Source organism: Lactonifactor longoviformis DSM 17459, from assembly GCF_900129135.1.
Classification (GTDB): Bacteria; Bacillota; Clostridia; order Lachnospirales; family Lachnospiraceae; genus Lactonifactor; species Lactonifactor longoviformis.
The window spans coordinates 1-57671 of the sequence record NZ_FQVI01000026.1; the positions used below are offsets into that span (position 1 = coordinate 1).

At 46.8% G+C, this 57671-nt stretch carries 46 protein-coding genes and 1 tRNA gene (1 of these 47 running past the window's edge); 41 read left to right on the top strand and 6 right to left on the bottom strand.

The features are described from left to right. The first annotated feature begins 66 nt into the window (after positions 1–66). From BUA56_RS17945 to BUA56_RS17975, 7 genes are all read left to right on the top strand, one after another. The gene (locus tag BUA56_RS17945; protein WP_341443427.1) at positions 67–240 is read left to right on the top strand and encodes a hypothetical protein; all 174 of its coding nucleotides are present in this window, start codon (positions 67–69) and stop codon (positions 238–240) included. Positions 241–405: 165 nt separating this feature from the next. Further along, entirely contained in the window at positions 406–2049 is a 1644-nt protein-coding gene (locus tag BUA56_RS17950) for an extracellular solute-binding protein (RefSeq protein WP_072854157.1), read from the top strand. Positions 2050–2074: 25 nt separating this feature from the next. Next, positions 2075–3796, top strand: a complete 1722-nt coding sequence (locus BUA56_RS17955) for a cache domain-containing sensor histidine kinase (RefSeq protein ID WP_072854158.1) — start codon at positions 2075–2077, stop codon at positions 3794–3796. After that, the gene (locus BUA56_RS17960; protein WP_072854159.1) at positions 3789–4523 is read left to right on the top strand and encodes a response regulator transcription factor; all 735 of its coding nucleotides are present in this window, start codon (positions 3789–3791) and stop codon (positions 4521–4523) included. Before BUA56_RS17955 ends, BUA56_RS17960 begins: the two co-directional genes overlap by 8 nt. Positions 4524–4946: 423 nt before the next feature. Further along, positions 4947–9491 carry a beta-L-arabinofuranosidase domain-containing protein gene (locus BUA56_RS17965; RefSeq protein ID WP_072854160.1) on the top strand — a complete coding sequence of 1515 codons (4545 nt, stop codon included), beginning with the start codon at positions 4947–4949 and terminating at the stop codon, positions 9489–9491. Positions 9492–9511: 20 nt separating this feature from the next. Continuing rightward, positions 9512–14533 carry a LamG-like jellyroll fold domain-containing protein gene (locus BUA56_RS17970; protein ID WP_072854161.1) on the top strand — a complete coding sequence of 1674 codons (5022 nt, stop codon included), beginning with the start codon at positions 9512–9514 and terminating at the stop codon, positions 14531–14533. 238 nt (positions 14534–14771) lie between these two features. Continuing rightward, positions 14772–15443 (top strand): Crp/Fnr family transcriptional regulator, encoded by a 672-nt coding sequence (locus BUA56_RS17975; RefSeq protein WP_072854162.1) that lies wholly within the window; start codon positions 14772–14774, stop codon positions 15441–15443. Between the two features lie 4 nt (positions 15444–15447). Here BUA56_RS17975 and BUA56_RS17980 read toward each other — a convergent pair whose 3' ends face one another. After that, complete coding sequence (locus BUA56_RS17980) at positions 15448–16617, bottom strand: phosphopentomutase (protein WP_187143907.1); 1170 nt, start codon at positions 16615–16617, stop codon at positions 15448–15450. A 198-nt stretch (positions 16618–16815) separates the two neighbouring features. On the opposite strand from BUA56_RS17980, the gene BUA56_RS17985 reads away from it, so the two are divergent. From BUA56_RS17985 to BUA56_RS18000, 4 genes are read left to right on the top strand one after another with little or no spacing between them, the layout of a single operon-like run. Then, positions 16816–18201, top strand: a complete 1386-nt coding sequence (locus tag BUA56_RS17985) for a sodium:solute symporter family protein (protein ID WP_072854163.1) — start codon at positions 16816–16818, stop codon at positions 18199–18201. Between the two features lie 18 nt (positions 18202–18219). Next, complete coding sequence (locus BUA56_RS17990) at positions 18220–18663, top strand: cytidine deaminase (protein WP_072854164.1); 444 nt, start codon at positions 18220–18222, stop codon at positions 18661–18663. A gap of 17 nt (positions 18664–18680) precedes the next feature. Further along, complete coding sequence (locus tag BUA56_RS17995; RefSeq protein ID WP_072854165.1) at positions 18681–19490, top strand: nucleoside phosphorylase; 810 nt, start codon at positions 18681–18683, stop codon at positions 19488–19490. Between the two features lie 16 nt (positions 19491–19506). Next, positions 19507–20133 (top strand): KpsF/GutQ family sugar-phosphate isomerase, encoded by a 627-nt coding sequence (locus tag BUA56_RS18000; protein WP_072854166.1) that lies wholly within the window; start codon positions 19507–19509, stop codon positions 20131–20133. 73 nt (positions 20134–20206) lie between these two features. On the opposite strand, the gene BUA56_RS23045 is transcribed toward BUA56_RS18000, so the two are convergent. Then, on the bottom strand, positions 20207–21112 hold the full coding sequence (locus BUA56_RS23045) for a Na+/H+ antiporter NhaC family protein (protein ID WP_158641019.1): 906 nt from the start codon (positions 21110–21112) through the stop codon (positions 20207–20209). A 527-nt stretch (positions 21113–21639) separates the two neighbouring features. Further along, positions 21640–22635 carry an ornithine cyclodeaminase family protein gene (locus tag BUA56_RS18010; RefSeq protein ID WP_072854168.1) on the bottom strand — a complete coding sequence of 332 codons (996 nt, stop codon included), beginning with the start codon at positions 22633–22635 and terminating at the stop codon, positions 21640–21642. A gap of 366 nt (positions 22636–23001) precedes the next feature. Between BUA56_RS18010 and BUA56_RS18015 the strand changes: the two genes are divergently transcribed. Continuing rightward, entirely contained in the window at positions 23002–23784 is a 783-nt protein-coding gene (locus BUA56_RS18015; RefSeq protein WP_072854169.1) for a helix-turn-helix transcriptional regulator, read from the top strand. Between the two features lie 143 nt (positions 23785–23927). On the opposite strand, the gene spoVT is transcribed toward BUA56_RS18015, so the two are convergent. Further along, positions 23928–24470: a stage V sporulation protein T gene (gene spoVT / locus BUA56_RS18020; protein ID WP_072854170.1), complete on the bottom strand. Its 543-nt coding sequence runs from the start codon at positions 24468–24470 to the stop codon at positions 23928–23930. Between the two features lie 347 nt (positions 24471–24817). Between spoVT and BUA56_RS18025 the strand changes: the two genes are divergently transcribed. Then, on the top strand, positions 24818–25744 hold the full coding sequence (locus BUA56_RS18025; RefSeq protein WP_072854171.1) for a dipeptidase: 927 nt from the start codon (positions 24818–24820) through the stop codon (positions 25742–25744). 48 nt (positions 25745–25792) lie between these two features. Here BUA56_RS18025 and BUA56_RS18030 read toward each other — a convergent pair whose 3' ends face one another. Further along, on the bottom strand, positions 25793–27256 hold the full coding sequence (locus BUA56_RS18030; RefSeq protein ID WP_072854172.1) for a nicotinate phosphoribosyltransferase: 1464 nt from the start codon (positions 27254–27256) through the stop codon (positions 25793–25795). A gap of 121 nt (positions 27257–27377) precedes the next feature. Beyond that, positions 27378–27962, bottom strand: coding sequence for a M15 family metallopeptidase (locus BUA56_RS18035; protein WP_072854173.1), 585 nt, complete (start codon positions 27960–27962; stop codon positions 27378–27380). Between the two features lie 126 nt (positions 27963–28088). Here BUA56_RS18035 and BUA56_RS18040 point away from each other — a divergent pair, with 126 nt between their 5' ends. From BUA56_RS18040 to BUA56_RS18180, 28 genes are all read left to right on the top strand, one after another. Continuing rightward, complete coding sequence (locus BUA56_RS18040) at positions 28089–29264, top strand: cation diffusion facilitator family transporter (protein WP_072854174.1); 1176 nt, start codon at positions 28089–28091, stop codon at positions 29262–29264. A gap of 77 nt (positions 29265–29341) precedes the next feature. Beyond that, positions 29342–29413: transfer RNA gene (locus BUA56_RS18045), tRNA-Gln, on the top strand. Between the two features lie 122 nt (positions 29414–29535). Continuing rightward, positions 29536–30264: an acyl-[acyl-carrier-protein] thioesterase gene (locus BUA56_RS18050; RefSeq protein WP_072854175.1), complete on the top strand. Its 729-nt coding sequence runs from the start codon at positions 29536–29538 to the stop codon at positions 30262–30264. 72 nt (positions 30265–30336) lie between these two features. Continuing rightward, on the top strand, positions 30337–31176 hold the full coding sequence (locus BUA56_RS18055) for a CvfB family protein (RefSeq protein ID WP_072854176.1): 840 nt from the start codon (positions 30337–30339) through the stop codon (positions 31174–31176). Positions 31177–31350: 174 nt separating this feature from the next. Continuing rightward, the gene (locus tag BUA56_RS18060; protein ID WP_072854177.1) at positions 31351–31938 is read left to right on the top strand and encodes a class I SAM-dependent methyltransferase; all 588 of its coding nucleotides are present in this window, start codon (positions 31351–31353) and stop codon (positions 31936–31938) included. 3 nt (positions 31939–31941) lie between these two features. Continuing rightward, a complete protein-coding gene (locus BUA56_RS18065; protein WP_072854178.1) occupies positions 31942–35430 on the top strand; it encodes a DNA polymerase III subunit alpha in 3489 nt (1162 codons plus the stop codon). 60 nt (positions 35431–35490) lie between these two features. Then, a complete protein-coding gene (pfkA, locus tag BUA56_RS18070) occupies positions 35491–36492 on the top strand; it encodes a 6-phosphofructokinase (RefSeq protein WP_072854179.1) in 1002 nt (333 codons plus the stop codon). 19 nt (positions 36493–36511) lie between these two features. Continuing rightward, positions 36512–37894, top strand: coding sequence for a TrkH family potassium uptake protein (locus tag BUA56_RS18075; protein ID WP_072854180.1), 1383 nt, complete (start codon positions 36512–36514; stop codon positions 37892–37894). 11 nt (positions 37895–37905) lie between these two features. Next, the gene (locus tag BUA56_RS18080) at positions 37906–38556 is read left to right on the top strand and encodes a potassium channel family protein (protein WP_072854181.1); all 651 of its coding nucleotides are present in this window, start codon (positions 37906–37908) and stop codon (positions 38554–38556) included. 9 nt (positions 38557–38565) lie between these two features. Beyond that, positions 38566–39375, top strand: coding sequence for a TrmH family RNA methyltransferase (locus BUA56_RS18085; RefSeq protein WP_072854182.1), 810 nt, complete (start codon positions 38566–38568; stop codon positions 39373–39375). Positions 39376–39390: 15 nt separating this feature from the next. Then, positions 39391–40845 (top strand): 4-alpha-glucanotransferase, encoded by a 1455-nt coding sequence (gene malQ, locus BUA56_RS18090; protein ID WP_072854183.1) that lies wholly within the window; start codon positions 39391–39393, stop codon positions 40843–40845. 385 nt (positions 40846–41230) lie between these two features. Continuing rightward, complete coding sequence (locus BUA56_RS18095) at positions 41231–42046, top strand: cell wall hydrolase (protein WP_072854184.1); 816 nt, start codon at positions 41231–41233, stop codon at positions 42044–42046. A gap of 164 nt (positions 42047–42210) precedes the next feature. Continuing rightward, the gene (locus BUA56_RS18100; RefSeq protein WP_072854185.1) at positions 42211–42642 is read left to right on the top strand and encodes an NfeD family protein; all 432 of its coding nucleotides are present in this window, start codon (positions 42211–42213) and stop codon (positions 42640–42642) included. Positions 42643–42644: 2 nt separating this feature from the next. Further along, on the top strand, positions 42645–43574 hold the full coding sequence (locus tag BUA56_RS18105; protein ID WP_072854186.1) for an SPFH domain-containing protein: 930 nt from the start codon (positions 42645–42647) through the stop codon (positions 43572–43574). A 107-nt stretch (positions 43575–43681) separates the two neighbouring features. Continuing rightward, a complete protein-coding gene (locus BUA56_RS18110; protein WP_072854187.1) occupies positions 43682–44854 on the top strand; it encodes a patatin-like phospholipase family protein in 1173 nt (390 codons plus the stop codon). 20 nt (positions 44855–44874) lie between these two features. Further along, complete coding sequence (gene argF, locus BUA56_RS18115) at positions 44875–45810, top strand: ornithine carbamoyltransferase (protein WP_072854188.1); 936 nt, start codon at positions 44875–44877, stop codon at positions 45808–45810. Positions 45811–45820: 10 nt separating this feature from the next. Next, positions 45821–46804, top strand: a complete 984-nt coding sequence (locus BUA56_RS18120; RefSeq protein WP_072854189.1) for a biotin--[acetyl-CoA-carboxylase] ligase — start codon at positions 45821–45823, stop codon at positions 46802–46804. Positions 46805–46830: 26 nt separating this feature from the next. Continuing rightward, entirely contained in the window at positions 46831–47184 is a 354-nt protein-coding gene (locus tag BUA56_RS18125; protein WP_072854190.1) for a DUF6145 family protein, read from the top strand. 14 nt (positions 47185–47198) lie between these two features. After that, positions 47199–47975: a type III pantothenate kinase gene (locus tag BUA56_RS18130; protein WP_072854191.1), complete on the top strand. Its 777-nt coding sequence runs from the start codon at positions 47199–47201 to the stop codon at positions 47973–47975. Between the two features lie 11 nt (positions 47976–47986). Continuing rightward, positions 47987–48955 carry a tRNA dihydrouridine synthase DusB gene (dusB, locus tag BUA56_RS18135; protein WP_072854192.1) on the top strand — a complete coding sequence of 323 codons (969 nt, stop codon included), beginning with the start codon at positions 47987–47989 and terminating at the stop codon, positions 48953–48955. A gap of 186 nt (positions 48956–49141) precedes the next feature. Next, the gene (gene greA, locus BUA56_RS18140; protein ID WP_072854193.1) at positions 49142–49624 is read left to right on the top strand and encodes a transcription elongation factor GreA; all 483 of its coding nucleotides are present in this window, start codon (positions 49142–49144) and stop codon (positions 49622–49624) included. A 13-nt stretch (positions 49625–49637) separates the two neighbouring features. After that, positions 49638–51560: a lysine--tRNA ligase gene (gene lysS, locus BUA56_RS18145; RefSeq protein ID WP_072854194.1), complete on the top strand. Its 1923-nt coding sequence runs from the start codon at positions 49638–49640 to the stop codon at positions 51558–51560. Between the two features lie 729 nt (positions 51561–52289). Further along, positions 52290–53621, top strand: a complete 1332-nt coding sequence (locus BUA56_RS18155; protein WP_072854196.1) for an ABC transporter substrate-binding protein — start codon at positions 52290–52292, stop codon at positions 53619–53621. A 132-nt stretch (positions 53622–53753) separates the two neighbouring features. Continuing rightward, positions 53754–54635, top strand: a complete 882-nt coding sequence (locus BUA56_RS18160; protein WP_072854197.1) for a carbohydrate ABC transporter permease — start codon at positions 53754–53756, stop codon at positions 54633–54635. Between the two features lie 234 nt (positions 54636–54869). After that, positions 54870–55475: a carbohydrate ABC transporter permease gene (locus BUA56_RS18165; protein WP_341443517.1), complete on the top strand. Its 606-nt coding sequence runs from the start codon at positions 54870–54872 to the stop codon at positions 55473–55475. Between the two features lie 45 nt (positions 55476–55520). Further along, positions 55521–56381, top strand: a complete 861-nt coding sequence (locus tag BUA56_RS18170) for a ketose-bisphosphate aldolase (RefSeq protein WP_072854199.1) — start codon at positions 55521–55523, stop codon at positions 56379–56381. 36 nt (positions 56382–56417) lie between these two features. Further along, positions 56418–57629, top strand: a complete 1212-nt coding sequence (locus BUA56_RS18175; RefSeq protein WP_072854200.1) for an ADP-dependent glucokinase/phosphofructokinase — start codon at positions 56418–56420, stop codon at positions 57627–57629. A 24-nt stretch (positions 57630–57653) separates the two neighbouring features. Then, positions 57654–57671, top strand: partial view of a class II fructose-bisphosphate aldolase gene (locus BUA56_RS18180; RefSeq protein WP_072854201.1) — the 5' end (the start) only. 837 nt of this gene lie beyond the right edge of the window; the window shows 18 of its 855 coding nt (coding positions 1–18); the start codon lies at positions 57654–57656; its stop codon lies beyond the right edge, outside the window.

Below are 57671 nucleotides of genomic sequence, written 5' to 3' on the forward strand. Positions count from 1 at the left end.
TATCACCGTATTCGTATGTGCATATGGAAACAGTGGAAGTTACCCAAAACAAGGAAAAGAAACCTTATGAAACACGGAATACCCGAATATTTTGCACATCAGGCGGCAAACAGCCGCAGGAAATACTGGTATGTATCGGGAATGGGAGCGGTCAACAGAGCATTAACAAAAGAAAGATTGATAAACAGTGGCTTCTATGATTTAGCCACTGCCTATCAGTCTGTGCACGTCAACTATTGAAACCGCCGTGTACCGAACGGTACGCACGGTGGTGTGAGAGGACGGGAGTTAATCACTCCCTCCTACTCGATTTTATTTCCCCATAGTTTGTTTTAAATATATGTGATAAAATTTTACATAATAAAAGGTAGGAAATGGATTTTAAGGAGTAAGGGAGATGCTTAGATGAAAAAGGTTGTGGTAGGGGTTGTGCTGCTTTTATATTTATCTCTTCTCACCGGCTGTATGGAGGATAAGCATTCAGATGATAGCGATGTAACCGGAGACCCGGGGTATACGCAGTTAACACTATTTTCTGATGTAGAATTTTGGAGGCCTCCTGCCTGGGATGTTACAGAGGGAACGATCACAGGGGATATCTCCCGGAATACGGGGGTTACCGTGGATGTTACTGTTCCTGCCCGGGATGCAGACAGACAGCTGAGTCTTATGTTAATTAATAATGATCTTCCGGACATAATTTCTATAACTGATCCGACAGTTTTGGGACAGCTGGTAACGTCCGGAAAGGTATGGGACTTAGGTGAGTTCTTCCAAAAGTATAAGCCGGATTCCCAGTTTTATAAGAACTTCCCTGAGGACGTGAAAAAAGAATTGGTTAAGCGGGATGGGGGCTGGTATGCCATTCCTTCCCATATGGAGTCCCGGGATTCCTATAAAATCTGGAAACCCAGTTCACAGTATTATTGGGATCTGATAAATTATGAGGATCCGTACACGATTATATGGAATAAGGAACTGCTGGGGCAAATAGGAATGCATCCGGATGAATTGAAGACGGAGGAGCAGATTCTTTCAGCTTTTGAGAAAATAAAAAATACAGGGACTGGGGCAGACGGAAGTCCGGTTATCCCTCTTTTAATTGATGGAGATGCGTACCAGGAGAGTACTCTATCTTTTCTGGAAACTACATATGGAGGAGAATATGTGGATGAGGATGGGAACTATAAGGATATTATGCTTCAGCCGGAGACAAGGGATGCCCTGTACTTTATTAATAAGGCAGTAAGGGCGGGATATATGGATCCGGGGCAGCTGACTATGGATAATGATCAGATTCATAATTTAATGGTAAGCGGAAGGGTTCTCTGTTTTATTGGAAATACTGCGAACACAGGGGCTGATTCCAGACTGTGGGTGTCTTCGGGTCCTATCCGGAAAACTGAGGAAAAACGTCCGGTTCACGGAAAAAATATGAGGGCTTCCACCGGGTGGATTGGAACTTTTATTTCAAAAGACTGCGAACATCCGGAGGAGACAGCTGACTGGATTGATTATATGACCAGTGATGGGGGAATGATGCTGTGGGGCTTTGGATATGAAGGGATTCATTATACCCGCGATGACGAGGGACTTGTAAGCTGGACAGAGGAGGGGGATGCCGCTACAAGGGAATATTCTAAGACTGGTGTGTGGGCTTGGTGGATGTTTGCTAATACTGCCTGGCAGAGAAGCGTAATGGCCCCGCTGGAAGAGGGAACAATAGCAAGAGCCCAGGCAGAGCTTACTACTGCCTATGCCAAAGATAAAGATACGGTTACTTTTGACAGTTCCCTGCTGAGCGGTCTGACAGAATCTCTTCCCCCCAATAGTGATTATCTTAAGATGGAGGGGGATATCAGGGGCTGGAAAAAAAACCAGATTCCCATGATACTCTTAGCTGCGGATGACGAAGCGTTTGACAAAGAGTATGAGACCTTTATAAGAAGGATGGAGGAACTGGGTATATATGAACTTGATGCTCAGAAAAATATGAAGTATAAAGAAAACTGTGCGGAGTACGGCCGAACCATTACAAAAGTGAATTGATACCGGACAAGAAAGGAAGCAGAGAGTGTTAGAAAGATTAAAAAAGAGCTTATTTCTTCAGCTGATTGTGCTGACGGTATTTATGATGGCGATGCTTTTAACAGCTTTTATCGTTACGAATCAGTATATAGAGAGAACCATAAGAGAGAATACTCTTGAGGCAAGTAATAAATTCTTAGACCAAGTTGCCGGACAGGCGGAGGAGTACTATGATTCTGTAAATCATGTGGCCACCACCATGGCATATTCGCCCACGGTATATAGTTATTTTACGATGGATGCCGTTGACAGAGTGCTCGCTATGGAAAATGTATCTTCTGTCTTTTTAAATACCGTTCTTCTGGAAAAAGACATTTCAGAAATATATCTGTACGACATGAGTATGAATCGGATTGCCAGTATGGGAAAAGAGCGGAGTGAAACGGATGAGATGCAATTTATTCATGTTTTAAAGAAAAAAATAGAGTTCAGCAATATTTTTTATCTGCAGCAGTCTAAGGCACCTTACTATGTGATCTATTTTCCTGTGTTCGATCTTGACAGCGTAACGTACGGAGAGCAGATAGGAATGTGCGTGCTTGTTATGAAGACGAATAATTTTACAAGATATCTGGAGCATGCTCCGGTTACCGGAAAGAGCCAGGTTTATCTGGTAGACGGAAGCGATAAAATTATGGCATCGGTCGGCGGCATGGAAAGCGGGAGGCTTGAACGAAGCAAAATGGAGTCCTCCTCAGAATATAGTGTACAGGTAAAACCGCTGAAAATGGACGGATGGAGAGTTGTCAGCCGAATATCCCTTTCAGACCTTTCCGGTAAGATGAACAGTCAGTATTCCTTTATAGTACTAGCATACGGGATGGCGTTTGCAGTGCTGGCGGGACTACTGTATTTTTCCTATAAGAATCTGGTGCTGCCTCTCCGGCAGGTGGACAACTTTATTCAGAATATAGTAGCAGAGCCCAAAAATCGTCTGATTCCCCGGAAGGAGAATGAGATAGGAACAGTGGTGCGTAATTTGAATACAATGTTAGACGAAAAAGAACAGGCAGCCGGAGAGATTCAGGAAGCGCAAAGAAAGAGATACGAAGCGGAACTGGCAAAAAAGCAGCTGCAGGTGCTTGCCTATAGAAACCAGATTAATCCTCACTTTTTATACAATACCTTTGAATGTATCCGTTCCATGGCCCTATACTATGATGCAGACGATATCGCAGAGATTACCATGGCGCTGGCTAATGTTTTCAGATTTGCCGTTAAGGGGGATAATATTGTTTCCGTGGAGGAGGAGGCTGCCTACATACGGGAATACGCTAAGATAATTCACTATAGATTCATGGACAGGATCAAAGTCATTACGGATATGGAGGAAGGAGTTAAGGAGAAAAAGGTAATTAAATTGATTCTTCAGCCTTTGGTGGAAAATGCGGTGTTTCACGGCCTGGAACAGACGATACAGGGAGGTGAAGTTTATGTCAGAATACGCCAGCTGGAGAATGACAAACTGCTCTTTATCGTGGAGGATAATGGATGCGGCATAGATCCCCAAAAATTGCAGGGGATCAGAGAGGGACTGGAAAGGCAGGAGAATCAAAAAGGGATTGGAATGCCTAATATTTACCAGAGACTGTTTCTGTTCTACGAGGGGGAAGTATCATTTACCATAGAAAGCGAACTGGACAGAGGTACAAAGATAACGATTATAGTGCCGAACAAGGTGAAAACACAAGGAGGAGAAAATGTATAAAGTATTTTTGGCGGATGATGAAGTGTGGATCACAGTGGGACTGAAGAAACTAATCCAACGCTCAGGGTTGCCCTTTTATGTAATGGGGGAGGCTGCTAATGGCGTTACCTCATTAGAGGAAGTCCGTACAAAAAGGCCGGATATACTGATTACGGACATACGTATGCCAGGATTAAGCGGCTTAGAGCTTTTAGAGAAAATAAACGAGGAAGGACTGGGAACGAAGGTGGTCCTTATCAGCGGTTATGCGGAATTTGAATATGCCAGAGAGGGGCTGAGACAGGGGGCTTTTGACTACTTATTAAAACCCATTGAACAGGGAAAGCTGAATGAAGTATTACAGGGGCTTCTGCAGAAAATACAGGCAGAGAGAGGAGAACAAACTGAGGCTGAACCTGACGAGGAGTTTAACCCTACTATTATCAGGCGGGTTGTAAAGGAAATACAGGAAACGTATCTGTCGGATGTGTCCTTAGGTGATTTGGCGGAAAAGTACGGGATCAGTATCAGCCATTTAAGCCGTTTGTTAAAGGAAGAACTGGGACTTTCCTTTTCAGAATATCTGGCGTCCAGAAGAATGCAGAAGGCTAAAGAACTTTTAAAGGATGAGACTTTGTCTGTGGAATCCATAGCAGAATCGGTAGGATATCATGATTATTTTTACTTTACCAGGGTATTTAAAAAAATCACCGGTATAACCCCAAGTAAATACCGCAAAACGCTGTGAAGCATTTATAGATGACTGGTCGTCTGAACAAAGAAATAATTACAAAAAATCGGAAATAATTGCATATGTATTTGGGTTAAAGCTTTTTATAATTAAAACATGAGGTACATTGGTCTCATAATTATAAAAAGCTTTTTTTATATCGTAAATAAAATTACAATAATCGTATAAAAACAAACATTACAGATTTTAAAATTAAAAATCTATAAATATTGAACATAATAAATAAATATACAGATATTTTATTTGCTATTCTTTTGGTATAGTATACAATAGGAGATTTTGCACAAAATTTTCTAAAATAAAATAGCTGTTTTTTTATTGCACGAAATGAAAATAGAAAGGGGGGAAATCTAACATATACAGCTTTTTTAAACAGGAAAATTAGGAACAATCAACTGGCTATGTAAAAGGAGAATAAGAATGAAGAGATTAATAGCGTCGATGCTGGCTGGGTGTATGCTGACCACCACAGTTCTTACCGCGTATCCGGCCGCAGAGGTAAGGGCGGCAGAGCTGCAGACCCAGGAAAACGAAATTGTCCCGGAAGAACAAGAACCTGCCGGGGAGGTTACAGAGGATACGGCAGATTTGCTGACAACAGATGCCGGGGATTCCCTCGAGGCCGGTAAAATATTGGATATGGAGTTTGAAGGAGATACTGCAAATAACGCAGGGGATAAGGAGATAAGCCCTGCAGTAGAGTCCGGAACTCCGGAGTACGTAACTGGTCATGACGAAACCGGTCAGGCTATAGAGTTAAATGGAGCAAAGATAAGTCTGGGGAATTCAGAAAAACTCCAGCCCAAGGATTTGACATTATCCTTTTGGGTTAAAGCCCCGGAAGGGGGATATCAGGGAGAGCAGATTCTCCTGTGGTGTAAGGAACAGTCTTCCTGGGACAAAGATGGATGGTATCTCACCCTGAACTTACATGGGGCCGTAAACCTGATGATAGGTAAGTCACATTTGGGATTTACGGGCACCACAAAGCAGTTTTTTCCTGAAGGAGAATGGGTTCATGTGGTAGCGGTCTACAGCAGTGAAACAAAAGAGATTGATTTTTACCGAAATGGGATAAAACAAACTACCAATATGAAGACAACCGGAGACGGTGTTATCAATCCTACAGAAGGTAATAAATACGTTGGAAAAAGCGGATATTCCCCCAGCAATATGACAGGGGCAATCGACGATCTGCAAATTTATAACGCTGCGGCTACCCAGGAGCAGGTGGAAGAGCTTTGTGGTATTCATGCGGAGGAGAAGCTGGCAGAAGCTGCTGACGCATTAGAATTGGGAGACAACAATCAATTATTCTACGATACTACCCTTCAGAGCAAGGGGCTTTGGGGCAGCAATATTACCTGGAGCCTGAAAGAGGCGTCAGAGGCTGTATTTGTAGAAAACGGAAACAAAGCCATAGTCACCAGGGGGAGCGAGGATATAGGTGCTGTCCTGGTAGCAACCATTTCCCTGGGGGAAGGCGGAACGTCGGTGGATAAAGAATTTGACATAACAATCCCCAGCCAGAAAAGGGAGTCTGTATCCAAAGCGGTAACATTTAACAATGTAGTACTTAAGGATAAGTTCTGGTCTGCACAGCAAAAGCAGTTTTTGTGTAAGGTAATCAATACAGGGATAACAAATATTGAGGCATACAGGGGAGGCATAGATAATTTGAGAAATGCCGCTATAAAAAATGGCGCCATTGAGCAGGATGCTTCTTACGATCCCTGTTTCCGATCCGGGGAAAAGCAGGATGGCTATGCGGACAACCTGTATTTCCTGGATACCGATCCCTACAAAATGATCGAAGCCATGAGTTACGCCCTCCAGATAGACCCTGCGGGGGATGAGGAAATTATTGCCCAGCAGGATAACTTCAGAGATAAACTGAATACCTGGATTCCATATATTGAAGGCGCTCAGGAGAAATATGAAGACGAAAGCGGCGCTCCCGCGGACAATGAGGCAATGGGCCAATACGACGGGTATCTGGACACGTATTTTACGCTGGATATGGCGTCTAACCCTAATCGTCCCGCAAAACTTACGAACTTTCATGATCACGAAATGTATTGCTTCGGCCATTTCTATGAAGCGGCAGTGGCATATACCCGTGGGACGCAGTATGAAGACTTAAGACTATTGGATGTTGCTGTAAGGAATGCGGATATGATGAACCGCCTCTTTGGCCGGGGAAAGTGGGAATCCTATCCGGGACATCAGGAGATAGAGCTGGCATTGGTTAAACTTGCACAGGTATGCCAGGAAGTCGGAGAGAGGAACGATGTAGACTATGCTTCCAAAGCAACAGATTATGTCAACCTGGCAAAGTTCTTTTTGGATAAGCGGGGATACGAGATGACTCACGGCGGTTTCGTGGATGGATTCGCAAACGATCCTTATTACAGACAAAACCATGCCCCTGTCGCCGAACAGACCACAGCCGTTGGACATGCGGTAAGAGCTATGTATCAGTATACCGCCATGACAGATGTGGAGACATTAATTGACAGTGATACTTACGACAATGCACTGCATTCCATCTGGGATGATCTGCAGACAAAGACCTATGTAACCGGAGGTATTGGATCAAAGGGCGGAAGCTCTTCCTCGGAAGGCTTCGGTGACTCCTACTACCTGCCCAATAACAATGCGTATGCGGAAACCTGTGCTAATATTGGCAGTATGATGTGGTCACAGCGGATGAACCTGCTGTACAGTGACAGCAAATATATTGATACCCTTGAAACTGCATTGTATAACAGTGTGATTTCTGGCGTTAACTTTGACGGAGATAAGTTCTTTTATCAGAATCCTATGAGCAGTACTGGCAATTTAGGACGTTCCCCATGGTTTGGATGCGCTTGCTGCCCGCCTAACCTGATGAGGACAATAACGGCACTTGGCGGATACATCTATGCGCAGGATGGTTCCAGTGTTGCAGTCAATCTGTATATCGGAAACGAGGCAGACATCACAGTGGGAGGACAGGATATAAAGCTGTCTATGGAAACCGATATGCCATGGTACGGAAACGCCAAACTTACCATACAAAATGCAGAGAATGCTGCTTTTGCACTTAAACTGCGTATCCCCGAGTGGGCTGCTGGTGCAAACAGCATTTCTGTAAACGGTGAAACTATTTCCTGCGGCGGGGATTCTCTGGATAAAGGTTATGCGGTAATCAGCAGAACATGGAATACCGGGGATATCATCGAAGTTACACTGCCCATGGAGACAGAAAAATATCATTCAGATGAACGCGTTGCCTCCAATAAGGGATTAGCGGCAGTAAAGCGGGGCCCCATTGTATATGCTGCAGAAGGCAAAGATAATGCCTTTAAAGTAAGCAATGCATATCTGGGTAATTCTTTCAAAGAGGAATTGGTAGATAATGTACTTACCAATGATGACTCCAGCCAGCCCAACAGCTATGGTACGAAAAGAGGGCTTGTCATTCATGCAGACGGGAGTATCTATACGTCTGGGGCAAAAGAGGATGCAGAGTGGACTTTTATTCCCTATTACGCATGGAATAACCGTGGTTCAGATACCATGCAGGTATTTGTAAGAGACCAGGATGCGTTGTCACTGGAGCAGCAGGCAGCTGTGGATACCATATATTACAATCCAAAGTTCAACCAGATTGACAAGATAAACGATGGTGATGTAAAGACCTTCTGGTGCTGCTGGAAGGAAGGTGAGGTATTAAAAGACCCATGGGTGAGTTATACTTTTGACAAATACATTAAAGTGAAGGGCTGCATTGTTAATTGGTATGATGACGGAGACGGCGCACAGGTGCCAAAAGGTCTGAGAATAGAGTATTTGGATCGAAATGGTGACTGGAAAGAGGTTTCCCGGACAGAGGACTATACAGAATTCGTAAAGGATCAGGATAATCGGTATGAGTTTGATGAGGTAGTAACGAAAGGCCTCAGGATGACCATGCTGAATGAAGGCAAGTCTTCTGCGGCCATCAGGGAGTGGAAACTGGATGCGGATACAGAGTTTACAGGGCTTGAGGAGGCAATGGAAGTTCTGGAAAAGATAGAGGCCCTTCCGTCTGTAGAGGAGGTTACATTAGACGATAGGGACAGTGTCACTGAAGCTATGGATAAATTCGAGTCACTTAGCGATGAGCAGAAAGCTCTCATCGGGACAGAAATGCAGGAGAAGCTCACTGCTCTGGCAGACAAAATTGAGGAGCTTGAGAAACCGGATATTAAGGAGCCTCATTGGGAAAAAGATCAGAATGGCTGGTGGTATGACAATGGGGACGGAACACGGCCGGCTTCCGAGTGGAAAATAATCGAGGGAAAATGGTATTACTTTAATCCGGATGGATACCGGATGTCAGGCTGGATCGATGACCATGGTACTTGGTTTTACTGTAACCAGGACGGAATAATGCAGACAGGCTGGCTGCTGGAGGGAAAGACCTGGTATTACTTAAAAGGCAATGGAGCCATGGCAACAGGCTGGCTGCAGTTAGGGAATACCTGGTATTATCTGAAGAGCAGCGGAGGCATGGTAACAGGCTGGCTGCAGTTAGGGAATACCTGGTACTATCTTAAGAGCAGCGGATCCATGGTAACAGGCTGGCTGCTGGAGGGAAAGACCTGGTACTATCTGAAGAACAGCGGAGCGATGGCAACGGGGTGGCTGCTGGACGGAAAGACGTGGTATTACCTGAAGAGCAGCGGAGCGATGGCAACGGGGTGGCTGCTGGAGGGAAAGACGTGGTATTACCTGAAGAGCAGCGGAGCGATGGCAACGGGGTGGCTGCTGGACGGAAAGACGTGGTATTACCTGAAGAGCAATGGTGCGATGGCAACCGGTTGGGTGAAGGTATCCGGAAAGTGGTATTATCTCCGCGACAATGGGGCAATGGCCAGTAAGACCTGGATTGGAAATTATTATGTGAATGCTTCCGGTGTCTGGACAAAGACGCGATGATCGTTAGAAAGGAGTATATAATGAAAAGAAAAAAGTATGTGCGGTTTTTATCTCTGGTACTGACTTCTGCATTGGTTGGACAGACAATGCTTATACCTGTCTGGGCAGAAGGTGAAAACGGGGAACAGGTGTCTGCCCACAATGAACAAATGCCTGATCCGATTTTTGAAATGGATTTTGAGAGTCTTACTGAAGAGACAGGCACAGAAGTAACAGATTCATTTGCCGCAGGAGAACAGATGGTCACAGTCCACGATAAAGTGACAGTCAAGGAAGGTTATAACGGCGGCAAAGCAGTTCTCCTGGACAATACCAGCGGAAATACCGGATATTTAACCGTACCAAACACAGATGAATTGAATCCTCAGGATATTACCGTATCTGTATGGCTTAAACGTACTTCGGGCACAAATAAAGAGGGCAGGGTACTCTGGAACAAGGAAATGAAAGAGACTGACAGAGATGCGTGGAAGAGCGACGGCTGGTTTCTGGGATGGACAAGCGGAGAAGCCATGGCATTGGTTACAGATGGGGCTAACATGGCGGTTCAGAAGGGAAATTCTGAGGAGCTGCTGCCCAAGGATAAATGGACTAATATTACAGCAACATTTGACAGTGCCACAGGGGAACATATCATCTATAAGGATGGTGCAGCGTTTGTGAGCAATACTGTGAGCGGCGCTTCCATTACAAAAAATATGGATGCTGCAGAACTGCTGATTGGAAAATCAGGTTATGGAGACGCTGGTATCGGCTGTGTGTTAGATGACATACGCATATTTGATCAGGCATTGTCTGAACAGCAGGTAGGAGAGATTGCCGGACTCGGAGACACGGATTATGCAAAACAGGATGCAGAGAGTATCAATATTCCTCAGAGGGTTACAGAAGACTTTTTGCTGCCTCTGGAAGGAAAGAGCGGTTCGTCAATTTCCTGGGAATCTTTTGACGAGGCTATTAAAATTGACGAAGGCGGAACCGCCGCAGTAACAAGAGGGGAAGAGGACAACCTGGTAAAGCTGACTGCAACTGTCACATACGGAACGGCAACAGAGACGAAAGACTTTGAGGTCACCGTAGTAAAGGCAAACCAGCCGGTAGAAGGGCTTAAGAAGTTAAGCTCAGATGAGATCCTGAATGTAGGCGGGACTATTGGGGCAAGGCTCGAGGATGCTGCAAATGTTTATGGAATGGACTTCCTATACAAACAGCGAATGCAGATAAGTCTGGACGAATACAAGAATCACAGTCATTCTCACTGGAGATGGCTGGAAGGTGAGCAGCCTGGAAAATGGCTGGAGGCCATGGCAAATTATAAGTGGCTGGATAAGGATGGCGAGATAAAGGCGGCCATCACAGATGTGGTAGAACAGCTTGCGGCAACTCAGACTGTGGAGGACAAAAGCGCAACCGGATACAATCAGTTTGCAGGATATCTTGGCAATTCTACTGCAAGTCTCCGAAACAGTTCTCCGGTAAAGGGAATGGATCCGTATGAGATGTATTCCACATTAAATGGACTGATCAATGTATACGAGAAATACCGGGGAGATGATACTGCTTTAGCGGATAAGGCTCTGGATTGTGCAGTAAAATTGGCCGATTATCTGGTGGCAACCATCGGTGACGAACATACAAAGGTATGCTATCAGGATGGAACGGAATCCAATATGAATAAAAAGGAGTTCTGGCCGATAGTACCTAACTATGGCACGGATAATGGAGCAACTGTCGCTGGTCATGCCGTTCATCAGGGTTGGGAAGGTACTTTGCTCATAGATCCAATCATGAAACTGGCGGGCATTGTGGAAGACGGGTCTAAGTCAGGGGCGTATTCTCAATGGACAGACTGGACCATCAGCAATATTGACAAATGGGCATCCAGCTATAATGGATATGGAGATACCCCATATGCGGATCTTGACAAGGTAGCATCCGGAGAGATGGGAATCGATGAGATACAGCATTATGTACATGCCCATACGTTCCAGATGAATTTCTTGGGATTCCTGAAGAAATACCAGGAAACCGGGGATTCAACATACCTGGATAAGGTAGTGGGAGCGTGGAAGGATATTACAGGCAGGCAAATGTATATTACTGGGACCGTGTCAGTCGGCGAGCACTATGAGGCGGGCCACAATCTTCCCAATACAGGTAGTGTGGGGGAGACTTGTGCTACAAACTCATGGACACTGCTGAATAATAACTTATTTGAACTAACGCAGGATGCACAATATCAGCAGATAGTAGAAAACGTTCTTTTTAATCATATGTTCGCTACGTCCACTATCGATGGAGATGGATATAGTTATCACAGGGCCCTGAACGGTAAGACAGAATTGTTTTATACAGGATTCAACTCTGCCGGTGTTGATGGCGTTAACTTTCCGGACTGCTGTTCGTCATCTGGCATGAGGATGCAGTCATATATACCATATTATATATACTCGAAATCAGATTCAGAGGTTTATGTCAATCAATTTATTGAGAGTGAAGCTAATATAGAACTGGGCAATGGCGAGATTATGCATTTGAAACAAAGTACCAACTATCCCGAGGATGACAGCATTCAATTGGAAATTATGGAAGGTTCTACAGCAAACACTGTGAAAGTGAGAATCCCTGACTGGGTGGAGAATCCGACCATTCAGGTAAACGGCGAGACTGTTACAGCAGCAACAGCTGGAGAATATGCCGTACTCAATGTCGCAGCCGGAGATATCGTTGATATTACTTATCCCTCCAAACTAACCTGGGTGCAGGGGGACAACTCTAACGACGGGCTGTGGGCTATGAAGAAAGGTCCAATGGTATACTGTATGGATTCCGCGTTTATGAGCAAGGAGGAGTCACAAGCAGCCTTTGGTTCAGATGTGGCAAAGGTTACTAACAGCGGTGTAATAAATCCGGAAAAGGGAAGGGCTGTTGAGGCAGCGGAGGAGATTAATTATGACGATCCCCGTATCTTCGGGAACGGCTATAAGGTGAAGATGTATACACCGCTTGGAGAACAAAATGTTACGGTAGTTCCATTTGCCAATGCCGGGCAGTGGTACCGATATGGGGAAGAGGCGCCGGGCGCCTTTGGAAAGAACTACAAAGCTTCAACAGAATACCCATATGCTATCTGGATGTCTGCAGATATGACCGAATACCCGGATATGCCTGAGGAAGAGACCCGGCCGGTAGTTCATTATGACTTTGACAGCGTGGAAGGCACAACTGTAAAGGATATTTCAGGAAATGGCCATGATGCAGTACTTAAAGGCGGGGCGGCAGTATCAGAAAAAGGAAAGCTTGGATCAGCCGTAACATTAAATGGCACTAATTCGTATATACAGATGCCGGAGGATATTATTTACGGCCTGTACAATATGACAATTACCTCTTGGGTAAGTCCGGATGAATTGGGCAGCTGGGTAAGACTGTTTGACTTTGGCAACCCTGGAACGGATCCTCCATATCCGAATCTTTTCCTGACACTGAATGGAAACAATAATACGAGACTGGCCTATGAAGAGGGGACCGGTGAGAGTGACAAATCACATGTGAATACATCAGTATTAAAGACTGGAGTATGGCAGCATATCGCAGTCACCATTGACGGGTCTAAAGCAGCTCTATATATTAATGGTGTAAAGGCGGCTGAAAATTCAGGATTCCTTTTCACTCCTGTAATGACCAGTAAGATGCAAAGCAATATGATAGGAAAATCGAATTACTCTGCCGATAAACTGTACAAAGGAAGTATTGACGATTTCCGTATCTATAACCGTGCTCTGGGTACAGATGAGCTTACTGCCCTAGCGGCAGGGGAAGAACCGGTTAGAAAAATCGCCAGTATAGTACAGCCAGATCCAGTGGAAACAACTGTGGGAACGGCACCGGAACTCCCCGGAAAGGTTAATGTAACATATCAAAATGGTACGATAGGAAGAGAAGCGGTTAATTGGGAAAACGTTCCTGAGGCCAGCTACGGAAAGCCAGGAACCTTTGAAGTTAAGGGAACTGTAGGGGAATATGAAGTAACCATTACTGTAGTTGTAAAAGGGAACGGAGGGGAAATCTCCGTAGAATCTATTACTGTCATTCCTCCTGCTAAAACGGAATATGGCCAGGGTGAACCGCTTGATTTGAAGGGGCTTATAGTAAACGCACATCTCAGTGACGGCTCACAAATAGAAATCCAGGAAGGTCCGGAAGGGTATTCTGTAAATGGATATGAACCCAATAAAACGGGGAGTCAAACAATAACGGTAAGCTATCAGGATAAAAAAGCATCCTTCCAGGTTACTGTAATAGCAAACGTGCAAGCCGGATGGGAGCAGAGCGGAAACAGATGGAAATACAGAAATGCAGACGGCAGCTACGTTTCCAATGCGTGGAAACTAGTTGACGGAAAGTGGTACTATTTTAATAAAGATGAATACATGGTGACGGGCTGGCTGCTGGATGGAAAGACCTGGTATTACTTAAAAGACAATGGAGCGATGGCAACGGGCTGGGTGCAGTTAGGGAATACCTGGTATTATCTGAAGAGCAGCGGAGCGATGGCAACGGGCTGGGTGCAGTTAGGGAATACCTGGTACTATCTGAAGAGCAGCGGGGCGATGGCAACGGGCTGGCTGCTGGACGGAAGGACATGGTATTACCTGAAGAGCAGCGGAGCGATGGCAACGGGCTGGCTGCTGGACGGAAAGACGTGGTACTATCTGAAGAACAGCGGCGCCATGGCAACGGGTTGGCTGCTGGACGGAAAGACGTGGTACTATCTGAAGAGCAGCGGGGCGATGGCAACGGGCTGGCTGCTGGACGGAAGGACATGGTATTACCTGAAGAGCAGCGGAGCGATGGCAACGGGCTGGCTGCTGGACGGAAAGACCTGGTATTACCTGAAGAGCAATGGAGCAATGGCAACCGGTTGGGTGAAGGTATCCGGAAAGTGGTATTATCTCCGCACCAATGGGGCAATGGCCAGCAAGACCTGGATTGGGAAGTATTATGTAAATGCTTCCGGTGTCTGGACAAAGACAAGGTAATTATTATATTAATAAAGAGGGATTATTGGTTGATGCTATAATTTAACCTTTCCTATCCCGGAATAAAACATCCCCGCAGGAAGCAGTGCCTTTGCAGCATTGAGTTTCCGGCGGGGATGTTTTAAAGTGACAAATACTACGAAGGATGTAGAATAAAATTTGTATTGAATATAGTTAGGCAGATACAGTATAATTTCTATATCGACGAGTTATCGTTTCGGGGAGGTATTGTCTGCGGATGGATATTCTTACAGAGTTTGAGAAAAAATTAAATGAAAAAGGCTTACATTTGCCTCAGTTTATCAAAACAGAAGTGTCGGTTTCCGAACATCCGGCAAAATCTTTGATATGTACAGCGGGAGATGCGGTTCATAAGATTCAGATATTAGTAAAAGGAGAGCTTATCATCCTGAATTCGTTTTCTGATGGGAAAGAATTTGTTTTTACAAGTGAGAACGACTTTACCTTGCTGGGGGACTTAGAGTTTTTCTCGGGACATATGACGAATGCTTCTTCTGTGCTCACGAATACAGATGTGGTGTTGGTAGGTATTGAATTGCGGATGTTTACCCGGTGGATTAACATGGACAGAAAGTTTTACGATTTTGTAGTGCGTCAGTTGGCAAATAAATGTTATAAGGGCGCCAGTGTTCAGGGAAATATCAAATACAAAAATGCAGCCAGCAGAGTTGTTAAAACTCTGCTGGATATCAGTGTGCCGTTCAAGCGGAATTCGGAGATGCTGGTGGCGGAGTGCTCTCACTATGAGATTGCAAGAATGGCAGGAATGAGTGAAAGAACGGTAAACCGGGTATTCCAGGAATTACAAAAAAGAGAGCTTATCTCTATCGAGTACAGGAAAGTATGCATTGCCAAAAAGGACATAGGTACTCTGATGCAGATGATGTGACAGCCTATTTTGCGATGAGAGGCCAGAAGCTGTGCCCATCAAGGCAATGTTCCAGATGAAATATATCAGCGATCGTGGCAGCGATATCACAAAATCCTTTCCGGGTGCCTAGGTTATATGGGATAATTTTCTCCCCGTAAATGCAAAGAGGGACTTGCTCTCTGGAGTGATCGGTGCTCTTCAGAAAACCAGGATCGCAGCCATGGTCAGCGGTGATCATCAGAAGGTCATCAGGTCTCATTTTTTGACAGAACCGGGCAAGCCAATTGTCAAATTCAGAAAGGGCTTTTGCATAGCCGTCTGTGTTGTTGCGATGTCCATATAGCATATCGAAATCGACCAGATTGACAAAGCACAATCCATGAAAGTTTTGTTCCAGATAATACGATGTGCGTGACATACCCTCCTCATTACCGGAAGTGTAGCTGTATGCAGTCAGGCCTCTTCCGGCAAAAATATCGTTTATTTTTCCGATTCCAATCACGTCTAAGCTGTTTTCTTTTAATAAATCAAGCACCGTGTGGCGCGGCGGATCTAAAGAAAAGTCGTGGCGGTGGGGTGTTCGATAAAAGTGGCCCGGATTTCCCGCGAAGGGACGGGCGACAACTCGTCCCACACTGTTAGTTCCCACTAAAATCCTTCTTGCCATGCGGCAATATTCATAAAGCTTATCCAAACTGACGCAGGATTCATGGGCTGCAATCTGAAAAACACTGTCTGCGCTTGTATAAACGATCAGTTTGTGTGTTTCCAAATGCTGCCGTCCAAAGTCGCGTATTACTTCGGTTCCGGAATATGGGCGGTTGCATAGGATGCCGTGTCCTGTCATCTCACAAAAAGGCTGGATGATATCATTCGGAAACCCCCGGGGATAGGTTGGAAGAGCAGTATGACTGACAATTCCGCAGATTTCCCAATGGCCAATGGTCGTATCCTTTCCTTTGGAAAGCTCTCCCAGACGGCCCACAGCACCAAGGCTTGCATGAGATGATCTCTGCAAATGTACACCATCAATAGTTGGGAATCCTAATTTTGTGAGAAATGGAATGTGAAAAAACGGGGAACCGGATATTGAGCGTAGGGTGTTTGCCCCCGTGTCTCCAAAGTCAGCAGCGTCCTCTGCATTTCCAATTCCAAGACTGTCCAGCACGATTAAAAAAATTCTTCTTATCATATAAATTCTCCTCCTATCCTTTCTCCGGCTTGCCTGAAAGCAAGCCTTTTTATTTTCCTTTTTCAGAAAGTTTCAGCTTGTTTTTCCTAAAAAATAGCACAAAAAAATCCTCGAAAATAGGACATATGGCATAGTTTTGTTCCGAAGGGATGAATATAATAAGGTCAAGCACAAAGAATAATAGAAGGAGGAAGAAATATGAGTGCATTTGATTTATTGGTTTTGTTTGCGTATTTAGGGATTATGCTGTTTATGGGCATAAGGGCAATGAAAACGGTAAAGACGGAAGAAGACTTTATATTGGGAGGAAGAAGTGTGAGCAGCTTTTTCGTACTGCTGTCGATTTTTGCTTCCTGGACAGGATTGTCCGGATTATTCGGAACACCACAGTATGTAAATGTCTATGGAACAGCCGGTGGATGGTGGTGGTTTACATTCCCTCTGGGAGTATTCATCATGGGAGTCACAATGGCAAAGTTACTGAGACGCAGAATGTATATGACGCTGCCGGACATTGTTGACCATAATCATACTTCTAAAGGGGTCCGTATTGCATCCTCTGTAGTGACGGTCTGGAATTACCTGGCTTGGACGGCAGGACAAGTTGCCGGGATTATGCTGGTCATCAGTACATTTACAAATTTGGAGCCGGTTGTGGCAGTAATCATCACATACCTGGTGATCATTACTTTTACAATGCTGGGCGGTTTCCGTGCTGTGGTACATACGGATGCATTTCAGGCAATCTTATTTTTAGTGATCATTGGCGTAGTGATCCCTGTTCTGATTATCAGCCGCTACGAACTGGGTGATATATGGAGAGAAACCTCAAAGATTGACGGATTTTACAGTGTTTTCGGGAATGTACCAAAAGGAACGATGATTACATGGTGGCTGCTCGCCCCGGCAGGGTTTATCGATACGATGGCATTTCAGCGTATTTTTGCGGCTAAGGATGAGAAAACAGCAAAGAAAAGTATCATTAAGGCATTTGGTATGATGATAGTTTTTGGTCTGATATTGATCTTCCTGGGGCTTGCGTCGAAGGTAATCTTACCGGCAGATATCGATCCTGCCAATGCAATGCTGCTTCTGGTGCAGAAGATTCTTCCCAAAGGCTTGTTGGGACTGTTGATTGCGGCTCTGGTGGGAGTTGCGATGTCCACTGCCAGCACCACGCTTTTAGTGTGCTCTGCAACCATTGAGCAGGATATTTTTTCCGTGCTCTGTCCCGGAAAAACAAAATCAAAACTGAAAATGCATAGAATATTGGTGCTGATAGTGGGACTGCTGGCGCTCACATTGGCTTTAAAAGTACCAAGTGTGACATCAATACTGATGTACGGATATTCCGTATATGTACCCGGCCTTCTGCTTCCTGTAATAGCTGGAACATTTGAATGGAAGATACCGGATAGATATATGCTGGGAACAATTATTTGCGGCGCTGTATCTGCAATGATACTGATTCTTCTTGGGGAACCATTCCCGGCGTCATTAGGCGGTCTGCTGCTCTCTGCGGTTCCCTTTGCTATAGGCTTGCTCCGGGGACGGGCAGAAGGAATGAAGAGAGAAAACGCGTAGAGAAAGGATGGAAAAACAATGGAAATTACCACACTCGACAAATTAAGCGGGGAGAACCAGGAACTGGTACAACAGGCAATGGAAGCACGTAAGAATGCGTATTCTCCATATAGCCAGCATTTGGTGGGAGCTGCAGTAAGAAGCAGATCAGGAAAGATTTACAGAGGATGCAATGTGGAAATTATAACCTTACAGATGAGTACACATGCAGAAAGGAATGCGGTCATGAATATGGCGATGCACGGGGATCGGGTGATCGAAGCAGTGGTTTGTTACGGGCCATATTCAGGAGTACCCTGTGCGGAATGCAGACAGGTCATATGGGAATTTTGTGATAATAATCCGGAGGTGTTGATCATAGGAGCCACTACAGAAGGAGAAATTGAACTGATGACAATCGGTGAAATTTATCCGTATGCATATGGGCCTGCGACAAAAGGAATTGACTGCAAAAAGTATTAGAAAAAAGAGGAGTTATAATGAGCAAAATGTTAAAAACAGAATTTCCAAGTATCTCAGATGCAGAATATCATATCCGTTTAAAAAAAGGTGATGTTCCACCGTACGTTTTGCTGCCGGGTGCCCCTGAGCGGGTAGATATTGTATCCAGCTGCTGGGAGAGCAAAGAAGAGCTGCAATTTAACCGTGAGTTTCGTTCAGCCAGAGGAAACTATCAGGGAACAGAGATGGCATGTGTATCAACAGGAATCGGTACGACTAGCGGGGAGATCTGTATTCATGAATTGAATCAGATCGGTGTGCACACAGCTATCAGAATAGGGACGACCGGAAGTATTTCCCCAAGATTCCGCCCGGGGGACTTAATTATTCCGGTTGCGGCCATCCGGGCAGATGGCACTAGTGACTGCTATGTACAACCGGCCTTTCCGGCTGTTGCAGATCTGGATGTTGTAAATGCTTTGGGAGAAGCCTGTGAGCGTCTTGGATTTACTTATGGATATGGGATCATGTACAGCCCGTCATCTCTTTACATAGGACAGGGAAGAAAGATCAAAGAAAACGGTTACTGGCCTTTTCATGCAGAGCACTTACTGGAGGATTTGATACAGGCAAGAGTAACAAATATTGATACAGATTCAGCCGGGCAGTTCATCGTTGGTTATATGCATGAAATGAGAATGGGGTCTGTCTTAAGTGTTCTGACGGATCGCCTGCATGATACCTGGGCTGCCGATAACTCCGGTGAATACCGGGCCTGCAAAGCGGCTTGCGAGGCAGTTAAAATTTTAAAGGAGCGGGATGAAAAAGAAAGTTCGTATCGCCGTTGAAAAGGAGGAGCTATTTATGTTAAAAGAAGAGAGTGCCCGGGCAGTAAAATCCTTTTTTAGCTCTGCGAATAGAGAATTTCAGACTATGACAAAAAAATTGGAGGCAGAGACATATGAAAATGCAGCCGCCTTGATCCTAGATGCACAGAAAGCAGGAAACAGATTACATATAACCGGAATTGGAAAACCAGGACATGTAGCGGCATATATCGCTTCTCTGTTTTCCTCCACCGGAACTCCATGCTATTTTTTGGACGGTACAGAAGCGGTCCATGGCTCCTGCGGGCAGCTGATTGCAGGGGATGTTGTGATCTGTATCTCTAACAGCGGAGAGACCGAGGAACTGAAAGCCACTGCAAAAGCTATTAGGGACAACGGATGCAAATTGATTGCAGTAACTGGCCAAGTGAACAGCTGGCTGGCCAAGTCCAGCAATGTTATTTTATATGCAGGAGTAGAAGAAGAGGGAGGCCCGCTGAATCGGGCCCCGAGAAATTCTGTCCTGGCAGAAATAGTAACGCTGCAGGCCTTGACAGTGGCTCTGCAGGCAGAATGCGGATGGAGTCCTCAGGAATATGTGCGCTGTCATCCTGGCGGCGCACTGGGAAGGCTTCGGGAATCAGAACGCAAAAAAGATGGCTGAAAACATGCCATCTTTTTTGCGTTTAGATAAGGGCGTTTATTACCTTTATTATAGTTATAAACCATATGTTCTATCATTTCGATGATTCCCCCTGAACCTTAGGGGTAAATTTTCCGGCGAAGGCAAATATGATGGCTAGAATGATAGATATCCAGGTGGGAAAACTCAGGGGCGCGTATGCGAAGGCACTTACACCCATGGCTGCGGAGGCCACCATGGCGCTGGAGTTCCAAGGGCAGATGGCGCCGATGGTAGTAGTGGATTCCGCAACGGTTCTGGAGAGCACTATGCCATCCAGACCTATCTCCTTGTAGGTTTCCTTGTACAATCGGTTATTCAGGATGATGGAGGTGTAGTCGCTGGAGGTGAGGAACACGATGCCGATACAGGTGGCGACCGTGGCAGCTACCAGGCTGCCGGCAGTGTGAATGAGTTTGGTCAGCAGCTGGACGATAACATCTATAATGCCGATGGACTCCGCCGAACCGGCAAAGAACACCGCCGCAAAGAATAGCATAATTAAGTCTGCCGTACCCACGATGCCCCCTCGGGTGAACAGAGTATCCACGAACTCAAAGCCTGAGTCACACACATAACCACTCCAGCAAGTGGTGAGCATCTGGGACAGGGTCTGCCCCTGAAAGATCATGGCTTCCAGTACGCCAATGACTACGCCGCCAAAGAGGACCGGCAGGATAGGGAACTTTAAGATCACCATAATGATGACGAACGCCAGGGGCAGCAGAGCCAGGATGCTCATGTTGAATGAAGCGTCCAACTGGGAGATATACTCCGTGATCTGGCTGATGTCTGTGTTGCTGCTATACTTAAACCCAATAAGTAAGTATAGCACCAGGGAGATTACCAGTGCGCCGCCGGAGGTGGCGCACATACTCTTAGACACATCAATGGACTTCCGCCCTGAGGTAGCGGCCACCAGGTTGCAGGAGTCACTGAGGGGGGACCACTTGTCGCCCATGAAGCAGCCAGAGACTACGCAGCCTGCCGTCAGCGCCGGGGGAATGCCCAGGCCTTGACCAATGCCTGCCAGAGCAAGACCTACTGAGGCGACTATGGCCCAGCTGGAACCGGTGCAGAAGGAGGTCAGGGCGGTGATTAGCAGCGCCGCAAACAAGAAGATCTGGGGTTTGATGATGCTAAGGCCCACATAGATGATGTAGGGAATGGTACTGCTGGCGATCCAGGCGGCGGAAACGGCGCCAGTGAACATCAGGAAGTACAGTGCCGGCATGGCACCGCTGACAATCTCCATGGTGTGGCCAAAGATATAGTCAAACTTCTGGTGGAGTACGACGCTGCCGTATAAAGCGCAGATGGTGCCAGAGATCATCAGGCTTATAGCGGTGGGGGTGCCGGCAATTAGGACGCCCCACATAAGGATAGCAACCGAAATTACCAGCAGAATCAAAGCTTCTGCTACGCTGAGTTTTCTATTAGTTTTTTCTTCCATAATTTAGAACCTTTCTAATCAAGCGAATACGCCTATCAAATGTCAGTCTGCATCAGAGGCAGAATCGTGCCCACGCCCTTTTCTTTAGCGGCGTTGTATATATCCCATCCCAGGGAGATATCTTCACAGGCCAGCCCCCAGTTGAAGGCTAGGACAATTTCGTCATCCGATTCGCGTCCGGGCTTTTTGCCGCTGATAACATCTCCGGTCTGGGCGGTCCACTCGGGGAAGCCTCCAGGATAGCACTCCTCACCGAAGGAGATGGTGGAGACCAGGTCGTCGGTGATATATTTGTCAGCGCTGTGGCAGACGCGGGCGGGCCAGGAGCGGGCTGACTCAATGCTGCCTGCCAGGACGCCCTTTGGCAGATCCATGTCTGGCATGAAGGGATAGTCGGCCAGGCTGGCGCCAGCCAGAGTGAAAATCAGATCGCTGTCAGGGATGAGCATCTCGGTCTTCGGGTACTGCTTAATGAGCATCTCGGGGAATTCCCTGCTCATCTCATCCACGAAACCTTCGGCAACATTGCCGAATTTATCATAGACCCGGCACTCTTCCAGGCCAGGCAGCACATGCTTCAGGGCACGCAGATGCATCTTACCCTGCACGCCGCCGCCTACGATGCTCAAAACCTTGGAATCTTTGCGGCCGAAGCGCTTAGCAGTGGCAGCAGTAACAGCGGCAGTCCGCACGCCGGTGAGCCATCGGCAATCCATAATGCAGTAGGGAGCACCGGTTTCCGCAGAGTTCATGACCTGGACGCCCAAGATAAAGGGCAGACCTTTCTCCCGGTTGGAAGGATAGCCGCTGACCCACTTGATGCCGCATGCGTCCATGTTCTTTAGGTAAACGGGCATCTCATGGATGAAGCAATCGGGCCTGGTATGTACGCCGCGTTTGGGCGGATTCTCAACGGTGCCGTTGCTGTGCTCGATCAGTGCCCGTTCAACGGCATTAATGATGGTGTCCCAACCAATATTCAGGGATACGATGTCTTCCTGAGACAGATATAGTAGATTGACTTTTTGCATAACAATACCCTCCATATAATAGTTTAAATTGCGGACAGTATATCGCCGAGAGATTAAAAAGTGAAAACTTTACAGATATCCATCCGCTTTTCTATTATTAGTAAAACATATTAATAAGATTCTGTGAATGGTCTCCCGAAGTTATTTCTATACCAAAAAAGAAGCAGTTTCCGTTATTTCTACTTTAAAAATACTCCTTTTCTGGTATAAATGCTTCCTGATACGTGGGTACTTGTGTCTGACAGGGTATCCGAAATGTTCTAATAATATAATACAAAATTTTCTTTTTATGTGGTATAATGATAAAAACTTTTTATTTTCAGACGCTTTCCAAGGAGAACTTGATTTTTTGAAAGGGGGTATGCCATGGAAAACCAAAAACTCATGCAATTTGACAGCCTGCTGTATACGATTTATGGAAGTGCCCCTATTGACAAAATAAAGCTGGACATTTTAAGAATGTTATATCATCTTGTACCCTGTACCTTTTGCAGTATCCTCAGTTATACTGACCACGAGGACCTGACCGCTACTTATCACGACAACCCCGTCTGTTTTCCGGAAGCTTACACTATCGTGGAGGATACGTACATCAAATTAGAGATGCAGGATAAAAACCGCTGGGTCTCCTGGGAACCGGACTGCAAGGTCTACCGTACCAGCGACCTTTACCAAGAGGGAGATATCCGAGAGCATTCTCCAATCTATCGCAACTGCTTTGCTCCCTACAATCTCCATTATGCAGTCTACGCCACACTGCGCCACGACGGCAAGGGGCTGGGCTGCCTGTCCCTGTACCGTGACAAGACAACCGGAGATTACACAAATGAGGAAGTCATGATCCTGCAAATGATTGCACGCCATCTGAGCCAGCGTTTAGCTGCAGACAAGCAGACGGCGGACGGCTCTGTCCCTCTGGTAAACGCTGTCCCCACTGACGCAGAAGAGAAACTTCTTGATTTAGCCGTCCGCTGCCGCCTGACGGCCCGGGAGCTGGAGGTTCTGAAAAGTTTAACACTTTCTCAGAGTATGGAAACATGGGCGCAGCAATTGCATATCAGCGAGCATACTTTAAAAAAACATCTGCAGAGCCTTTACAGAAAAACAGGGGTCAATCGCCTGATTCAGCTATACTCTTTAAAGAATTAACATCTACGGTATTGTATGTTTATCGTATGTTTCAATTCTATGGTTTGCCTTATCATAGCTCATTTATATAAAAAAGCAAGACGGCCATAGTACTATAGCGGCTCTCTTGCTTTTTATCATAGATACGATCATGTAGTAATAGCTTACTGTTCCATCTGCCTTCCTAAAAATCCTGCGGCTACTGCAGCCACTTTTTTCTCAGTCTCATCCATTTTCACACTGCCGTCCCTGCATAATAAAAGGACTGCTCCAATGGCATCTCCCGCGCTTGTTATAGTGTATATGGTTTGTCCGGTATAAGACTGACTGTCATCCTCAACTATTTTAATAAAGTTCCCGCTTGAGGTACAGCTGGACCTTCTTTCTGCAATAAAGCCCTCCAGGTCTTTATTAATTCGTCTGCCCAGATATTCCTTGGCGCCGGGACCTGCGGCGGCCACAATCTGGTCATGGTCTGCAATACAAACCAGACTTCCCATAGTCGTTGACAATGCCTCCGCATATTCTTTAGCGAAGGCTCCTAACTCCCCGATGGGGGAATATTTTTTCAGAATAATTTCTCCTTCCCGATCCGTAAAAATCTCCAGAGGATCGCTCTCCCGTATCCGTAATGTTCTTCTTATTTCTTTCGGTATTACAACCCGGCCTAAATCATCGATTCTTCTGACTATCCCTGTAGCTCTCATACAATCTGCTTCCTCCATGCTATATTTTCTATTACATTTTTATCTGTAGATAAATGTATTATTTGTAAAATGAAGGAAATTATGCTTAATTCATTAATTTTTACTTTTCACAAAAATATTCAGCTTTAACACTTAAATTATAGTACTTTAAGATTCTCTGAACCTAATATAACTTTATACATTTTTTGTAAAAAACAGCTTATTTTTTGCTGCTCCAGAGATATGCTGCTTCTTAGATTAAGGAGTGTATTTATTACAGTGAGGGTTAAAGGAAGGAAGCTGGAAACAAAAGAATAGTTTATGATATAGTAGTAGGAGAACACTGCGAAGGGAAAGGAGAACCCAAGATGAGACTATTTGATTTACACTGCGACACAATTGTTCCTCTGTGCGACCGGAAAGAGGGCTTTTACTGCCGGGACACACAGTTTTCTCTGGCAGACCTGGATAAGTTTCAGTGCCTTTGCCAGACCATGGCTGTCTTTGTGCCGGATACCTGCCCGAAGGGAGGCGGAAGAGCCTACGCGGATCATTATCTTGACTATCTGGAGGAACTGGGGGTGCTTCAGGGAAACATTGCCGGGCTGGCAGAGTCGGCGGCTGATATAGAGGCCCTTACGCAAAAGGGTAAATGTGCTCTTATCCGCTCCATTGAAAACGGGAGGGCATTAGACGGCGATTTAGAGAATGTTTCGCATTTTGCGGGCCGGGGGGTAAAGATAATGACGCTTGTGTGGAATGGAGAGAATGAATTAGGTTCAGGAAATTGCACGGATAGGGGGCTTACCTCCTTCGGCAGACAGGTGATCAGAAAAATGGAGGAGGTGCATATGATAATGGATGCTTCCCATCTGAACGATCCCGGATTTGATGATCTGTGCTGTGCCGCGGATGGTCCCTTTATTGCAACCCACTCTAATCTGCGGAGTGTGTGCCCTCACAATAGGAACCTCAAGGACTGGCAGTTTCAGGAGATTGCCAGAAGAGGGGGACTGGTGGGTGTTAATCTGTACAGACATTTTTTGGGGGAGGATGGATCCGGCGGTTTGGATCAGGTCTACCGGCAGGTATCTCATATGCTGGAGCTTGGAGGCGAAGATGTAATTGCATGCGGCAGCGACTTTGACGGAGCTGAGATCGCTCCTGTTTTGAATTCGCCTTTTAAGTTTGGCTCAGCGGCCGACTATCTGTTATCCCACGGAATTCCCCGGGCTGCCATAGATAAAATGTACTTTGACAATGCCCTGGCCTTTTTGAGGCGAACAGAGGCATAAAAAGACCTGGGCCCTGGCAAAAATGCGCAGACCCCAGGTTTGCATGTACTATTTTATGGAGGCAGAACCCATCTCTTCCAATAATGCCTTTTTTAACTCATAAAGGCGATCTGACAAGTCTACATATACCTCCGAGGGGTTCATAAGCCGCCGGGTTTCGTCCCAGAGGGTATCCAGTTCCTTTCTGCAGTAATCCCTGATTTCCATAACCGTGGGAGACTGGTATACGCATTCCCCTTTCAGGAATACCGGAACCAGGAGTTCCCGAAGGGCGTAGGTTCCGCCAACGATTTTAGTCCGTTTCCAGGTGTCTATGGGATCAAAAATGATCATATCCTGAGCTTCATCAAAGGATTCCTCTGCCAGGCAGATGAGATCGGCGCGGATCTTTCCTGTGGCTTTGCTGTAGATTCTGTAAATGGTTTTATTGCCGGGATTGGTGACTTTTTCAGTATTCTCGGAGAGCTTTATCTTGGGTGTGAATTCTGCGGCGTCCCTGTCCCGGATGGCAGCCATTTTATACACGCCTCCGAAGGCGGGATGTCCGCTGGAGGTTATGAGGTTGGTCCCCACACCCCAGGAATCAATTTTGGCTCCCTGGGTTTTCAGGCTGTCGATCAGGTATTCGTCGAGATCGCTGGAGGCGGCGATGGTAGCATCGGTAAAGCCTGCCGCATCCAGCATTTTCCGGGCCTCCTTAGACAGATAGGCCAAATCTCCGCTGTCCAGACGAATTCCGTAGTGGGTCAGGGGATGCCCTGCATCCTTCATCTCCCGGAATACCCGGATGGCGTTGGGAACACCGGATTTCAGTGTGTCGTAGGTATCTACCAGCAGGGTACAGGCGTCAGGATACATATCCGCATAGGTTTTAAAGGCGGTATATTCATCCGAAAAGCTCATAATCCAGCTGTGGGCATGAGTGCCGAGGACCGGCACATCAAACATCTGGCCGGTGAGGACATTGGAGGTTCCCACACAGCCACCGATCATGGCCGCCCTTGCCCCGAAGATTCCCGCATCCGGCCCCTGGGCCCTGCGAAGTCCGAATTCCATGATGCCCGCGCCCTTGGCGGCGTAGACGATTCTGGAAGCCTTGGTAGCGATAAGACTCTGGTGATTGATAATATTTAATATTGCAGTCTCAATAAGCTGGGCTTCCATGACAGGGGCTACAACCTTCAGGAGCGGCTCCTGGGGGAAGACAACAGTTCCCTCCGGGATAGCATAGATATCACCGGAAAAAAAGAAGCCCTTCAGGTAATCCAGAAAATCCTGTTCAAAGATATGCAGGCTTTTCAGGTAAGCAATATCATCGCTTGTAAAATGAAGGTCTTTAATATATTCTACAACCTGCTCCAGACCTGCGGCAATGGCATATCCGCCCTTGCAGGGATTGGTTCTGTAGAACACATCGAATACAACAATCTGATGGGTAGGATTTTTAAAATATCCCTGCATCATAGTCAATTCATACAGGTCGGTCAGTAAGGTAAGATTCATGGCTCTCATAACAATAGCTCTCCTTCAAAAGATTTGTAGCTATTATAACACAATTCCAGAAAAAACGTGCAAATATTTGGTATTTTTGACAGTACAATCGGGGAAAATGGCAGAAAAAAACACCGGATGATTAGATCCGGTGATATTCCTCCAGGGTGAGACCTGTAAGAGAGAGATACAGGGCCAAAGACTTGGATACGTAACGGATATGCCAGGGTTCATAGGCGTACCCGGTGACGGCTTCTTTGCCTTTGGGATAGCGGATGACAAAGCCGTACAGGGGGGCATAGGCCTTCAGCCATTTGCCGGCCTGAGTTTCAGCAAACTCTTCTACCAGGTCAAAGGCAACATCGGGACAGGAGACATCCAGGGCAAGCCCTGTCTGGTGCTCGCTGGCGCCCGGGGGCGCCACAAGAAGTTTACATAATTCTTCCGGCGGAGAGTCAGCGGTCAGATTTTCTTTTTTTAAGGCGGCTTTATAGAGCTCTTCCTGGCGGCTGTAGGGCCGGTAGCCGGAGACCCCCCAGAGGGTAATCTGACAGCTTTTTGCCCTTTGAAACAGGGCGTGTACAGCCTTTGCCGCGTCTTTTCTCAGGAGCCGCTTGGGATCCCCTGCCGGTGCATCAAAGGGGATGGAAGGCTCCACCAGATTCTTTGGAATGTATGAGGCAGGCAGGCGGTACTCCCGGTTTACTAGTACAGAACAAGATGACATGGGTTCCATCCTCCTTATGAAATGGTTCTATTATAATCTTATGCGCCTGCCGGTAAGAATATGTCTTGACGCAGACAGAGAATCCCGATACTATATGGGGGAAAGAGTAAGGAGACGGATGAAAAGATGACAGAATATTTAGTGCGCAGATTTGTGAAAGATTATGAGGACATCGGACGTGAGGAGGTCAGGACCAGATATGGAATCCTTTCCAGTATGGTAGGTATTCTCTGCAATGTACTTTTATTTGGGATAAAGCTGCTGATTGGAATGCTGATGCACAGTATAGCGGTCATGGCGGATGCCTTTAACAACCTGTCGGATGCGGCATCTTCGGTGATTAGCTTTGTGGGGGTGAAGATGGCCGGGAAACCCGCGGATAAGGAGCATCCCTTTGGCCATGGAAGGATGGAATATATTGCAGCTTTTATTGTTGCGTTCCTTGTCATACAGGTAGGGTTTTCATTTTTCAAAAGCAGTGCGGGCAAGCTTATGCACCCGGAGGCGATTACGTTTCAGCTGGTTCCCTTTTTGATACTGGTCCTTTCCGTGGGAGTGAAACTGTGGATGGGATTGTTTAACAGAAAGCTGGGAAAGCGGATTAACTCTAAGGTGATGCTTGCCACATCGGCAGATTCTATGGGAGATGCGGTGACCACGTCAGCCACCCTTATCTCTATTCTTATCTGCAGGTTTGCGGGAGTGAACATTGACGCAGCGGCGGGCCTTCTGGTATCCCTGATGGTTATGTGGGCCGGAATCTCCATTGCGAAGGAGACTCTGGAGCCGCTGATAGGGGAGGCGGCAGATCCGGAATTATATAAGAAGATATCCGAAATGGTAGAGGCTTATGAGGGGATACTGGGAACGCATGATCTCATCGTACATAATTACGGACCCAATAAAAGTATGGCCTCCATCCACGCAGAGGTCCCCAGGGATGCGGATATTGAAGAATCCCATGAGATCATTGACCGGATCGAGCGGGAAGTGGCCAGAGAACTGGGGATATTCTTAGTGATTCATATGGATCCCATCGAAGTCAGGGATGAAGAAGTGTTAAAATCAAAACAGGAGCTGGAAGAGGTTCTGCAGGTTATTGACGAACGGCTGAACATGCATGATTTCAGGATGGTGAAGGGCAAGAGACAAATTAATCTTATCTTTGATCTTGTAGTTCCCTTTGACTACGACAAAAAGGGGCAGGAAGAATTATTAGACAAGGTTATTCGAATGATGCAGGAAAAAGACGGACGCTACCAGTTTGTGATCACGGTGGATCAGGGGTTTGTGGGTACGTAATAAAAAAAATAAAAAAAATTTTAAAAAGTACTTGCATTTAAATACGTTATATTGTATAATTCATTTTGTCGCGAAATTGGGCTATCGCCAAATGGTAAGGCAACGGACTCTGACTCCGTCATTTCAAGGTTCGAATCCTTGTAGCCCAGCTTATGAAAGTCCCAAGTCTTACTTGGGACTTTATTTTTTGGTACAGAGAAATTTACCGGAAGGTTTGGACGTATTATGTCTCGCGGAGGCTGGTGGGACAGAGAAGAAAGGAAGGAGCAGCATGTATTCATTTGACAGCAGGATTCGGTACAGCGAGGTTGGAGAGGACAGAAGGATCACGTTAAACGCTATATTAAATTATTTTCAGGACTGCAGCACCTTCCATTCAGAAGATGTGGGATTAGGAATCGACTATCTGGCTGAACATAAGAAGGTATGGCTTCTGTCATCCTGGCAGATTGTTATCGACAGATATCCCTCACTGTGTGAAAAAGTAACCGTAAGCACCTGGCCCTATGATTTCAGGAAATTCCTGGGGAGCAGGAACTTCACCCTCACAGACGGGGAAGGGCGGATGGCAGCCTATGCCAATTCCCTCTGGGCATACATGGACCTGGAGACGAATTCACCGGCTCTCGTAGCCTCTGAACAGATCGAAGGCTATCATCTGGAGGAAAAGCTGGATATGAACTATGCCCCCAGGAAAATAAAGCTTCCTTCGGACAGCCGGATACAGGAGGCATTTCCGGTACGGCCCCATCATCTGGACACGAATCATCATGTGAATAACGGCCAGTATGTACAGATGGCAATGGAGTGGGTGCCTGAGGACTTTATCATCCGTCAGATGCGGGCAGAATATAAAAAGCAGGCAGTGCTGGGAGATATGATAATTCCCAGGGTACATGCTGCAGATGAAGTGTATACCGTAGCCCTGTGCGATGAGCAGGGAGAAGTATATGTGATCGTTGAGTTTCAGGGGACCGAAAAGGGGACGTGTACTTTCTAGAAAGTACACGTCCCAAAATCAGACTGGCCTGTCCCTTTTTGACATTTGTTTGGAGAAAGCGAAGGAGTAAAAATGATTCAGTTAGGTAGAAAACAGGAATTGACAGTTGTTAAACTTGTTGACTTTGGCGTATATCTTGGAGAAAAGATTGGTGCCGGGGAGAAGGAGAGGGTATTGCTTCCCAAAAAGCAGGTGCCCGAGGGAACCGGTGAGGGGGATGTTCTTACGGTATTTATCTATAAGGACTCTTCGGACCGGCTGATTGCCACCACACGGGAGCCTGCGGCGGAGCTTGGCCACCTGGCGGTGCTGAAGGTGGCTGCGGTTGGAAAGATCGGGGCGTTTCTGGACTGGGGGTTGGAGAAGGATCTCTTTCTTCCTTTTAAGGAGCAGACGAAACGGGTGCACGAGGGCGAGGAGTGTCTGGTGGCCCTGTACGCGGATAAGAGCGACCGCCTCTGTGCTACTATGAAGGTTTATCATTACCTGAAAAAGAATTCTCCCTATATTATCGGGGATGAGGTGACGGGACGGGTCTATGAAATCAGTGACAATTTCGGAGTGTTTGTGGCTGTGGACAATCAATATTCCGGTCTGATTCCCAAGAGGGAAGCCCAGGGGGAATATAAGGTTGGAGATGTTCTCTCCTGCCGTGTGACCAATGTGAAGGAAGATGGAAAGCTGGATCTCAGCACAAAACAGAAGGCATATATCCAGATTGACGAGGACGCCAAAAATGTTCTTCAGGTGATTGAAGAATTTGCCGGGGTACTGCCCTTTGATGACAAGGCGGCACCGGAGGTGATCCAAAGAGAGTTCGGGCTGAGCAAAAATGCGTTTAAGCGGGCAGTTGGTCATCTGCTGAAGGAAAAAAGGGTAAAGATCGAGGGCGGCAGGATCTATAAACTGTAAGATCAATCTTCACGCGGGGGACAAGTTATGATATAATGAGCGTTAGCAAACCATGAGGAGCTTTGCTCACATTTGGCGGCTGCTGCGGGATCATGGAGTTTTGCTTCCTGATCGGACAGCCCATCATAGGTAAGTAACTGAAGTAACAGTTGAATTTTTAAAGGAGGAAATTACGTGGACTCGATTGACTATTATGACCGATACGCGATACCTTATTTTGAGAAAACAGTAGACTTAAGTATGGAAGAGATGCTGAAGCCCTTTATTGAACTGCTCCCAGAGAATGCGGAGGTATTGGACCTGGGCTGCGGTTCCGGTCGTGACACCCTTTATATGGAAGAAGAAGGAATCTCAGTAACTCCAATGGACGCTTCCGCAGAGATGTGCAAGCTGGCCAGTATCCATACAGGAAAGGAAGTACTGAACTTAAGGCTTGAGGACATGGACTTTGATGACGTCTTTGACGGTGTCTGGGCCTGTGCTATTATCGGACATTTTACGCCGCAGGAAGTGAAGAAGGCTATGAAAAAGGTGATACGTTCCCTGAAAGAGGGAGGAATCATGTATTTTTCAGTGCGGAAAGGGGACAGGGACGGACAGTATAACGGGAGATATTTCTGTGATTACTCTAAGAGAGCCCTGGAGGATCTGGTTGAGAGCCTGCGTAATGTGGAATTAATAGATATCTGGGTTACAGAGGATATCCGCAAAGAGAGCGAAGGCAATGAATGGTTCAATGTATTGCTTCGCAAAACGGAGTAAGCTATGACACAATTTACCCATTTACATGTGCATACAGAATACAGCCTGCTGGATGGTTCCAATAAAATAAAAGAATATGTATCCAGAGTAAAAGAACTGGGGATGGACAGTGCAGCCATAACAGACCATGGGGTCATGTTTGGGTGCATTGATTTTTATAGGGAAGCCAAAGCCCAGGGGATCAAACCTATCATGGGATGCGAGGTATATGTGGCCCCGAACTCCAGATTTGACAAAGAAATCACCGGGGGCGAGGACCGGTATTACCATCTGGTACTGCTGGCAGAGAATAATCAGGGCTATCAAAACCTGATGAAAATAGTATCCAAGGGGTTTGTGGAAGGTTTCTATTACAAACCCAGGGTGGATATGGAAGTGTTGGAAGAATTTCATGAAGGAATTATTGCATCATCCGCCTGCCTTGCAGGAGAAGTTGCAAGAAATATTTCAAAGAGATTTTACGAAGAGGCAAAGCAAGCCGCGTTAAAATATGAAAATGTATTTGGAAAGGGGAATTTTTTCCTGGAGCTTCAGGACCACGGGATCCCGGAGCAGCAATATGTGAATCAGCAGCTTATGCGTATGAGCCAGGAGCTGGGAATCCCCCTGATCGCCACCAACGACGTGCACTATACCTATGTCACAGATGCTGAATCCCATGATATTCTCCTCTGTGTCCAGACTGGAAAAAAACTTCAGGATGAGGACAGAATGCGCTACGAGGGGGGACAGTATTATGTAAAGTCACCTCAGGAGATGGAAGCGCTGTTTCCTTATGCCCTGGAGGCTCTGGAAAACACCCATAGAATAGCCGAGAGATGCAATGTGGAGATAGAATTCGGCGTCACAAAGCTGCCAAGATTTGACGTTCCCCAGGGGTATACGGCCTGGGAGTACCTGAACAAACTGTGCTATGACGGCCTGAGGGATAAGTATTCCCCGGAACGGGCGGAGGAGCTTTCCCAGCGCCTGGATTATGAGCTGGGTGTTATCTCTAACATGGGATATGTGGATTACTTTCTCATTGTATGGGATTTCATCCGTTATGCCAGGGAAAAGGACATTATTGTCGGTCCGGGAAGAGGATCCGCCGCGGGCAGCCTGGTAGCATATACCCTTGGGATTACACAGCTGGATCCCATCCGCTATGATCTTCTGTTTGAACGTTTCCTGAATCCGGAACGTGTATCCATGCCGGATATTGATGTGGATTTCTGTTTTGAACGGCGCCAGGAGGTTATTGACTATGTGGTGGAAAAGTACGGGAAGGACCGGGTGGTACAGATTGTAACTTTTGGTACTATGGCTGCCAGAGGTGTGATCCGGGATGTGGGGCGGGTGATGGATCTGCCGTATGCCCAGTGCGATACCATCGCGAAGATGATCCCCAATGAATTAAATATTACCATAGATAAAGCGCTGAAGATGAATCGTGAACTCCGGGAGATGTACGAGGAAGATGATACGGTTCAGAAGCTTATTGATATGTCCCGGCGTCTGGAGGGGCTTCCCCGCCACACCTCTATGCATGCAGCAGGCGTGGTAATCAGCCAGAAGCCGGTGGACGAGTATGTACCTCTCTCGAGAGCCTCTGACGGTTCCATTACAACACAGTTCACCATGACCACTCTGGAGGAGCTGGGGCTCCTGAAAATGGACTTTTTAGGCCTGCGGACTCTGACGGTTATCCAGAATGCCCAGAAGCTTGCGGAAAAAAGTCTTGGGCATTCCCTGGATTTGGATACCATTGATTATAACGATCCACAGGTGCTGGCACTTGTGGGAAGCGGCAAAACTGAAGGTATTTTCCAGCTGGAGAGCGCAGGGATGAAGAACTTTATGAAGGAGCTGCGTCCCCAGAGCCTGGAAGATATTATTGCGGGAATTTCCCTGTACCGTCCCGGCCCCATGGATTTTATTCCCCAGTATATCCGGGGAAAAAACCATCCGGAGACCATTACTTATGACTGTCCCCAGCTGGAGCCTATTTTAAAGGCGACCTACGGGTGTATCGTCTACCAGGAGCAGGTTATGCAGATTGTACAGGCTCTGGCGGGCTATACGCTGGGACGAAGCGATCTGCTCCGAAGGGCTATGTCCAAGAAAAAAGCGTCTGTCATGGAAAAAGAACGCCAGAGCTTTGTATACGGCAATGAAGAGGAAGGGGTGCCCGGATGTATCAACCGGGGAATCAGCGAAAAGACAGCTAATAAGATTTATGATGAGATGATTGACTTTGCTAAATACGCGTTTAATAAGTCCCATGCGGCTGCGTATGCGGTGGTATCCTACCAGACTGCCTATCTGAAATGTTATTTTCCTGTGGAATATATGGCTGCTTTGATGACATCCGTAATCGAAATGCCCACTAAGGTTTCTGAGTACATTCTTACCTGCCGCCAGATGGGGATCCAGATTCTGCCCCCTGATATCAATACAGGAGAAAGTGCCTTTTCCGTTGAGGGATACAGTATACGCTATGGGCTGTCTGCCATTAAAAGCATCGGCCGCCCGGTGATCCAGGCTATTGTGGAGGAAAGGGCAGAACACGGGCCCTTCAAGACCCTGAAAGATTTCATAGAACGCCTGTCAGGCAAGGAAGTGAACAAAAGGACGCTTGAGAACTTTATCAAGGCCGGAGCCTTTGACAGTCTGCCCGGGAACCGCCGGCAGCAGATGATGGTCTATGCTCAGATTCTGGATGGGGTCAACCAGGAGAAAAAGACGGTTATGGCAGGCCAGATGAGCCTCTTTGATCTGGTTTCTGAGGAAGAAAAGCTGGAGTATGAGGTGAGAATGCCTGATGTGAAGGAATATGAGAAGGAAACACTGCTGGCATTTGAAAAAGAGGTTCTGGGTGTGTATATCAGCGGCCATCCCTTGGAAGAATATGAACAGGTATGGAGAAAAAATATAACGGCGGTTACCTCAGACTTTATGCCTGACGAGGAGACCGGTATGCCCAAGGTATACGACGGAGCGAAAGCGGTCCTGGGCGGAATGATTACCGGCAAAACCATAAAATATACTAAAAACAATAAAACCATGGCCTTCCTCACTCTGGAAGATCTGCTGGGAACCGTGGAGGTTGTGGTATTCCCCCGGGATTATGAAAACAATGCTATGCTGATGGAAGTAGACTCTAAAGTATTTATCCAGGGAAGAATCTCAGTGGAGGATGATAAACCCAGCAAACTTATCTGTGAAAAAATCCTTTCCTTTGAGGCAGTACCACGGGAACTCTGGGTGCAGTTTAAAGATCTGGAGGAATTCAGAAATGCCCGGGAGGAACTCTATGGGGAAATCAGAAGCTGTCCCGGGAAAAGCCAGGTGATGATCTTTCTTCGTTCTGAAAAAGCAAAAAAAATGCTGCCCTCCTCTATGAACGTGGATCTTGAGACTGGTATTTTCGTCAAATTGCGGGAAAAATACGGTGAAAGCAACGTTAAACTTGTAGAAAAGAGTATTGAAAAACTCATGAAAATGCATTAGAATAGGAACGAATAGTGGAAGATTGTTAAAAAATGTGCAGACAATTAATGGAGGGATAAGATGACTGCTAAGAAAGAGATAAAAACTATCGGTGTTTTAACCAGCGGCGGAGATGCCCCGGGTATGAACGCAGCGATTCGTGCGGTTGTAAGGCGGGGATTGTCCAGGGGCTGTAAGATGAAGGGCATTTTAAAAGGTTACAATGGTTTGCTGAATGAAGAAATTATTGATATGACGGCAGTTGACGTTTCAGATACCATTGAGCGGGGAGGCACCATTCTCTATACGGCCCGCTGTGCGGAGTTCCGCACGGAAGAGGGGCAGAAAAGAGGGGCTGAGATCTGCAGGAAGCACGGGATTGACGCACTGGTAGTCATCGGCGGTGACGGATCCTTTGCCGGCGCTCAGAAGCTGGCCAATCTGGGGATCAATACCGTAGGTGTTCCGGGCACCATTGACCTGGACATTGCCTGCACAGAATATACAATTGGGTTTGACACTGCGGTAAATACCGCCATGGAGGCCATCGATAAGGTACGGGATACCTCAACCTCTCACGAGCGCTGCAGCATTATAGAAGTTATGGGAAGGAATGCGGGGTATCTGGCACTGTGGTGCGGAATTGCCAACGGCGCTGAGGATATTCTTCTTCCGGAGAAATATGATTACGATGAACAGAAGGTAATTAATAATATTATTGAGAACCGCAAGAGAGGCAAGAAGCACCATATCATCATCAATGCGGAGGGAATCGGACATTCTGAGGCCATGGCAAAGCGGATCGAGGCTGCCACAGGAATTGAGACCAGGGCAACGATTCTGGGCCATATGCAGCGGGGCGGCAGCCCTACCTGTAAGGACCGTGTATACGCATCCATTATGGGCGCTAAGGCTGTGGATGTTCTTCTGGAAGGGAAGACGCAGCGGGTAATCGGTTATAAGAATGGGGAATACGTTGATTTTGATATTAACGAGGCTCTGGCTATGACCAAGTCGATTCCTGAATATACCTATGAGATAGGCCATGCTCTATCCCACAATTACAGTAAAAATGTAAAATAACAGTTAAGAGACATTGCTCATGAATTCTTTAAAAAATCTCGGTACAAAATTAAAAACAGCACAAATAATTGCCCTCGGTTTTGCGGGGGTAATTTTTGTAGGCGCAATTCTTTTATATCTGCCGGTATCTTCGGCTCCCGGAGTGCATACCACCTTTATCGACGCATTATTTACCGCTACCACTTCTGTGTGTGTGACCGGGCTGACTACGGTATCTACAGCAGGCAGCTGGTCTTTGTTCGGCAAGGTTGTAATCCTGATATTAATCCAGCTGGGCGGGTTCGGAATTATCACCATGAGTACCATTGTGTTAATGGTTGTGGGAAAGCGGATTACGCTGAATGACAGGAACAGGATACGGGAATCCTTTAATCTGGACTCTATGAGCGGTCTTGCCAGGCTGATTCGGAAGATTGTGACGGGAACGCTTATTGTGGAAGCAATAGGCGTGGTCTTATACTGCTTTGCGTTTGTTCCCAGATTCGGCGCGGGAAAGGGAATCTTTGTGTCTGTTTTTAACGCGGTATCCTCGTTCTGCAATGCGGGAATGGACATTATGGGGGATACCAGCCTGGCGGAGTACGCAAAGAGTCCTCTGGTCAACTTTACCACCATGGGTCTGATTGTAATTGGCGGCCTGGGCTATATGGTCTGGTGGGATCTGGTGGGAACAGGCAGAAGGATCGTTAAAAAAGAGATAGAATGGAAGAAAACCTGGAGGTATCTGAATCTGAACTCCAAATTGGTGCTGAGCAGTACGGGGATTCTTATTGCAGGGGGGACTGTGCTGATCTTTCTGTTCGAAAATCACAATCCCGGCACCATGGGAGATTTTACCACGGGGCAGACATGGATGGCGTCCCTGTTCCAGTCGGTTACCTGCAGGACTGCCGGATTTTTTACGATTGCACAGGATAAATTGAGGGAGGCGTCTGTGATGGTGTGTATGCTCCTGATGTTCATCGGAGGTTCCCCTATGGGGACAGCCGGCGGAGTGAAGACGACGACTGTCTGGGTACTGGTTCTGACAGCGGTAACTTTTCTGCGGGGAAAGAAGGAGACAGAGGTATTCCGAAGGAAGGTATCTGATACCTATATCCGTACAGCACTGATCGTGGTGCTGGTAAGCTTCAGTGTTCTTTTTATTTCTGTTGTGGGGATTACCCTGGTATCGGATGCTCCCTTTCTTGATATTTTATATGAAATGACTTCTGCTGTGGGGACCGTCGGTCTGAGCAGGGGGCTGACACCTAATCTTTCCGCAGCCGGGAAGCTGATTGTAATTCTTACTATGTATATCGGCAGAATCGGGCCGGTAACACTGGCCACGGCGGTTACGATACAGGCCCGCAGGCAGACTTCAAATATACACCTGCCGGAAGAAAAGATTTTGATTGGATAGGAGGTACGAATATGGGAAAGAAATCCTACGCAGTTATCGGCCTGGGGAAGTTTGGATATGCAGTGGCAGAGACACTGGCAAAAGCCGGATTTGAGGTGATGGCAGTGGATACAGATGAAGAAATTGTGCATAGCATTGCCAAGGAGGTTTCCTATGCGGCCCGGGCAGACATTACAGAGACGGGAGTCCTGGAATCCCTCGGAATCTCCAATGTGGATGTGGTGATTGTGGGGGTTGCTGAAAATATGGAGGCCAGTATTATGGCTACTATATTTGCCAAGGAGGCAGGCGTGAAGTATGTGATGGCGAAGGCTGTGAACAAGCTCCACGCAACTATCCTGAAGAAGGTAGGAGCAGATGAGATCATCCATCCGGAATGGTCCATGGGAACCAGGGTTGCCAAGAACCTGATGTCAGGGGGATTTGTTGACTTTTTTGAGCTTTCCTCCAAGTTTAGTCTGGCTGAGCTGCCGGTGCCTGAGGAATGGGTAGGGAAAACCTTAATCGAGCTGAACCTCAGGGATAAATTTGGGGTAAATGTAGTCGGCGTGAAGGTAGGGGACGATGTCCAGGTGAATGTAAAGCCGGACGAACCGTTTCTCGAAGAACAGACGTTAATGATAGTGGGTGAGAATGAGAGTCTTGCCAGATTGCAGAGGTAGGTGGAAGATATGATTACCAGTACATCCAATCCCCAGATTAAGAATATTGTACAGCTGGAGAAAAAGCCCAGGGCCCGGAAGGAGCAGGGGCTTTTTGTGGTGGAGGGCAGCAAAATGTTCGCCGAGGCCCCCCGGGATAACATTAAGAAGGTATATTGTTCCCAGAGCTTTCTGGAAAAATCGGAGCACAGGGATTTGCTGGAGAGTAAGGGGTTCGGCCCGGACTGTCAGGGGACAGAAGTGGTGGAGGACAAAGTGTTTAAAGGTCTTTCGGATACCATGTCCCCCCAGGGGATTCTCTGTGTCATGCGGCAGATGGCGTATACCCTGGAGGAGATTCTCGGCGGGAATACCAAAGATGGGACACCCTTTCTTCTTCTGCTGGAAGATCTTCAGGATCCGGGGAATCTGGGAACTATCCTGAGAACCGGAGAGGGGGCCGGGGTCACCGGCGTGATCATGAGCAGAAACACTGTGGACATCTATAATCCTAAGGTAATACGGTCTACCATGGGCTCTGTTTACCGGGTTCCGTTTCTCTATACGGATTCTCTTTTAGGGATCCTGCCCCGGCTGAAGGAGGCAGGGATTACTACCTATGCCGCTCACCTTCAGGGAGTCAGTGACTACGACAGACAGGACTATACCGGGGGGACAGGATTTTTGATCGGGAACGAAGGAAACGGTCTGTCCGATGCGCTGTCATTTGGGGCGGATGTGAAGATTAAAATACCTATGTGCGGACAGGTAGAGTCTCTGAATGCCGCTATGGCGTGCGGGATCCTGGCCTATGAGGCATACAGGCAGAGAAGAGGCTAAAGGAGGCGGAACACAATGAAAGAAACGGGTATTTTGCTCCCGGTTGCATCTCTTCCTTCCTGTACAGGGGTTGGAGAACTGGGGGCTTTTGCGTATGAATGGATTGATATGATTGCAAAGGCCGGGGCAGGGATCTGGCAGATCCTTCCCTTAAATCCTCTGGGATATGGGAATTCTCCTTATCAGCCTTATTCTTCTAAGGCCGGAGATGAAATTTATATCAGTCTGGAGGAACTGAGGCAGGAAGGGCTGCTGACAGACATTCCCCCCGCCGGATCCTGGAAAGACGGACAGCGCATCCAATATGGGAAGGTGAGGGCGTATAAGGATGTTATTTTGAGAAATGCATTTGCGGCATTTCAGGAGAATGAAGAATTTCTGGAGTTTGCGAGGCAGGACTGGGTAAGAGAGTATGGGGTATTCCGGGCATTCCGCAGGGCGGAGGGTGATGCCTGCTGGAATATCTGGCCTGCAGAGCTCAAAGCATGGCCGGAAGACAGGAAGGCAGATATTGCGCCTTATGAGGGAGAGATCCGATACCAGATATTCCTTCAATATGTTTTTTACCGTCAGTGGATGAAGCTGAAGCAGTATGCCAATGAAAAGGGAGTCCGGATTATGGGAGATGTTCCTTTTTATGTGGGGGTGGACTCTGTGGATGTCTGGGCGCAGAAAGAGAACTTCCTTCTGGATGCGGAGGGAAAGCCGTCTTTTATCGCCGGAGTGCCGCCGGATTATTTTAGCGCTGACGGCCAGAGGTGGGGGAATCCTATCTATGACTGGAGCTATATGAGAGAAAACGGGTACCGTTTCTGGACAGACCGTATGGCGTATAACAGCCGTCTGTTTGACATTGTCCGGATTGATCATTTCAGGGCCTTCGACACATTCTGGAAGATTCCCGCAACCTGTCCCACTGCCATCGAAGGTGAGTGGGTGGAGGCCCCCGGATATGAGGTTTTAGATACCCTTTACCGGGAGATTCCCGGGATATCCCTGGTTGCGGAGGATCTGGGAGAGCTCCGCCCTCAGGTTTACACGCTGAAGGAACACTATCATCTGAAGGGAATGAAGATTCTTCAATTTACCATAGACACCCGGGGAAAATATGCCAGGGATAGGTTCAGGGATACAGAAAATATGATTATCTACACCGGAACCCACGATAACGACACCATCCGTGGCTGGTATCAGGAACAAACGCCTGCCGGAAAACGAAAAATCCGCCGATTTCTGAGGAAAAAAGGTTTTAAAAACAGAACTCCTGCCAGCCGTCTCATAGCCTATGCCTTGTCCAGCCCAGCCGAATACGCGATCCTCCCCGCCGCAGACCTGCTGGAGTATGACAGCTGTGCAAGACTAAACACCCCATCCACCGTGGGAAGCCCCAACTGGGAATGGAAACTTCCGGATTACCAGGAAATGCGGCAGGCATTAAAAAAATGGACTCCATACTTTAACAGAACATAACAAAAAATAAGAAGTATCGTCTTGTATATCCAGGAAACCGGCAGGGCCCGGGGATGGGAAGGCAAAGGCAGAGATGCGCAGACTGCGGAATGCGTCCGAAGATCCACTGCCGGCGGTTACTTAGAATCGAAGGCTCTCCTGAGATTCTTAGTGAACGGCCAGGCAGTTAGCTGAGGAGAAATGAAGCAGCAAGCATCTCTGCCTTTGCCTTCCCATCCCCGGGCCCTGCCGGTTTCCGTCCCCCCCTTTCCAAAAAGTGACAGAAAATACCCGCTTGACAATAATACGTAATCTTGCTACAATACATCCGTAACAAAAATTAATAAGTTTGTAACAATTTCAAAAAACAAAATTAAAAATTATAGAAATTGTTCAGGAGGTAAGTATGAGAGCAAGAACAAAACATGTAGTATACAGTATGGGCGGTGCACTGGCGTTGTCCCTGGCAATGACAGTTCCCACCTTCGCGGATACCACAGGCGATACCCCCGATAACACCCAGACAGAAGCGGTCTGGACAGATAAAGTAGCAGCAGATGTTAACACTTATGCCAATATCCGGGTGGATGCATCTATCAACAGTCAGAGAGTGGGACGTCTTCCCAAAGGCGGCGTAGCTGTAGCGGTTGGGGAAAAGGACGGATGGATTCAGGTATCTTCCGGTGATGTGGAAGGGTACATACGCGGAGACCTTCTGGTATCCGAGGAAGCGGCAAGAGATCTCTATGTTAGTACCTATGGCACGGAAGACATATCTGTATGGGCAGAAGTAATAGATACCCGTCCCCAGGAGACGGAAGCACCCCAGGAGGAGTCGGGAAGCCAGGAGCAGGAAAGTGAAGAAACTACGGAGACAGCAGCTTCCGTCAGCCAGGATGACCTGGATCTCATGGCCGCCATTATAGAATGTGAGGCCGGAGGGGAGAGCTACGAAGGAAAAGTTGCAGTTGGCGCGGTAGTTATGAACCGAGTAAACAGCAGCAAATTCCCAAACACCATCTCTGAGGTTATCTACCAGAGAGGCCAGTTTTCACCGGTTGCCAGCGGAAAACTTTCCCGGGTACTCTCAAGAGGGGCCAGGGAGGACTGTTACGAGGCTGCCAGAGATGTATTAAACGGAGCCAATACCGTCGGAGATAAGCTCTTTTTCAGCGCCGGAAGCGGTAAGGGAATACAGATAGGAAATCAGCATTTTTATTAAAAACTAGATAGGGACAGGGCTGTTCGATTCTGGGACACCCTGAGTGCAAAAGGGGACGTGTTCTTTTTGAAAGGAACACGTCCCCCATTGTATTTTTGTGTCTGTTATAGTATGATATAACAAAGAATGAGCAAAAATAATAACGGACAAAGAGGGGTGATATTATGCAAGTACCTATTATATGGCTTGTGATTCTGGCAGTACTGTTGATTATTGAGATTGCGACTTTGGGGCTTACAACGATCTGGTTTGCCGGCGGAGCCCTCGTTGCATTTCTCGTTTCCCTGGTGGGAGGTCCTTTGTGGCTGCAGATTACACTGTTTATTGTTGTATCTTTCATTCTTTTAGTATTTACAAGACCGGCAGCTGCCCGATTGCTCAACAAGAAGGTGGAAAAGACCAATGTGGAAAGTCTTCCCGGGCAGAAGGCAGTGGTTCTTCAGGAGATCAATAATATTCAGGGAACTGGGCAGGTGAGGATGAACGGCCTTGAGTGGACTGCCAGATCCCAGAACGGCAAAATTATTCCTAAGGATGCGATTGTAAATGTAGTAACCGTTGAGGGCGTAAAACTGATTGTAGAAGAGGAGAACTAGTTATGGGATTTATCGTTTTATTAGTCTTTATCATCCTGGCATTGATTGTACTGGCATCTTGTGTAAAAATTGTTCCCCAGGCACATGCTCTTGTTGTAGAACGTCTCGGTATGTTCCGGGGCACATGGGGCGTTGGCATCCATTTTAAAATTCCTTTTATAGAGAGAATAGCCAAGAGAGTGAATCTCAAGGAACAGGTGGTGGATTTTGCTCCCCAGCCGGTTATTACCAAGGATAATGTAACCATGAGAATTGATACAGTAGTATTCTTCCAGATTACTGACCCGAGACTTTTCGCCTATGGCGTGGAGAACCCTATTATGGCCATAGAGAATCTGACAGCGACTACTCTGAGAAATATTATCGGTGATATGGAACTGGACGAGACGCTTACATCCAGAGAGATTATCAATACAAAGATGAGAGCATCCCTGGATATAGCCACAGACCCATGGGGCATTAAGGTGAATCGCGTGGAGCTTAAGAATATTATTCCTCCGTCAGCTATTCAGGATGCCATGGAGAAACAGATGAAGGCAGAGCGTGAGCGGAGGGAGTCAATCCTTATCGCTGAGGGGGAGAAGAAATCCACCATTTTAGTAGCGGAAGGTAAAAAAGAATCCGTTATCCTGGACGCTGAGGCTGAGAAACAGGCTGCTATCCTGAGGGCTGAGGCTGAGAAGGAAAAGATGATCCGTGAGGCAGAGGGGCAGGCAGAGGCGATTCTGAAGGTCCAGGAGGCGAATGCACAGGGAATCCGCATGATCCGGGAGGCCGGAGCGGACAATGCGGTGCTGACCATCAAGAGTCTGCAGGCATTCGAAAAGGCGGCTGACGGCAAGGCAACTAAGATTATTATTCCTTCAGATATTCAGGGGATCGCAGGACTTGCATCCTCGCTGGCCGAGGTTATGAAGGATAAGGAAAAATAGAAACCGAACATCGGGAACGGAGGTATCACTGACGATACGTCCGTTCTTTGCTATCCTGAACCACACCGGACGGTAAACCGGTCAAATTGCAGCAGGGAGGCGGTCCTATGTTACCAGTAATAGACATGACAAAAGAATATGGAATCGTGCTTGAGGGGGGCGGAGCGAAGGGAGCATACCAGATTGGCGCGTGGAAGGCCCTGGTGGAAGCCGGTGTTAAGATCAAAGGGATTGCAGGCACCAGTGTGGGGGCGCTGAACGGTGCTCTTATGTGCATGGGAGATCTGGAAAATGCGGAGGACGTGTGGGAAACCATATCATATTCCAGGATTATGGATGTGGATGATGAGAAAATGGCGCAGCTATTTAACGGGGAGCTGGGCCTTGCGGAAGCCCTCGGCGATGGTCTGGCGTTTATAACGGAAGGAGGGGTGGATATTACCCCCCTGAAGGAGCTGATAGCCAAAAATATTGACGAGGATGCCATCCTGTCCTCCCCCATAGAGCTTTACGTATTAACTTTTTGTGTAGATGAACTTAAGGAGCTGGATGTTGATCTGAAAAAGGTAGACAAATCTCTCATGAAGGATTTTCTTCTTGCCAGTGCCTATCTGTTTCCCATATTTAAAAATGAAAAGATCCGGGGAAAGAGATATATTGACGGAGGGGCTATAAATAACGTTCCGCTGGGTTCTCTGGTGGATAGGGGATACAAAGATATCATTATGATTCGAATCTATGGAGTGGGCAGAGAAAAGAAGGTAAAGCTGCCGGAGGATGCGAATCTGATCACCATTGCTCCCAGAGTTCAGCTGGGAAATATCATTGATTTTGACAGTAAGAAGAGCCGGAGGAATATGCGGATCGGCTATTATGATGCCATGCGGACTATCTATGGTCTGGAGGGTCGAATATATTATATTGAAGAAAACCAGGAAGAGTGTTATTATTTAAAGCAGCTGATTGACGTGGACCGAATCATTATGGACTATCTTCTGGAAACCTATCACATGGAACCGGCAGAGGGAATGGAAGTGAGAACGCTTATAGAAGACATACTTCCTGCGATTGCATCCGAACTAAAGCTGGGGAAGGAATGGACTTACAGAGAATTGTATCTGACGATGCTTGAGGCCACGGCAAAGATGTGCAGAGTGCAGAAGTACAGAATTTATACGCTGAAAGAGCTGCAGCATGAGGTGAACAGAAAACTGTACCGCCTTGTGGGAGATCCTGTGCCTGCGTTTGTGCAGATAATTTCTAAGGATATATTAATATAAATAACCAGGAGGATAAGAGAATGAATTTAAAGGGACGTAATTTTTTAACACTTAAGGATTTTTCGCCGGAGGAGATCCAGGGACTTTTGGATCTGGCAGCTGATCTGAAGGCTAAGAAAAAGCAGGGAATTCTGGGAAACAGCCTGAAAGGAAAGAATATAGCACTGATTTTTGAAAAACCGTCTACCCGCACCAGATGTGCGTTTACCGTAGGCTGTACCGATGAGGGCGCACATCCGGAATATCTCGGAACCAACGATATCCAGCTGGGAGCCAAGGAGAGTGTTGAGGATACGGCGAGGGTTCTGGGACGTATGTTTGACGGGATTGAATTCAGGGGATTCAAGCATGAGCACGTGGAGATGCTGGCTAAGTACAGCGGGGTTCCTGTTTGGAACGGGCTTACCGATGACTATCATCCTACCCAGATTCTGGCGGATTTCCTGACTATGATGGAACATCTGGGAACCTTAAAAGGGCTGAACTTTGTCTATCTGGGGGATGGGAGAAATAACATGGCAAACAGCCTTATGATTGGCTGCGGCAAGATGGGGGTTAATTTCACCATTGTAGCGCCCAAAGCCCTGTGGCCCAGGGAGGACCTTGTGGAGCTCTGCAAGGGATATGCGGATCAGGCCGGATCTTCTATTACCCTCTCAGAATCCACGGATGATGTGGCAGGGGCAGATGTCATTTACACGGATGTGTGGTGTTCCATGGGAGAGGAGAGCAAGGCAGCAGAGCGTGTGGCGCTCCTGAAGCCTTATCAGGTAAATGCAGCGCTTATGGAAAAGACCGGCAAGGACAGCACCATTTTTATGCATTGCCTCCCGGCTGTGAAGGGAAATGAAGTGACAGAAGAGGTATTTGAGTCTGCCCGGTCTGTGGTATTTGATGAAGCTGAGAACCGTATGCACACCATTAAGGCAGTTATGGTGGCAACCTTAGGAGAGTAGCTGTTCTATTATGAAAGGTGAACTATTAAGGATATTGAGGGAGGCGCCGGGATATGTTTCCGGACAGGAGCTGTGCGAGATTCTGGGCGTCTCCCGCACCGCCGTGTGGAAGGCTGTAAAGCAGCTGCGGGAGCAGGGATATGTTATTGAGGCTGCTCAGAATAAGGGCTATCATATGGTTGAGGCCCCGGATGTTATACAAAAAGGCGAGATTATAAGCCGCCTGAATACTAGGTGGCTGGGACAGAATCTTTTGTATCAGGATGAGGTGGATTCCACCAATACCTGGGCGAAAAGGGCAGGAGAAGACGGCGCTCCCAGCGGAACGGTTACGGTAGCCGATGTCCAGACAAAAGGGAAGGGCAGGAGGGGAAAAAGCTGGGTGACTCCCAGAGGCACGACCATTGCCATGAGTCTCCTCATACGCCCGGAGTTCGGTCCGGAGCAGGCTTCTATGCTTACGATAGTGGCTGGACTCAGTGTAGCCCAGGCCATCGCCGTGGAAACTGGTTTGGAGGCACAGATTAAGTGGCCCAATGATGTTGTAGTGGCGGGAAAAAAAGTGTGCGGAATTCTCACGGAGATGAGCGCGCAGATGGGATATATTGAATATGTCGTCACTGGCATCGGCATTAATGTGAATACCAAGGAGTTTTCCGAAGAGATTAAGGATGTGGCTACTTCTCTTTTTTTGGAGAGCGGCAGGATGTACAGCCGTGCAGCCCTCATAGCAGGAGTTCTGGAGAGGTTTGAGGAAAACTATGGACGTTTTCTGGAATCAGGGGATTTGAAGCTTCTTCTGGAGGACTATCAGAAGCTTTTGATTAACTGCAAAAAAGAGATAAAAGTGCTGGATCCCAAGGGACACTATTCCGGCATTTCCCATGGAATTAATGAAAAAGGGGAACTGCTGGTGGAGAGAACGGACGGAACTATGACCAGGGTCTTTGCCGGTGAGGTGTCCGTGCGCGGATTGTATGGATATACAGAGTAAGAATTGCAGAAAATAGAGGTAAGGCTATGTATGATGACAGAGTAGTATTGTGCGGTGCGAGCGCATATGAGGAAAAATACTATTTTAACCAGGATTTCGCCGCCCTTCCCCAGTCTATTCAGGACGAGCTTCATATTATGTGTGTACTGTTTACGCAGGATGTGGGCGGAATACTTACATTGGAATATGATGAGGACGGGAACCTGGAATTTAAGGTGGAAGCACTGGAAGCGGATGCCATGTTTGATGAGATTGGCAGCGCCCTTAAGATAAAAGAGCTGCAGAGAACCAAGGGAGAGCTTCTGGAATCCCTGGAATTATATTACCGGGTTTTCTTCCTGGGAGAGGATATGGAAGAGAACGGAGAAAATACAGAATAAGAGGAGGAGACGACATGCTGCTAGTAATCGATGTAGGCAATACCAACATTACCCTGGGGGTATTCCGGGAAAAAGAACTGATGGGGACCTATCGGATGACCACCAGAATGTCCCGGACATCGGATGAATACGGGATATTAATGTGTAATATGCTTGAGTATAGAGGGATCTCAAGGCATGAGATTGAAGATGTCATCATCAGTTCCGTAGTGCCGGATGTGATGCACTCGCTCAGCAGCAGCATTATCAAATACTTTGACATAAAACCCATTCATGTAGGTCCCGGAACCAAGACGGGCATCCGGGTCAGCGCAGTTAATCCCAAGGAAATTGGGGCGGACCGTATTGTAGATGCCGTGGCAGCATACTCTCTGTACGGGGGACCTGTGCTTGTTCTGGACTTTGGAACAGCTACTACCTACGATCTGATTACGGAGGACGGAAGCTTTGTGGCGGGCATCACTTCTCCCGGGATTGAGATCAGCGCCAGGGCTCTTTGGGAGGACGCAGCAAAGCTCCCTAAGATTACCATTGAAAAGCCTGTTTCTATTTTGGCAAAGGAGACCATTACCAGCATGCAGGCGGGGCTTGTGTACGGATACATTGGTCAGACTGAATATATTATTAAGAAGGTAAAAGAGGAGTCCGGTCTAATTAATCTCAAGGTAGTGGCGACCGGGGGATTGGGTAAAATTATTGCCGATGAGACAGATATGATCGACATCTATGACACCCAGTTAACTCTGAAGGGACTGGAAATCATTTACGAGAAAACAAAGAAAGACAGATAGGTAGCAAAATCATGCAGATTGGCAACGTAGTATTGAAGAATAATCTGATTCTGGCACCTATGGCAGGGGTAACCGACCTGCCTTTTCGTTTGCTTTGCAAGGAACAGGGGGCGGGGCTTTTATGTATGGAGATGATCAGTGCAAAGGCCATCTATTTCGGGAACAAAAATACAGAGGCACTCATGGAAATAGATGAGCGGGAACACCCTGTCGCCCTTCAGCTGTTCGGATCCGATCCCTATATTATCAGTGAGATGGCGAAAAAAATCGAAGAACGGCCCTTTGATATTCTGGACCTTAATATGGGCTGCCCGGTTCCTAAGGTAGTGAATAACGGGGAGGGATCTGCACTTATGAAGAACCCGGGGCTGATTCATGAAATAGTGAGCAAAACAGTGAAAGCAATCTCCAAGCCGGTAACCGTTAAAATACGGAAGGGTTTTACAGAAGACAGTGTAAACGCAGTGGAGACAGCCAAAATCATAGAGGACGCCGGGGCAGCGGCAGTTGCCGTTCACGGGAGAACCAGAGAACAATATTATTCAGGGAAGGCAGACTGGGACATCATACGCCGTGTGAAAGACGCAGTATCCATACCTGTTATAGGAAACGGGGATGTAGACTCCCCTGAGCGGGCAAAAGCACTGGCGGAGGAGACAGGATGCGACGGAATCATGGTAGGGCGCGCCGCCAGGGGGAATCCCTGGCTGTTTCATCAGATTCTCCACTACTTCCAAACAGGAGAAATAGAACCCAAACCAACAGTGGATGAAGTATCAGACATGATACTCCGCCATGCCCGCCTGCAGATTGCGTGCAAAGGCGAGTATACAGGGATCCGCGAGATGAGGAAGCATGTAGCCTGGTATACCGCGGGCTTTCCTCATTCCGCTAGACTGAGAGAGAGGGTAAACCAGATCGAGAGCCTGGAGGACCTGGAGAGGGACGTGTACCTTTTAAAAAGAACACGTCCCAAATGAGGCATGGCCTGTCCCTTTTTGAGAGTGGCCTGTCCCCAATTGCGACTTAATGAAAAACCTTGACAATCCCTCTGGTATCCGCTATAATACTGTGATTGTTAAAAGGAAAAGTCTAAGCATTTATCACATAAATTTTAACATGAAAGACAAGAATTTTAATATGTAAGAAAGGGTGTAGAATAAGACATGGAAGAAAAGAAGAACTTGCTTACCTATGGGGGACTGAAAAAATTAGAGGATGAGCTTCAGGACCTGAAGGTATACCGCAGAAAAGAAGTGGCCCAGAAAATTAAAGAGGCAAGAGAGCAGGGGGACTTGTCGGAGAACGCTGAATACGATGCGGCTAAGGATGAGCAGCGCGATATTGAAGCCCGCATTGAAGAGATTGAGAAGATTCTGAAAAACGCAGAAGTCGTAGTGGAAGATGAAGTGGATCTTGAGAAAATTGGCGTTGGATGCAAGGTAAAGGTTCACGACTTTGAATATGAAGAAGACATTGAGTTTAAAATCGTTGGATCAACGGAGGCGAACAGCCTGGAAGGAAAGATTTCTAACGAGTCTCCTGTGGGCAAGGCTTTGATTGGAGCCAGAGCAGGGGAAACGGTGAGTGTGGAAATGCCGTCCGGCATTATAGAATATAAAGTTCTGGAAATACAGAGAAACGTATAAGGGAGTGGAAAAAGTGGCACAGCAGCAGAAAAATGCACAGGAACAGGATATTAACCAGTTATTAAAGGTACGCCGGGAGAAGCTTGCGGATCTTCAGGCTAACGGCAGGAATCCTTTTGAAATTGTAAAATACGATGTAACACATCACAGCCAGGAAATCAAAGATAACTTTGAGACACTGGAGGGACAGACGGTAAGTATCGCAGGCCGTATGATGTCCAAACGCGTTATGGGAAAGGCATCCTTCTGCAACGTTCAGGATCTGCAGGGGGGAATCCAATCCTATGTGGCCAGGGACAGTGTCGGGGAAGAACCCTACAAAGATTTTAAAAAGATGGACATCGGTGATATTGTGGGGATCAGAGGCGAGGTATTCAAGACAAAGACAGGAGAAATCTCCCTCCATGCTGCGGAAGTTACGCTGCTGTCCAAGAGTCTGCAGATCCTTCCTGAGAAGTTCCACGGATTGACCAACACGGATCTCCGCTACCGCCAGAGATATGTGGATCTGATCATGAACGCGGAAGTCAAGGATACGTTTATCAAGCGTTCACAGATTATCAGCGCCATCCGCAGATACCTGGGCCAGGAGGGATTCCTGGAGGTGGAGACACCTATGCTGGTATCCAACGCGGGAGGAGCCGCTGCCCGTCCCTTCGAGACCCATTTTAATGCGCTGGACGAGGATTTTAAGCTGAGAATCTCTCTGGAATTATATTTAAAGAGGCTGATTGTAGGCGGAATGGAGCGGGTATATGAGATTGGACGGGTATTCCGCAACGAAGGCCTGGACACAAGACATAACCCGGAATTCACTCTGATGGAACTGTATCAGGCGTACACTGACTACAATGGCATGATGGACCTTACGGAGAATCTGTACCGTTTTGTAGCTCAGGAGGTACTGGGTACTACAACTATTACCTACAACGGCGTTGAGATGGATCTCGGCAGGCCTTTTGAGCGCATCACTATGCTGGATGCGGTGAAGAAGTATGCAGGCGTTGATTTTAATGAGATTCATACTCTGGAGGAGGCAAGAGCTGCTGCCAGGGAACACCACGTACCGTTTGAAGAAAGGCATAAAAAAGGAGATATCCTGAGCCTGTTCTTCGAAGAATTTGCGGAAGAGCATCTGATCCAGCCAACCTTTGTTATGGATCATCCCATTGAGATATCACCCCTTACAAAGAAGAAACCGGGGAATCCTGAATATGTGGAGCGCTTCGAGTTCTTCATGAATGGATGGGAGCTGGCCAACGCATACTCGGAGCTGAACGACCCCATAGATCAGCGGGAACGCTTCCAGGCACAGGAAGAGCTTCTTGCTCAGGGTGATGAAGAAGCAAACCATACAGATGAAGATTTCCTGAACGCACTGGAGATCGGCATGCCGCCGACCGGGGGTATCGGATTCGGAATTGACCGGATGGTTATGCTGCTGACGGATTCAGCGGCTATCAGAGATGTTCTGCTGTTCCCGACAATGAAGTCTCTGGACGCTAAAAAGGGCGAGGCAAAGGCTGAAAAGGCCGCTGCAGCAAAAGCAGAGGAGAAGCCTGACTTTTCTAATGTGAAGATTGAGCCGCTCTTTGAAGAAGTGGTTGACTTTGATACTTTCAGCAAATCGGATTTCCGCGCTGTGAAGATTGAAGCCTGCGAAGCTGTTCCGAAGAGTAAGAAGCTATTGAAATTTACCCTGAATGACGGAACAGACCGGAAACGCACAATTTTAAGCGGTATCCACGAATATTATGAGCCGGAAGAGCTGATCGGAAAAACGGCAATCGCTATTGTAAATCTGCCGCCGAGAAAGATGATGGGCGTTGATTCTGAAGGTATGCTGATTTCGGCAGTACATGAGGAAGAGGGCAGAGAAGGGTTAAACCTTCTGATGGTAGATGACCGGATTCCCGCGGGAGCGAAGCTGTATTAAAGCCCGGCGAATCAGTATATAAATAGACAGAATTGCAAGGACACTTTTCTAAAAGAAATTTTAGGAAGGTGTCTTTTTGTATGCGCAGATCATAAAAGAGCCGGAACTGTAAGTAAAAGGCAAGCCTAAAAGAGGCTAAAATAGGGGATTGTCCGGCTGATGTGCGTGCCATGAAATAATATTTCTGGATGAATGAGAAATATTATTTCATATGAATTCAACGGCCGATTAATTATGTTGTGCATAATGCACAAAAATAAAATCATAGCAAAGGTTAATGTTGACTTATTGCAAAATAGTGATAAAATAAAATTACACAATAGAACAGTCAAACATGCATGATTAATGAAAACGGACATTAAAAGATACAAATTTCGACAATATATGAAATTATATTACATGCATGGAGGCGAAAATAAAAAAGGGGTTTCCTGAATCATCCAAAGTCAGGAGTTCCCAGGGAAGGTGGTTGATAGACAATCCCTCAGAATATAAGATTACTGATTTTGCCGGTTCATATAAATCTTATGGAACAGCGGGGGATATGAAAGGAATTGTAACACACAGAATGCAAACATTGCAGAAAGGCACAGCAGAGCGCTGTGTTCCCCGGCATAGAGCGGACCGGCAGTTACGGGGAGAAATGTTCATTCATTTAGCGCATTCATCTTAGAGATGAGCGAAATGGAAAAAAGGAAAAATATTTGACGAAATTAGGGAGGAGTCATTATGAAACTGAGAACAATCATGAAAAAGGGACTTGCCGTTGGTTTGATGGGTATTATGATGGTAAGTCTGGCTGCCTGCGGAGACAACAAGGAAGAAGAAAAAACAAATGCTGAAACAGATACCAAAACGGAAGCAAAAGCCGATGAAACCGGATCTGACGCTAAAAGTGATGTGACACTGAAGTTCCAGCAGTGGTGGGGCGCAGAACTTCCGGAGGGATATTTGGATGATATTTGTGCCAAATATGAAGAAGAGACAGGCGTGAAGGTTGAGCTGTTAACAGCACCATGGGCGGATACAAAGACAGCTATCACAGCAGGCGCAACAAATGGCACCATCGCAGATATCATAAGCGTGGATGGTGCGTGGCTTTCAGAATTTGTTGACATGGGTGTTCTGACTAACGTAGAAGATGCAGGTGTAGACAGCAGCCTTGCAAGTGACATCTGGAAAGTAGATGGTACAGGCTACGTGGTTCCTGTCCTGAACTTTGCATATCCGATGTATGTAAATATGGATATTCTGAAAGAGGCCGGAGTTGAAACAGTTCCTACCACATGGACTGAACTGAAGGACGCATGTAAGAAGATCACAGATGCAGGAAAATCTGCATTCGCGTTAAACCTTGGAACCACAAACGCTAATGGAATCCAGAACGTATTTATGGGAACCGGCTGGGGTTCAGGAATCAGTCTCAAGGATGAAAGCGGAGCATACAAGACAAAAGACAATGCAGGTCTTGCGTCTCTTGCTGAGATGTTTAAGGGGCTTTACGATGACGGTTCTTTATATCCGGGTATGAGCACACTGGAAGAGTCTGAGATGACAAGTAACTTTGCAGCAGGCAACTGTGCATTTACAGTGGCATCTGCAGCTACTATGAGTCAGTTTACAGACATTAACTTTGAGGCTACTACAATCCCGGTAAAAGATGATTTCAAAGACAAGAGCGGTATCTGCTATGCAAGCTGGGCAGTAGGTATTTCAGAATCCTGCGAGAACAAAGAAGAAGCAGCTAAGTTTATCAACTACCTGCTTGGCGGCATTGACGGAAAAGATGGTTCTGCATCTGCAGGATTAGCAGCTACAATGTCAGCATTCCCGAACAGTACGGTTGCTGAACCGGATTACAGCAAGGCACCAAAACAGTTCCAGGATTACTATGAGTTATACAAACAAAATTATGTAATCAATGAATTTATTGGACTTCCTAACGCATCCGATGTAATGACCTCTATGACAAACGATCTGACCACATATCTTGAAGGTAAAATTGACATCGACACACTGCTTTCTAACTGGCAGGGTTACCTTGACGCCGCAGGAAAGTAAATAATTGAGGAAGTAAAATAAGAATGGGGAGCGGGGGTAATCCCTGCCCCCCATTTCTAAGAAGCAGCTTTAACTTTAGTGAAAGAATCTTTGGTCCATAAAGTTAAAATAGGATAATAGGAGGGACTGATTTTGAAGTTAACAGGAAAGAAAACTGCACCATACAGATATCTTGCCCCGACGATACTGCTTATGATTGTTTTTATGGTAATCCCTATCTGCATGGTAATCGGTTACTCTTTTGTGGATAAAGCTGTCGTCTCGCAGAACCCGCAGTTTGTCGGATTGGAAAATTATAAAACAATATTTGCAGACAACGAGTATATAGGAGCAATTTCTAATACCATAATTTTTGTAGTGGTAAGTGTAGTTGCACATTTAATTCTGGGCATGCTGTTTGCAATGCTGCTGAATTCCAAATATTTTAAAAGCAGGACAAAAACAATAGCCCGTGTTATTTATATTCTTCCATGGGTATTTACCGCATCCGTTGTTGCGATTCTGTGGAAGCTGATGTTACAGCCGTCGGGTATTGTAAATTATCTCCTGTCGATCTTTCCGCAGATATCCCGAAATACTGAGTGGCTGAGCAACAGCTCAATCGCGCTGGCAGTTATCTGCTTTATCAATATCTGGTGCGGCTATCCGTTTTATATGATTAGTATTCTTGCAGGCCTGCAGGGAATCTCCGGAGACTTGTATGAGAGCGCCGCTATTGACGGTTCAACGGCCGTTAAGAGCTTCCTGCATATAACCATTCCGCAATTGAAACCGATTTTGATTAGTATCGCGATGTTAGATTTTATCTGGACACTGCAGTCCTTCAATGTTATCTGGATGTTAACTGGCGGCGGTCCGGTAAATGCAACAGAGACGTTGAGTATATATATTTACAAAAAAGCATTCCAGAAAGTGGATTACAGTATGGCCGCAACGGCAGCTACCATATTGCTCGTGGTCTGTATATTTATTGCCGTATTCTATGTGAGACAGCAGAAGAAAGTGAGGGAATAGGGGATGGTTGGAAGTTATAAAAAAACGACGAAGGTCATAGTTTCTATTCTTTTGATTTTGGGAGGTCTGTTCTCAGCATTTCCAATCTTGTGGATGGTCTGCTCTTCACTAAAATCAAATTCGGAAATTTTCTCGTGGCCGCCCAAATTTTTTGATAAGACAGCCAATTTATCGTCCTACGCATCAGTGCTGACGGACTCCACAAAGGTTAGGTTTTTTATTAACAGTTATATTGTGGCAGGATGCGTAGTGCTGCTGACTCTGTTTGTTGGAATACTTGCCGCATATGCATTCAGCAGATTCGATTTTCCGGGAAAAGGCGTTTTCAATTCACTGATTGTCAGCGTGCAGGCAATCCCGCCCATTGTACTGCTGATACCATATATGGGTCTGATCGTTGCAATGAAACTGTTTAATACATATTTTGCGTTGATTCTTACCTATCTGATCACTACGCTGCCCTATTGCATTTTAATGATGACAGGGTATTTTAATACCTTGTCCAGAGAGCTGGACGAGGCGGTCATGATCGACGGCGGGTCCAGATGGAAAGCCCTTTGGTCTGTATTAGTACCTATATCTATACCGGGAATGGTATCTGTAGGAATGTACACGTTTATGCAGGCATGGAATGAATATCTGTTTGCGCTGGCATTGACACAGACAACCGATATGCGTACAGTTCCAATCGGTATCAACCTGCTCATGGGACAGCATGCATATGACTGGAGCCAGATGATGGCCATGAGTGTGCTGGGATCGATCCCTGTACTGATTCTGTTTATCTTTTTCCAGAAATACTTTATAGCCGGCATGTCTTCCGGCGGTGTGAAGGGCTAATGGAAAATGGATATATATTAATGAAAAGAAAAGAGGAGAATGATTATGTTAATGAACATGAAAAAATTACTTGCCGTAGCAAATGAGAACAACTTTGCCGTACCTGCGTTTAACATTAGTGACTACAATATGTTTAACGGCATCATGGAGGCATCGGAAGAAAAGAATGCACCTGTGATTATTGCGATTCATCCGGATGAATTAAGTCATATTACACCTGAGATGGTTAAGGGAATTGTTGAGAGAGTACATAATTCTTCTGTTCCTGCAGTAATCCATCTGGATCACGGCGGAACCTTCGGGCAGGTGATTACCGCAATCCGCGCCGGATTTACCTCTGTCATGATCGATGCTTCCAGCCAGCCATACGAGGGAAATGTTGCTACATGTCAGAAGGTCTGCGAGGCAGCCCATGCGGTTGACGTCTCTGTTGAGGGCGAACTTGGCACCATAGGTAATACAGATTCTGTGGAAACAACGGCACCGGATGAGATCTTATATACAGATCCCATGCAGGCAAAGGATTTTATTGAGAAAACAGGGATTGACTGTCTGGCGATTGCAATCGGAACCTGCCATGGTATTTATCCGAAAGATAAGAAACCGGAGCTTCGTATTGATATACTGGATGAAATTAAAAAAGTTGTGGATGTACCCCTTGTACTTCACGGAGGATCTTCGAATAAAGATTCCGAGATCGCGAAATCTGTAGAGCACGGCGTAAATAAGATTAACATTTCCAGCGACATTAAAGCGGCTTACTATGAGAAAATGCGAGAGGTTCTTCAGGATGCTTCTCTTCGCGAACCAAACCAGATTCAGCCGCCCTGCGTGGAAGCTATGAAGAAAGTCGCTTTTGACAAGATTGAACTTTTCCAGGCATCAGGGAAAGCATCACTTTACTAGAGCTGAGGATGATATGAGACCGAAGGAGACTGCGGAATGAATGAGAAAATTGCACTGGGCTTTCATACATGTGTAGATTACGAACTCAAATGGGATACACAGGTGGCAGAAGCACAGATTAGGGCATTTGATATCCACGCGGATGAGCTGAAACTGGATATCGAAGTGGATTCAGAACGCGCAATTTGGATTATGAGCCTTGCACATTTGCAGGCCGGAATCGGATGTGAGATGGTTCCGGACACATCCAAGATGTGTGTGGAGTTTGCAAATCATTTTGAGTATGAGGTGACTTTAGGAGGGACCCCCACCCGTGCCGGCATTATTCTGGATCGCCTGGGCTATCCCAGCGTGCTGCAAACCAGCTGTTACAATGAACATGTAAAACGGCTGATGCCGCCGGGTATCCGCATCCTTCCCGGCGTGGGACCGGAACAGAACAAGATCTATCCGCACGTTGTTTTGCAATGCCATAAGGGCGTGAGGATTCAGGCAAATGATATTGATTTTGTTACCCCCAGAGAGAACCGGATCTTGATCTCGAGGGATGAAGACAGCCTGCATATGCCTGTTCTGCCGGAGGAATTCGGAAAAATGATTGGCGGATGCGAGGTGTTTCTTCTGGGATCCTTTTCGGAGCTTCTGGATTCAGAGGTGCTCAGAGACAGGATGGAGAAGACAAAGTCTCTGCTTTCCTATCTGCCGGAGGATGCGGTTGTAGTCATGGAGGACGGATGTTATGTAAAAAAGGAATTCCGCACCTATGTCCACCGGCAGCTGGCGCCTCAGATTGACGTGTTAAGCATGAATGAAGATGAACTGCAGCAGTATATCGGAAAGTCAATTGATATACTGGACGCAAAAGCAGTGGAGGATGCGGTGAAATATGTCTGCCGCAATTCAGGCATCAGGCTGATTCTGGTTCATTCTGCCGCGTGGGCATTGGCTTATGGGGAAAATGCAGGCATAATGCGGGCTGCTCTGGAGGGGGGAGTTACGATGGCGGCAACACGATTTAGGATCGGCGACAGCTTTACGGTAAAAGACTTTGAGCAGACCAAAGAAATACCGGACAAGGCAGAAGGTGCGGCGTTCTGTGAGCAAATGAGAGAGAGTCTGGGAGATAAGATTTGCTGTATCCCGTGTAAAGATTTAAGCTATGTGGAAAAACCGACGGTAGTCGGCCTGGGCGATTCGTTTGCCGGCGGGCTTCTGCCGGGGCTGCTGAAGGAAAGCAGATTAAACTAGACATCATATGAAGGAGAAAACATAATGTATGAGAAAACAGAA

Excerpts from the sequence above, each read along its gene's own strand:
- BUA56_RS17945 (WP_341443427.1), top strand. The coding sequence starts at position 67 with ATGAAACACGGAATACCCGAATATTTTGCACATCAGGCGGCAAACAGC.
- BUA56_RS17950 (WP_072854157.1), top strand. The coding sequence starts at position 406 with ATGAAAAAGGTTGTGGTAGGGGTTGTGCTGCTTTTATATTTATCTCTT.
- BUA56_RS17960 (WP_072854159.1), top strand. The coding sequence starts at position 3,789 with ATGTATAAAGTATTTTTGGCGGATGATGAAGTGTGGATCACAGTGGGA.
- BUA56_RS17965 (WP_072854160.1), top strand. The coding sequence starts at position 4,947 with ATGAAGAGATTAATAGCGTCGATGCTGGCTGGGTGTATGCTGACCACC.
- BUA56_RS17970 (WP_072854161.1), top strand. The coding sequence starts at position 9,512 with ATGAAAAGAAAAAAGTATGTGCGGTTTTTATCTCTGGTACTGACTTCT.
- BUA56_RS17975 (WP_072854162.1), top strand. The coding sequence starts at position 14,772 with ATGGATATTCTTACAGAGTTTGAGAAAAAATTAAATGAAAAAGGCTTA.
- BUA56_RS17980 (WP_187143907.1), bottom strand. The coding sequence starts at position 16,617 with ATGATAAGAAGAATTTTTTTAATCGTGCTGGACAGTCTTGGAATTGGA.
- BUA56_RS17985 (WP_072854163.1), top strand. The coding sequence starts at position 16,816 with ATGAGTGCATTTGATTTATTGGTTTTGTTTGCGTATTTAGGGATTATG.
- BUA56_RS17990 (WP_072854164.1), top strand. The coding sequence starts at position 18,220 with ATGGAAATTACCACACTCGACAAATTAAGCGGGGAGAACCAGGAACTG.
- BUA56_RS17995 (WP_072854165.1), top strand. The coding sequence starts at position 18,681 with ATGAGCAAAATGTTAAAAACAGAATTTCCAAGTATCTCAGATGCAGAA.
- BUA56_RS18000 (WP_072854166.1), top strand. The coding sequence starts at position 19,507 with ATGTTAAAAGAAGAGAGTGCCCGGGCAGTAAAATCCTTTTTTAGCTCT.
- BUA56_RS23045 (WP_158641019.1), bottom strand. The coding sequence starts at position 21,112 with ATGGGCGACAAGTGGTCCCCCCTCAGTGACTCCTGCAACCTGGTGGCC.
- BUA56_RS18010 (WP_072854168.1), bottom strand. The coding sequence starts at position 22,635 with ATGCAAAAAGTCAATCTACTATATCTGTCTCAGGAAGACATCGTATCC.
- BUA56_RS18015 (WP_072854169.1), top strand. The coding sequence starts at position 23,002 with ATGGAAAACCAAAAACTCATGCAATTTGACAGCCTGCTGTATACGATT.
- spoVT (WP_072854170.1), bottom strand. The coding sequence starts at position 24,470 with ATGAGAGCTACAGGGATAGTCAGAAGAATCGATGATTTAGGCCGGGTT.
- BUA56_RS18025 (WP_072854171.1), top strand. The coding sequence starts at position 24,818 with ATGAGACTATTTGATTTACACTGCGACACAATTGTTCCTCTGTGCGAC.
- BUA56_RS18030 (WP_072854172.1), bottom strand. The coding sequence starts at position 27,256 with ATGAGAGCCATGAATCTTACCTTACTGACCGACCTGTATGAATTGACT.
- BUA56_RS18035 (WP_072854173.1), bottom strand. The coding sequence starts at position 27,962 with ATGTCATCTTGTTCTGTACTAGTAAACCGGGAGTACCGCCTGCCTGCC.
- BUA56_RS18040 (WP_072854174.1), top strand. The coding sequence starts at position 28,089 with ATGACAGAATATTTAGTGCGCAGATTTGTGAAAGATTATGAGGACATC.
- BUA56_RS18050 (WP_072854175.1), top strand. The coding sequence starts at position 29,536 with ATGTATTCATTTGACAGCAGGATTCGGTACAGCGAGGTTGGAGAGGAC.
- BUA56_RS18055 (WP_072854176.1), top strand. The coding sequence starts at position 30,337 with ATGATTCAGTTAGGTAGAAAACAGGAATTGACAGTTGTTAAACTTGTT.
- BUA56_RS18065 (WP_072854178.1), top strand. The coding sequence starts at position 31,942 with ATGACACAATTTACCCATTTACATGTGCATACAGAATACAGCCTGCTG.
- pfkA (WP_072854179.1), top strand. The coding sequence starts at position 35,491 with ATGACTGCTAAGAAAGAGATAAAAACTATCGGTGTTTTAACCAGCGGC.
- BUA56_RS18075 (WP_072854180.1), top strand. The coding sequence starts at position 36,512 with ATGAATTCTTTAAAAAATCTCGGTACAAAATTAAAAACAGCACAAATA.
- BUA56_RS18080 (WP_072854181.1), top strand. The coding sequence starts at position 37,906 with ATGGGAAAGAAATCCTACGCAGTTATCGGCCTGGGGAAGTTTGGATAT.
- BUA56_RS18085 (WP_072854182.1), top strand. The coding sequence starts at position 38,566 with ATGATTACCAGTACATCCAATCCCCAGATTAAGAATATTGTACAGCTG.
- malQ (WP_072854183.1), top strand. The coding sequence starts at position 39,391 with ATGAAAGAAACGGGTATTTTGCTCCCGGTTGCATCTCTTCCTTCCTGT.
- BUA56_RS18095 (WP_072854184.1), top strand. The coding sequence starts at position 41,231 with ATGAGAGCAAGAACAAAACATGTAGTATACAGTATGGGCGGTGCACTG.
- BUA56_RS18100 (WP_072854185.1), top strand. The coding sequence starts at position 42,211 with ATGCAAGTACCTATTATATGGCTTGTGATTCTGGCAGTACTGTTGATT.
- BUA56_RS18105 (WP_072854186.1), top strand. The coding sequence starts at position 42,645 with ATGGGATTTATCGTTTTATTAGTCTTTATCATCCTGGCATTGATTGTA.
- BUA56_RS18110 (WP_072854187.1), top strand. The coding sequence starts at position 43,682 with ATGTTACCAGTAATAGACATGACAAAAGAATATGGAATCGTGCTTGAG.
- argF (WP_072854188.1), top strand. The coding sequence starts at position 44,875 with ATGAATTTAAAGGGACGTAATTTTTTAACACTTAAGGATTTTTCGCCG.
- BUA56_RS18120 (WP_072854189.1), top strand. The coding sequence starts at position 45,821 with ATGAAAGGTGAACTATTAAGGATATTGAGGGAGGCGCCGGGATATGTT.
- BUA56_RS18125 (WP_072854190.1), top strand. The coding sequence starts at position 46,831 with ATGTATGATGACAGAGTAGTATTGTGCGGTGCGAGCGCATATGAGGAA.
- BUA56_RS18130 (WP_072854191.1), top strand. The coding sequence starts at position 47,199 with ATGCTGCTAGTAATCGATGTAGGCAATACCAACATTACCCTGGGGGTA.
- dusB (WP_072854192.1), top strand. The coding sequence starts at position 47,987 with ATGCAGATTGGCAACGTAGTATTGAAGAATAATCTGATTCTGGCACCT.
- greA (WP_072854193.1), top strand. The coding sequence starts at position 49,142 with ATGGAAGAAAAGAAGAACTTGCTTACCTATGGGGGACTGAAAAAATTA.
- BUA56_RS18155 (WP_072854196.1), top strand. The coding sequence starts at position 52,290 with ATGAAACTGAGAACAATCATGAAAAAGGGACTTGCCGTTGGTTTGATG.
- BUA56_RS18170 (WP_072854199.1), top strand. The coding sequence starts at position 55,521 with ATGTTAATGAACATGAAAAAATTACTTGCCGTAGCAAATGAGAACAAC.
- BUA56_RS18175 (WP_072854200.1), top strand. The coding sequence starts at position 56,418 with ATGAATGAGAAAATTGCACTGGGCTTTCATACATGTGTAGATTACGAA.